The 57,272-nt window shown below is 71.7% G+C and carries 49 protein-coding genes and 1 pseudogene (2 of these 50 cut by a window edge); 22 read left to right on the top strand and 28 right to left on the bottom strand.

Annotated features, from left to right (window positions below; genetic code table 11):
- Positions 1-94, bottom strand: the 5' portion of a protein-coding gene (locus BN1197_RS06005; protein ID WP_052466078.1) for an efflux RND transporter permease subunit. 4,025 nt of this gene lie to the left of the window's left edge; only the first 94 of its 4,119 coding nucleotides appear in the window; it begins with the start codon at positions 92-94; its stop codon lies off the left edge, out of view.
- Positions 95-276: 182 nt separating this feature from the next.
- Between BN1197_RS06005 and BN1197_RS06000 the strand changes: the two genes are divergently transcribed.
- Genes BN1197_RS06000 through BN1197_RS05990 form a run of 3 tightly spaced genes read left to right on the top strand, consistent with a single transcriptional unit; the run spans position 277 to position 2,621 of the window.
- Positions 277-1,314 (top strand): enoyl-CoA hydratase/isomerase family protein, encoded by a 1,038-nt coding sequence (locus tag BN1197_RS06000; protein ID WP_040157126.1) that lies wholly within the window; start codon positions 277-279, stop codon positions 1,312-1,314.
- A 60-nt stretch (positions 1,315-1,374) separates the two neighbouring features.
- The gene (locus BN1197_RS05995; RefSeq protein ID WP_052466077.1) at positions 1,375-2,004 is read left to right on the top strand and encodes a methyltransferase; all 630 of its coding nucleotides are present in this window, start codon (positions 1,375-1,377) and stop codon (positions 2,002-2,004) included.
- Positions 2,001-2,621, top strand: a complete 621-nt coding sequence (locus BN1197_RS05990) for a hypothetical protein (protein ID WP_040157124.1) — start codon at positions 2,001-2,003, stop codon at positions 2,619-2,621. The genes BN1197_RS05995 and BN1197_RS05990 overlap by 4 nt, the downstream gene beginning before the upstream one ends.
- 39 nt (positions 2,622-2,660) lie before the next feature.
- On the opposite strand, the gene BN1197_RS05985 is transcribed toward BN1197_RS05990, so the two are convergent.
- Positions 2,661-6,194, bottom strand: coding sequence for a bifunctional proline dehydrogenase/L-glutamate gamma-semialdehyde dehydrogenase (locus BN1197_RS05985; RefSeq protein WP_082043665.1), 3,534 nt, complete (start codon positions 6,192-6,194; stop codon positions 2,661-2,663).
- A 146-nt stretch (positions 6,195-6,340) separates the two neighbouring features.
- Between BN1197_RS05985 and BN1197_RS05980 the strand changes: the two genes are divergently transcribed.
- From BN1197_RS05980 to BN1197_RS05970, 3 genes are all read left to right on the top strand, one after another.
- Entirely contained in the window at positions 6,341-6,907 is a 567-nt protein-coding gene (locus BN1197_RS05980) for a dihydrofolate reductase family protein (protein ID WP_040157122.1), read from the top strand.
- 142 nt (positions 6,908-7,049) lie between these two features.
- Positions 7,050-7,790 carry an AraC family transcriptional regulator gene (locus BN1197_RS05975; RefSeq protein WP_040157120.1) on the top strand — a complete coding sequence of 247 codons (741 nt, stop codon included), beginning with the start codon at positions 7,050-7,052 and terminating at the stop codon, positions 7,788-7,790.
- 186 nt (positions 7,791-7,976) lie between these two features.
- The gene (locus tag BN1197_RS05970; protein WP_040157118.1) at positions 7,977-9,551 is read left to right on the top strand and encodes a DEAD/DEAH box helicase; all 1,575 of its coding nucleotides are present in this window, start codon (positions 7,977-7,979) and stop codon (positions 9,549-9,551) included.
- 118 nt (positions 9,552-9,669) lie between these two features.
- Here BN1197_RS05970 and BN1197_RS05965 read toward each other — a convergent pair whose 3' ends face one another.
- Positions 9,670-11,091 (bottom strand): sodium:proton antiporter, encoded by a 1,422-nt coding sequence (locus tag BN1197_RS05965; protein WP_040157117.1) that lies wholly within the window; start codon positions 11,089-11,091, stop codon positions 9,670-9,672.
- Between the two features lie 134 nt (positions 11,092-11,225).
- Between BN1197_RS05965 and BN1197_RS05960 the strand changes: the two genes are divergently transcribed.
- Entirely contained in the window at positions 11,226-11,870 is a 645-nt protein-coding gene (locus BN1197_RS05960; RefSeq protein WP_052466076.1) for an LON peptidase substrate-binding domain-containing protein, read from the top strand.
- A gap of 4 nt (positions 11,871-11,874) precedes the next feature.
- On the opposite strand, the gene BN1197_RS05955 is transcribed toward BN1197_RS05960, so the two are convergent.
- Together BN1197_RS05955 and BN1197_RS05950 are read right to left on the bottom strand one after the other, a co-directional pair.
- Positions 11,875-12,975, bottom strand: coding sequence for an acyltransferase family protein (locus tag BN1197_RS05955; RefSeq protein WP_052466075.1), 1,101 nt, complete (start codon positions 12,973-12,975; stop codon positions 11,875-11,877).
- Positions 12,976-13,139: 164 nt separating this feature from the next.
- The gene (locus BN1197_RS05950; RefSeq protein ID WP_245851837.1) at positions 13,140-13,718 is read right to left on the bottom strand and encodes a DUF4870 domain-containing protein; all 579 of its coding nucleotides are present in this window, start codon (positions 13,716-13,718) and stop codon (positions 13,140-13,142) included.
- Positions 13,719-13,853: 135 nt separating this feature from the next.
- Between BN1197_RS05950 and serA the strand changes: the two are divergent.
- Positions 13,854-15,077, top strand: a pseudogene (serA, locus tag BN1197_RS05945) (phosphoglycerate dehydrogenase); the annotation flags it as partial.
- A 15-nt stretch (positions 15,078-15,092) separates the two neighbouring features.
- On the opposite strand, the gene BN1197_RS05940 reads toward serA, so the two are convergent.
- From BN1197_RS05940 to BN1197_RS05930, 3 genes are read right to left on the bottom strand one after another with little or no spacing between them, the layout of a single operon-like run.
- On the bottom strand, positions 15,093-15,935 hold the full coding sequence (locus tag BN1197_RS05940) for a carbohydrate ABC transporter permease (protein WP_040157113.1): 843 nt from the start codon (positions 15,933-15,935) through the stop codon (positions 15,093-15,095).
- A complete protein-coding gene (locus tag BN1197_RS05935) occupies positions 15,932-16,852 on the bottom strand; it encodes a carbohydrate ABC transporter permease (protein WP_082043678.1) in 921 nt (306 codons plus the stop codon). Before BN1197_RS05935 ends, BN1197_RS05940 begins: the two co-directional genes overlap by 4 nt.
- A gap of 11 nt (positions 16,853-16,863) precedes the next feature.
- Complete coding sequence (locus tag BN1197_RS05930; RefSeq protein ID WP_040157111.1) at positions 16,864-18,186, bottom strand: ABC transporter substrate-binding protein; 1,323 nt, start codon at positions 18,184-18,186, stop codon at positions 16,864-16,866.
- Between the two features lie 247 nt (positions 18,187-18,433).
- Here BN1197_RS05930 and BN1197_RS05925 point away from each other — a divergent pair, with 247 nt between their 5' ends.
- From BN1197_RS05925 to BN1197_RS05915, 3 genes are all read left to right on the top strand, one after another.
- Positions 18,434-19,243, top strand: a complete 810-nt coding sequence (locus tag BN1197_RS05925; RefSeq protein ID WP_040157110.1) for a serine hydrolase domain-containing protein — start codon at positions 18,434-18,436, stop codon at positions 19,241-19,243.
- A gap of 108 nt (positions 19,244-19,351) precedes the next feature.
- Positions 19,352-20,335, top strand: coding sequence for a hypothetical protein (locus BN1197_RS05920; RefSeq protein ID WP_040157108.1), 984 nt, complete (start codon positions 19,352-19,354; stop codon positions 20,333-20,335).
- A gap of 17 nt (positions 20,336-20,352) precedes the next feature.
- The gene (locus BN1197_RS05915) at positions 20,353-21,024 is read left to right on the top strand and encodes a class I SAM-dependent methyltransferase (protein ID WP_245851836.1); all 672 of its coding nucleotides are present in this window, start codon (positions 20,353-20,355) and stop codon (positions 21,022-21,024) included.
- A gap of 48 nt (positions 21,025-21,072) precedes the next feature.
- On the opposite strand, the gene BN1197_RS05910 is transcribed toward BN1197_RS05915, so the two are convergent.
- The 3 genes from BN1197_RS05910 to BN1197_RS05900 are packed head-to-tail and all read right to left on the bottom strand — an operon-like array spanning position 21,073 to position 24,228.
- Positions 21,073-21,933 carry an HAD family hydrolase gene (locus BN1197_RS05910; protein WP_040157104.1) on the bottom strand — a complete coding sequence of 287 codons (861 nt, stop codon included), beginning with the start codon at positions 21,931-21,933 and terminating at the stop codon, positions 21,073-21,075.
- Between the two features lie 36 nt (positions 21,934-21,969).
- Positions 21,970-23,172, bottom strand: a complete 1,203-nt coding sequence (locus BN1197_RS05905) for an N-acetylglucosamine-6-phosphate deacetylase (RefSeq protein WP_040157102.1) — start codon at positions 23,170-23,172, stop codon at positions 21,970-21,972.
- A 21-nt stretch (positions 23,173-23,193) separates the two neighbouring features.
- The gene (locus tag BN1197_RS05900) at positions 23,194-24,228 is read right to left on the bottom strand and encodes an aspartate-semialdehyde dehydrogenase (protein WP_040157314.1); all 1,035 of its coding nucleotides are present in this window, start codon (positions 24,226-24,228) and stop codon (positions 23,194-23,196) included.
- Between the two features lie 376 nt (positions 24,229-24,604).
- Between BN1197_RS05900 and BN1197_RS05895 the strand changes: the two genes are divergently transcribed.
- Positions 24,605-26,122, top strand: coding sequence for a fatty acyl-CoA synthetase (locus BN1197_RS05895; protein ID WP_040157101.1), 1,518 nt, complete (start codon positions 24,605-24,607; stop codon positions 26,120-26,122).
- Positions 26,123-26,190: 68 nt separating this feature from the next.
- Complete coding sequence (locus tag BN1197_RS05890) at positions 26,191-26,793, top strand: LiaF domain-containing protein (RefSeq protein ID WP_052466073.1); 603 nt, start codon at positions 26,191-26,193, stop codon at positions 26,791-26,793.
- A 67-nt stretch (positions 26,794-26,860) separates the two neighbouring features.
- Here BN1197_RS05890 and BN1197_RS05885 read toward each other — a convergent pair whose 3' ends face one another.
- Both BN1197_RS05885 and BN1197_RS05880 read right to left on the bottom strand, forming a co-directional pair.
- A complete protein-coding gene (locus BN1197_RS05885) occupies positions 26,861-27,931 on the bottom strand; it encodes an alcohol dehydrogenase catalytic domain-containing protein (protein WP_040157100.1) in 1,071 nt (356 codons plus the stop codon).
- Positions 27,928-28,638 (bottom strand): phosphonatase-like hydrolase, encoded by a 711-nt coding sequence (locus BN1197_RS05880; protein ID WP_040157098.1) that lies wholly within the window; start codon positions 28,636-28,638, stop codon positions 27,928-27,930. The genes BN1197_RS05885 and BN1197_RS05880 overlap by 4 nt, the downstream gene beginning before the upstream one ends.
- 200 nt (positions 28,639-28,838) lie before the next feature.
- Here BN1197_RS05880 and BN1197_RS05875 point away from each other — a divergent pair, with 200 nt between their 5' ends.
- Positions 28,839-29,963 (top strand): TIGR03364 family FAD-dependent oxidoreductase, encoded by a 1,125-nt coding sequence (locus BN1197_RS05875; RefSeq protein ID WP_040157096.1) that lies wholly within the window; start codon positions 28,839-28,841, stop codon positions 29,961-29,963.
- A gap of 143 nt (positions 29,964-30,106) precedes the next feature.
- On the opposite strand, the gene phnE is transcribed toward BN1197_RS05875, so the two are convergent.
- Genes phnE through BN1197_RS05860 form a run of 3 tightly spaced genes read right to left on the bottom strand, consistent with a single transcriptional unit; the run spans position 30,107 to position 33,536 of the window.
- A complete protein-coding gene (gene phnE / locus BN1197_RS05870; protein WP_040157094.1) occupies positions 30,107-31,753 on the bottom strand; it encodes a phosphonate ABC transporter, permease protein PhnE in 1,647 nt (548 codons plus the stop codon).
- Complete coding sequence (gene phnC / locus BN1197_RS05865) at positions 31,750-32,574, bottom strand: phosphonate ABC transporter ATP-binding protein (protein WP_040157092.1); 825 nt, start codon at positions 32,572-32,574, stop codon at positions 31,750-31,752. The genes phnE and phnC overlap by 4 nt, the downstream gene beginning before the upstream one ends.
- Positions 32,575-32,576: 2 nt before the next feature.
- Positions 32,577-33,536 carry a phosphate/phosphite/phosphonate ABC transporter substrate-binding protein gene (locus BN1197_RS05860; protein ID WP_040157091.1) on the bottom strand — a complete coding sequence of 320 codons (960 nt, stop codon included), beginning with the start codon at positions 33,534-33,536 and terminating at the stop codon, positions 32,577-32,579.
- A 465-nt stretch (positions 33,537-34,001) separates the two neighbouring features.
- Here BN1197_RS05860 and BN1197_RS05855 point away from each other — a divergent pair, with 465 nt between their 5' ends.
- The 5 genes from BN1197_RS05855 (at position 34,002) to BN1197_RS05835 (ending at position 38,559) form a co-directional block, all read left to right on the top strand.
- A complete protein-coding gene (locus BN1197_RS05855; RefSeq protein WP_052466072.1) occupies positions 34,002-34,913 on the top strand; it encodes a hypothetical protein in 912 nt (303 codons plus the stop codon).
- Positions 34,910-36,103: a fumarylacetoacetase gene (gene fahA, locus BN1197_RS05850; protein ID WP_040157090.1), complete on the top strand. Its 1,194-nt coding sequence runs from the start codon at positions 34,910-34,912 to the stop codon at positions 36,101-36,103. Before BN1197_RS05855 ends, fahA begins: the two co-directional genes overlap by 4 nt.
- 24 nt (positions 36,104-36,127) lie before the next feature.
- Positions 36,128-36,478 (top strand): DNA polymerase ligase N-terminal domain-containing protein, encoded by a 351-nt coding sequence (locus BN1197_RS05845; protein WP_040157089.1) that lies wholly within the window; start codon positions 36,128-36,130, stop codon positions 36,476-36,478.
- Positions 36,479-36,787: 309 nt separating this feature from the next.
- Positions 36,788-37,654: a glycosyltransferase family 2 protein gene (locus tag BN1197_RS05840; RefSeq protein WP_040157088.1), complete on the top strand. Its 867-nt coding sequence runs from the start codon at positions 36,788-36,790 to the stop codon at positions 37,652-37,654.
- Entirely contained in the window at positions 37,651-38,559 is a 909-nt protein-coding gene (locus tag BN1197_RS05835; protein WP_040157087.1) for a glycosyltransferase family 2 protein, read from the top strand. Before BN1197_RS05840 ends, BN1197_RS05835 begins: the two co-directional genes overlap by 4 nt.
- A gap of 28 nt (positions 38,560-38,587) precedes the next feature.
- Here BN1197_RS05835 and BN1197_RS05830 read toward each other — a convergent pair whose 3' ends face one another.
- From BN1197_RS05830 to BN1197_RS05780, 11 genes are all read right to left on the bottom strand, one after another.
- Positions 38,588-39,595, bottom strand: a complete 1,008-nt coding sequence (locus tag BN1197_RS05830) for an NAD-dependent epimerase/dehydratase family protein (RefSeq protein WP_052466071.1) — start codon at positions 39,593-39,595, stop codon at positions 38,588-38,590.
- The gene (locus BN1197_RS05825; protein ID WP_040157086.1) at positions 39,592-39,783 is read right to left on the bottom strand and encodes a hypothetical protein; all 192 of its coding nucleotides are present in this window, start codon (positions 39,781-39,783) and stop codon (positions 39,592-39,594) included. The genes BN1197_RS05830 and BN1197_RS05825 overlap by 4 nt, the downstream gene beginning before the upstream one ends.
- Positions 39,780-40,874 carry a glycosyltransferase family 9 protein gene (locus BN1197_RS05820; protein WP_245851835.1) on the bottom strand — a complete coding sequence of 365 codons (1,095 nt, stop codon included), beginning with the start codon at positions 40,872-40,874 and terminating at the stop codon, positions 39,780-39,782. Before BN1197_RS05820 ends, BN1197_RS05825 begins: the two co-directional genes overlap by 4 nt.
- Entirely contained in the window at positions 40,867-42,267 is a 1,401-nt protein-coding gene (locus tag BN1197_RS05815; RefSeq protein WP_040157085.1) for a PfkB family carbohydrate kinase, read from the bottom strand. Before BN1197_RS05815 ends, BN1197_RS05820 begins: the two co-directional genes overlap by 8 nt.
- Entirely contained in the window at positions 42,236-44,350 is a 2,115-nt protein-coding gene (locus BN1197_RS17690; RefSeq protein ID WP_082043664.1) for a glycosyltransferase, read from the bottom strand. The genes BN1197_RS05815 and BN1197_RS17690 overlap by 32 nt, the downstream gene beginning before the upstream one ends.
- Positions 44,351-44,356: 6 nt before the next feature.
- Complete coding sequence (locus tag BN1197_RS05805; RefSeq protein ID WP_040157083.1) at positions 44,357-45,307, bottom strand: glycosyltransferase; 951 nt, start codon at positions 45,305-45,307, stop codon at positions 44,357-44,359.
- Complete coding sequence (locus BN1197_RS05800; protein ID WP_040157081.1) at positions 45,307-46,350, bottom strand: glycosyltransferase family 9 protein; 1,044 nt, start codon at positions 46,348-46,350, stop codon at positions 45,307-45,309. The genes BN1197_RS05805 and BN1197_RS05800 overlap by 1 nt, the downstream gene beginning before the upstream one ends.
- A complete protein-coding gene (locus BN1197_RS17990) occupies positions 46,347-48,083 on the bottom strand; it encodes an HAD-IIIA family hydrolase (protein ID WP_082043663.1) in 1,737 nt (578 codons plus the stop codon). The genes BN1197_RS05800 and BN1197_RS17990 overlap by 4 nt, the downstream gene beginning before the upstream one ends.
- Positions 48,080-49,726, bottom strand: a complete 1,647-nt coding sequence (locus tag BN1197_RS05790; RefSeq protein WP_040157080.1) for a carbamoyltransferase family protein — start codon at positions 49,724-49,726, stop codon at positions 48,080-48,082. The genes BN1197_RS17990 and BN1197_RS05790 overlap by 4 nt, the downstream gene beginning before the upstream one ends.
- Positions 49,723-50,760, bottom strand: a complete 1,038-nt coding sequence (locus BN1197_RS05785; protein WP_082043662.1) for a polysaccharide pyruvyl transferase family protein — start codon at positions 50,758-50,760, stop codon at positions 49,723-49,725. The genes BN1197_RS05790 and BN1197_RS05785 overlap by 4 nt, the downstream gene beginning before the upstream one ends.
- Positions 50,761-50,958: 198 nt before the next feature.
- Positions 50,959-51,711 (bottom strand): GAF and ANTAR domain-containing protein, encoded by a 753-nt coding sequence (locus BN1197_RS05780; RefSeq protein ID WP_082043661.1) that lies wholly within the window; start codon positions 51,709-51,711, stop codon positions 50,959-50,961.
- Positions 51,712-52,053: 342 nt separating this feature from the next.
- Between BN1197_RS05780 and BN1197_RS05775 the strand changes: the two genes are divergently transcribed.
- Together BN1197_RS05775 and BN1197_RS05770 are read left to right on the top strand one after the other, a co-directional pair.
- Entirely contained in the window at positions 52,054-53,535 is a 1,482-nt protein-coding gene (locus tag BN1197_RS05775; RefSeq protein WP_040157299.1) for a DHA2 family efflux MFS transporter permease subunit, read from the top strand.
- Positions 53,536-53,646: 111 nt separating this feature from the next.
- A complete protein-coding gene (locus BN1197_RS05770) occupies positions 53,647-54,858 on the top strand; it encodes a dicarboxylate/amino acid:cation symporter (RefSeq protein ID WP_040157076.1) in 1,212 nt (403 codons plus the stop codon).
- 300 nt (positions 54,859-55,158) lie between these two features.
- Here BN1197_RS05770 and BN1197_RS05765 read toward each other — a convergent pair whose 3' ends face one another.
- A complete protein-coding gene (locus BN1197_RS05765) occupies positions 55,159-56,058 on the bottom strand; it encodes a PfkB family carbohydrate kinase (RefSeq protein ID WP_052466070.1) in 900 nt (299 codons plus the stop codon).
- 423 nt (positions 56,059-56,481) lie between these two features.
- On the opposite strand from BN1197_RS05765, the gene BN1197_RS05760 reads away from it, so the two are divergent.
- Positions 56,482-57,272, top strand: the 5' portion of a protein-coding gene (locus BN1197_RS05760; RefSeq protein ID WP_040157074.1) for an NADP-dependent oxidoreductase. The gene runs 157 nt beyond the window's last position; 791 of the gene's 948 nt are visible here — the first part of the coding sequence; the start codon lies at positions 56,482-56,484; its stop codon lies beyond the right edge, outside the window.

The raw sequence follows: 57,272 nt of genomic DNA, 5'->3' as shown, positions 1-57,272 counted from the left end.
TGCCGCCGAGGGCGATGATGCCGCCGATCATGACGAAGACCGTGACGAGGGCGATGAGAGCCCGATTGCGCAGGCTGAACCTGGTGAGAATCACGCGAACTCCGATGCGGTGGAACGGCCGGCGAGACGGATCCCTCCCACCGACGTCTGCGAGTCTGCCACAGGGCACCGACGGCGCCTTTCGGCGTCATCGCCTAGCCTGAGGTCCGGCCGGGAGTCGGGACGTCCCGGGCCTCGACCCCGCTCGACAACGCCCGCGACCTCGAGGAGGTTCCCGTGAGCACCGACACTTCCCCCGCCACCGATCAGGTGCGGTTCGATCGCCGGGGCGCACTCGGCGTGGTCGTCCTCGACCGGCCCAAGGCCATCAATTCACTCACGCCCGAGATGGTCCGCGCGATGCGCACCCAGCTGCAGGCGTGGCGGGACGACGATGCCGTGCGGGTCGTCGCGATCACCGGTGAGGGCGAGAAGGGCCTGTGCGCCGGCGCCGACGTCGTCTCGGTGCGTCGGGCGCTCGTCGACGGCGACGAGGCGGGGGCGATGGCCTTCTTCGCAGAGGAATACGACCTCGACCGACTCATCGGCGACTACCCCAAACCGGTCGTCGCGTTCATGGACGGCGTCACCATGGGCGGCGGCATCGGCATCGCCGGACACGCGTCGCTGCGCATCGCCACCGAACGCACGAAGGTCGCGATGCCCGAGACCAAGATCGGCTTCTTCTGCGACGTGGGCGGCCTCTACCTGCTCGCGCGCACCCCCGGTGAGTTCGGCACCCACCTCGCGCTGACGAGCGACGTCGCCTCCGGGGCCGACGCGGTGCTGCTCGGCGTCGCCGACGTGCTCGTCGACTCGGGTTCGCTGGAGGAGATCCTGCGCGGCCTGGAGACCGGTGACGTGCCGACACCGGCCGGGATCGGCTCGACCGACCACCCGGCCCCGTTGGAGAAGGACCGTGCGTGGATCGACGCCTGCTACACCGGTGACGACCCGGTCGCCATCGTCGAGCGTCTGCGCGCCTACCGCGGCGAGCGGGAGGAGCAGGCGCACGAGGCCGCCCGGGCCATCGAGGCGCGCTCGCCCTTCGCGGTGTGCGTGACGCTCGAGGCGCTGCGACGCGCGGGCCGCCTGGACTCCCTCGACGCCGTCCTCGACCAGGACCTCGTCCTCGCCCGCGCCTTCTGCACCGAACCCGACTTCCGTGAGGGCGTCCGTGCGCTCCTCGTCGACAAGGACAACGAGCCGTCCTGGCGGCACCCGTCGATCGCCGACGTTCCCCGCGGCGAGGTCACCGCGGCCTTCGACGCCTGAGGCGCCCACGACGACGCGGGCAGGCCACCGGCCTGCACCCGGCGATGGCACGATGGGGCCGTGACGACGACGCCGGATTTCGACCGGCTCTACGCCGACGACCCCGACCCGTGGCAGGTCGCGACGAGTTGGTACGAGCGACGCAAGATCGATGTCGTGCTCTCCTCGTTACGGCGCCCGGCCTACCCGGTGGTGTGGGACGCGGGCTGTGGCACCGGCGAACTCGCCGCCGCGCTCGTCGGTCGGGCCGAGGCCCTGCTCGCGACCGATGCCTCCACCGAGGCGGTCGCGCTGGCGTCGGCGCGACTCGCCGAGGCTCCGAGCGCACGGGTCGAGCTCTCGCGACTGCCCGACCGACCCGCCGGGCTGGAGAGCCCGCCCGACCTCGTCGTGCTCAGTGAGCTGCTCTACTACCTCTCGTCGCGGGACCGCGCGGCGACCTACGCGCTCGTCGACGAGGTCGCCGCACCCGACGCCGATCTCGTGCTCGTGCACTGGAGCCCGCGGCCCGACGACGCGCACTGCTCCGGTCTCGAGAGCTTCAACGAGGCGAGCGTCGCGCTCAACGCACGGGGCTGGGGACGCATCGTCACCCACACCGACGCCGAGTTCCTCCTCGGCCTCTTCTCCCGCGACGTGCCCGCCGAGGTCGGCGGCCGCGACGACGACACCGACGAGGAGCTGCGATGACCCGTCATGTCTTCGACGGCCGGATCGCCGGGATGGGCACGGCGGAGGGCACGCGTCTCGTCGTCGGTCACTGGCCCGTCTCGCCTCTGGGGTCGTTCACCGATGTCATGGTCGAGCGCTCGAACGGGCAGCGACTGTTGCTCGCGCCGAGCATGGACGTCGCCGAGTTCGTCACGGCCACCTACTCGTTCGACGACGTCGTGCTCACTCCGGTGACGTGCGTCGTCCACGAGGGGCGATCGACCGGCCCGGCGCAGCGCTGGTCGGTCGAGGCCGGGCCGCTGCGCCTGACGTTCACGACCGGAGGCCGCACTCTGCTCGGTGCGTTGCTGGCCGCGATCCCCCGGCGGGTGGCGACGTCGCCGGCGTTCTGCCGGTTGACCGACCTGCCCGCACGCGCGGTCGGACTCCGTACCGCGGGCACGGCGGGGCGGGACCGTCTCGAGTTCTACGGCGCCCGCGACGTGCACACCGTGACCTCGCTCGTCGCGTCGTGGACGGGCGTGGATCTCGGCCCGCTGCGCCCGGTCACTCCGCCGGTGCGCTTCGGGTTCGGCTCCACCCCCGCTCGCCCCAGCGTGACGACGGTGACGACGACCGTCGTCACGCCCGGCTGACCCCGCCGTCAGCGGAGGGCGCCTGCGTCGATCGGTGCCTCAGAACGACGCCGATCCGCGCTCGAGGTGACCGTAGCGGTGCATCGTGCGGCTGATCGCCTGCTCGCGCAGGAAGAACAGCAGCTCTCGGCGGCCGGTGGCGACGACGGGGTCGGCGAAGAGCGTGACCGTGCCCCGGGCCTCCTCCTCGCGAAGCGCCCGCATGAGCGTGGCGTCGTCACCGAGCACCTTGAGACGACCGCTGACGTCACCGCGTTCGACGCGCAGGAGGAAGTCCTCGCTGGTCTCGGCGCGGTCGACGTACCGGTTGATGATGCGCAGCGCCTCGTCGGCGTCGGCGTCGCGCCCGTGCCAGGCCTTGAGCAGCGCGCTCGTGCCGGGGTCGAGGCTGATCCGCAGCGGCGCCTCCACCGCGATCGCCCCGAGGACGAGGCGCAGCAACTCGACGAGCGCCACCCCGTCCCCCGTGCGCACCCACACGTCGGGGTGGAGGCGGTAGCGGAAGACGTTGGTCTCGACGACGAGGTCGGAGTCGTCGCGTTCGACGTCGAACTCGTCGATGCACGCGCGTGCGTCGCTGCCGGCGGCGGCACGCAGCCAGGTGCGCTCCTCGCGGTCGGGCAGCAACCCGAGGAACGCGCGCAGCGCGCGACGCGCCTCGCCGGTGACGTCGCCGAGCTGGGTGGGCAGGCCCGAGGGGGTCCAGTGCCCGAGCTGGGCGACGTAGTTGGGTCCGCCGGCCTTGGCGCCCGGGCCGACCGAGCTCTCCTTCCAGCCGCCGAAGCTCTGCCGGCGCACGATCGCGCCGGTGATGTGCCGGTTGACGTACGCGTTGCCGACCTCGACGTGCTCCAACCACTGGTCGATCTCCACGGCGTCCAGCGAGTGCAGCCCGCCGGTGAGGCCGAAGGCCGTGGCGTTCTGCAGCTCGATCGCCTCCTCCAGGGTGTCGGCCGTCATGAGGCCGAGCACCGGCCCGAAGACCTCGGTGAGGTGGAAGAACGAGCCGGGCTGCACGCCCTCCTTGAGGCCGGGCGACCACAGGCGGCCGGTGTCGTCGAGCTGCCGGGGCTCGACGATCCAGCTCTCAACCTGCTCGAGCGTGGTGAGGGCGCGCAGGAGCTTGCCGTCGGCCGGCTCGATGATCGGGCCCATCGTCGTCGAGAGGTCCTGCGGCCAGCCGACCCGCAGCGACGAGACTGCGTCGGTGAGTTGACGGCGGAACCGCTCGGACGTCGCCACCGATCCCACGAGGATCGCGAGCGAGGCGGCCGAGCACTTCTGCCCCGCGTGCCCGAACGCCGACTTCACGAGGTCGGCCACGGCGAGGTCGAGGTCGGCGGCGGGGGTGACGACGAGGGCGTTCTTGCCGGAGGTCTCGCCGTACACCCGTGCGCCGTGCTCGTGCTCGGTGCGCCAACCGGCGAACATGCGGGCGGTCTCGCTGGCCCCGGTGAGGATGACGGTCTCGACGTCGGGGTGGCTGACGAGGTGCCGGCCGGTGGTGCGTTCGCCGGTGCGGACGACCTGTGCCGCGTCGGCCGGGACGCCGGCGGCGTGAAGCGCCTCGATGCCGAGCTCGACGCAACCCGGAGTCGGGTGCGCGGGTTTGATGACGACCGCCGACCCCGCGGCGAGGGCCGCGAGGACGCCGCCGAGCGGGATGGCGACGGGGAAGTTCCACGGCGGGGTGACGAGCGTGACCGGGCTCGGGGTGAACGTCGCGCCGTCGGTCGCGAGGCCCTTCTCGAGGTCGAGAGCGCGGTCGGCGTAGTACCGCGCGAAGTCGATGACCTCGCTGATCTCGGGGTCGGACTGCTCGACCGTCTTGCCGCCCTCGGCCGCCATGACGGTGAGGAACCGCCCACGGCGGGCTTCGAGCTCACGCGCGGCCTCCCGCAGGATGCCCGCGCGTTCGGACGCCGGTCGCGCGGCCCACTCCTGGTGGGCGCGGGTCGCCGTCGCGATCACCTCGTCGACCTCCTCGGTGGAGCGGAGCACCGGTGAGGTGAGCTCGTCCGGGGTCGCCTCGAGCGCGGCCTTCGCCCACGCGCGGACGGCCGGCAGCGCCGGGTCGGAGTCGGGGGTGTTGTCGAACTCGTCGGCGATGCGGGCGCGCTCGGAGCGCCGCTGCGGCCCGACCGACGTCGTCGGGATCGCCTCGACGGACTCGCGGAAGCGCTGCTCCTGCTCGCCCATCGGGTCTTCGCCCGAGCCGCGCGTGTCGCCGTCGTCGAAGATCGCGTGGAGGAAGTTGCCGGGGGTGGCGTTCTCCTCGAGGCGGCGGATGAGGTAGCTGACGGCGACGTCGAAGTCCTCGGGGGCGACGACCGGCGTGTAGAGCAGCACGGTGCCCACCGTCTCCTTGACCGCGCGGGACTGTGCCGGGGCCATGCCCTGCAACATCTCGATGTCGAGCGCGCCCGAGGTGCCGCGGTGCTCGGCGAGCAGGTGGGCGACGGCGATGTCGTAGAGGTTGTGGCTCGCGACGCCCACGCGCACGGGGGCCGGGCGGCCGTCGTGGCTGCCGGCGGCGTCCTCGCGCAGCAGTCGTTCGACGCAGCGCAGGTAGTTGGCGTCGACCTCCTCCTTGGAGCGGTAGGGCGCCTGCTCCCAGCCGTGGATGGCGGCCTCGACCTGCTCCATCGCCAGGTTGGCGCCCTTGACCAGGCGGATCTTGATGCCGGCGTGGCCCTTGGCGACCCGCTCCTGCGCGAACTCGACGAGTCCTTCGAGTGCGGGCATGGCGTCGGGCAGGTAGGCCTGCAGCACAATGCCGGCCTCGAGCTGTTCGAACTCCGGCTCCGAGAGCATCCGCTTGAACAGGTCGAGGGTGAGGTCGAGGTCGCGGTACTCCTCCATGTCGAGGTTGACGAACGCCTTGGGCGACTTCTCGTTCGCGACCCGGTAGAGCGGGCGCAACCGGTCGAGGCAGTGCGCGACGGTGCCCTCGTGGTCCCACGTGCTGATCTGGCTGACGAGTGAGCTCACCTTGATCGAGACGTAGTCGACGTCGTCACGGCGCAGCAGGTCGGTGACGCGCGCGGTGCGGGAGGCGGCCTCATTCTCGCCGAGCACGGCCTCGCCGAGGAGGTTGACGTTGAGGCGGAATCCCTCGGCGCGGGCGCGTGCGAGGTGCTTGCGCAGGGCGGGGTCGTGGGAGTCGCCGACGAGGTGACCGACCATCTGCTTCAACCGCATTCGTGCGAGCGGCACGACGAACGACGGCGCGAGGGGCGCGACCTTGGCTCCGAGACCGAGCAGCGCCCGGTCGGTGGAGGCGAGGAACGCCGAGGCGTTCTTCGTGGTGAGGTGCGACAACTCGTGCGCGGCGGCCCGGTTGTCCTCGGGCCGGGCGACGCGGTCGACGAACCGGACGGCGAAGTCGAGCCCCTCCTCGTCACGCACCAGCGAGGCGAGCTGACCGGTCGTGGCCCGCTCGGCCTTCGTCTGCTCACGCTCGGTCGCCTCGGCCCACCGTCGGGCCAGCGCGACCGCGTCCTCGACGAACGGACGAAGGGCATCGCGAGCGAGGTCGCTCTCGACCGGGGACATCGTCGTCTGCTCACTCATCGGGCCAGTATCGGCGCCCGGCGCGCGGGCCGTCTTGTCGATTCGGCGTGGATTCCACGGCCCCCCGGGACATAATCGGTGGTGGTGGGACGCACGAGTGATGATGATGGGCCGGGCCACGACACCTGAAGTGATCGGAGTGCCCGATGCGTGACCTCGTCTACTACGTCGCGACCTCGATCGACGGCTTCATCGCCAGTCCCGACGGCGGGGCCGAGGGCTTCCCCGCCGATCCGGCCACCCTCGTCGAGTTGTTCGCGCGCTACCCCGAGACCTGCCCGGCGCACGTTCGCGATGCCCTCGGCGTCGACGGATCCCCGCGACGGTTCGACACGGTGATCATGGGCGAGGCCACCCACCGACCGGCGATCGAGGCCGGGTTGAGCAGTGCGTACCCCCACCTGCGTCAGTACGTGGTGACGCACCGGCCCCTTCCGCAGGACCCGACCGTGACGCGTGTCGACGGAGACGTCGTCGAGACCGTCCGCGCGCTCAAGACCGAGGACGGGAGGGACATCTGGCTCTGCGGTGGCGCGGACCTCGCCGCGCAGCTGATCGACGAGATCGACGAACTCCAGCTCAAGGTCAATCCCGTGCTCTTCGGCTCCGGAATCCCTCTCACCCGCCTCGGGTACGGGGTGCGGGAGTTCGACCTGCGAGACGTCGAGCGCCTTCCGGCCGGAGTCCTCCTGACGACATATCGGCGCGCCTGACCTGGTGTGATTCGCGCCGGCCGTGACCGAGCGGACGATGGGCTTCACCTGCCCCGTACGCTCTCGGTGTGCGACCGGTGCCCCGACTCCCGTCGCCGCCGCACCGAGTGGGCGTCGGCGGACGCGCGCGAGCGGTGATCCGGTGAGCACCGAGCCGAATCTGCTCACACCCGAGCTGCGGGCCGCGATGTCGGAGGCGATGCTCGCGTTGCTCGACGACCTGACGACGACGATGTTCTGCGTCAAGAACGCCGACGGCCGGTACGTCGCGGTCAACACGACGTTCGTGCACCGAGCCGGCAAACGCTCCCGGCGGGACGTGCTCGGGCGTACGGCCGCGGAACTCTTCGTGCCCGAACTCGCCGAGCGCTACGAGACGCAGGACGCCGCGGTCATCGAGCACGGACGCACGTTGCGGCACGAACTCGAGCTCATCAGCCCGCGGGGAGGGCGTCCGCGCTGGTTCCTCACGAACAAGGTCCCCCTGCGCGCCGGCGATCGCATCGTCGGGCTCGCGTCGCTGTCCCAGGACGTCGGGGCCGACGCCGTCGACGACCCGGCCATGACCTCGCTCACCCGGGTCGTCGAGCACATCTCCGAGAACATCGACCAACAGATCCGCATCTCCGAACTCGCCGAGATCGCCGGCTGCAGCGTCGACACCCTCGAACGTCGCACCCGTCGGGTCTTCCACCGAAGCCCACTGCAACTCGTGCTCACCACCCGCATGGAGCTCGCGGCCCAGCTGCTCGTCGACACCGACGACCCCATCGCCCGCATCGCCTCGGACTGCGGCTTCTACGACCAGGCCGCGTTCAGCCGCACCTTCGCGCGTCTCACCGGGCTCACCCCCACCCGATTCCGGCGCAGCGCGCGGCGTTGAGACGTGCCCGCCACCCGACGCCGACACTCAAGACGCGGGAATCAGCGCCGATGCCGTACGGTTGACACCTCAGTCGGTCCGTACGACCCCGCCACGGACCGGGCGGCCACGGTGGCCGCCGGCCGTCGCAGCCCCCCGGGCTCGTGTGGGCGCCGGCCGTGCGGGACCTGTCAACGAAGGACCTTCTTGAACACCTCTGATTTCGCGCGCCTCGGCGTGCCCACCGCCCTCGTCTCCGTACTCGACGACCTGGGCATCACCACCCCCACGCCGATCCAGGCGGCGACCCTGCCCGACTCTCTCGCCGGCCGTGACGTGCTCGGACGCGGACGCACCGGATCGGGCAAGACGTACGCATTCCTCCTGCCGCTCGTCGCGCGACTCGCCGCGTCGAGCATCAAGCGGCGACCGAAGCAGCCGCGATCGTTGATCCTCGTGCCCACCCGCGAACTCGCTCGTCAGGTCGAGGCCTCCCTCGCACCGCTGGCGAAGGCCGTGGGATTGCGCACGTTGCTCGTCTTCGGCGGGGTCGGACAGAACCCGCAGGTCCAGGGCCTGGCACGCGGCGTCGACGTCCTCGTCGCCTGCCCCGGACGCCTCGAGGACCTCATCGGGCAGGGACACTGCCGCCTCGACGCCGTCGAGATCACCGTGCTCGACGAGGCCGACCACATGGCCGACCTCGGCTTCCTGCCCGGCGTCAAGCGGCTGCTGGCCGCGACGCCCCAGAACGGGCAGAGGCTGCTGTTCTCCGCGACGCTCGACACGGGCGTCGGGGTCATCGCCGACCGGTTCCTGCACGATCCGGTCACCCACCACGCGGACTCGGCGCAGTCGCCGGTGTCGTCGATGGAGCACCACGTCCTGCACATCGCGCCCGAGGACCGTCTGCATATCGTCGCCGGCCTCACCGGCGGCGACGCCCGCACGGTGGTGTTCACCCGCACGAAGTACGGAGCCAAGAAGCTCGCCAAGCAGCTCAACGGGCTCGGCGTACCGGCTGTCGAACTGCACGGCAACCTCGGGCAGAACGCCCGGGTGCGCAACCTCGACGCGTTCCACTCCGGCGAGGTGACGACGCTCGTGGCCACCGACATCGCCGCCCGCGGAATCCACGTCGACGACGTCGGCCTCGTCGTCCACGCCGACCCGCCCGTCGAGCACAAGGCCTACCTGCACCGCTCCGGTCGCACCGCTCGGGCGGGAGCCGCAGGCACCGTGGTCACCCTCATGACCGATGCGCAGACCAAGGACGTCCGGCAGCTCACCAAGGCCGCCGGCATCCGTCCCACGACGACTCGCGTCGACCCCGCCCACCCCCTGCTCGTCGAACTCGCCCCCGAGGGAAGCGCGGCGACGGGGATCAGTCGGCCGGCCGCATCCGCTGTCGCCCCCGCGGCGTCGTCCGCCGGTCGTGTCGGCGATCGGCGAGGAGGCGAGGGCGCCCGCGACCGAGGCGCGGTCCACGAAGGATCGCGCGGTCAGGGTCGGCGCCGTCGCTCGAGCCGCGGCAGTGGCTCCGGTGGTGGTTCCGGCCGCGGGAGTGGCGCGGGTCGCACTCAGGGATCCGGAAAGGGCGCGAAGTCCGCTGCGTCCTCGGGCGGTTCGGGCAGTGGAAGCAGTGGAAGCTCGACGGCGTCGGCACCCCGTTCGGGCGCGCCCCGACGTGAGGGGCGCCCGGGCGGAGCGGGTCGATCCACCCGTTCGGGTGGAGGCGCTGCTGCGTTCTCCGAGCGCTCGCAGGCCGGCCGCCGCCGCTGAGCCCGACGACTCCTCGCCAGGCCCGCTGCGCTCCGCACATCCGAGGCGCGCGGCGGCAGTCCGCGAGTCAGGGTCCCCGCTTCGGAGGTCTCGGGGAGACGATCGCCCCCCGCCACCGTCACCCCGCCGCGACGGAGTTGTCGGTGTCGTCGGCGGTCTCGGTCCGATGCTTGCGGCTCGTCACGATCGCTCGGGCGATGAGTCCGATGGTCAGCGCGATGCCGAGGACGTGTGCCCACCAGGAGACGGCGATGAAGATCAGCACCATCGCGGTGAGGATCGGCACGAGGTAGCGGAACGACCACACGACGTAGCCGCCGAAGCTCGGCATGGGAACACCCTGGTTCTCGGCCACGGACTTGACCATGAAGTTGGGTCCGTTGCCGATGTAGGTGATGGCGCCGCAGAGGACCGAGCCGAGGCTGATCGAGACGAGGAACACCTCGGGCACTCCCGCGACGCGGGGATAGCCGGGCAGTTGCGCAGCCATCTCGAAGAACGTGGCGTACGTGGGTGCGTTGTCGAGCACCGCCGACAGTCCGCCGCTGAAGATGAAGAACGTGACGCGGTCGAGCGGCAGCGACGGGGCGACCTGGCCGAGGTACTTCAGCGCGGGGATCATCGTGAGGAAGATGCCGATGAACAGGGCGGCGACCTCGAGGATCGGGCCCCAGGAGAACTGGTTGTCCTCGAACCGCACCGACTTGTTGCCGATGACGTACGACGCGGCCGCGGCGGCGAGCATGACGAGTTCGCGCACGGGCACCCAGTCGATCGGCTTGGCCTGACCGATCTCGATGAGGTGGAGGTCGATCGAGGGCAGGAACGCCACGGCCGCGACGATGACCGCGAACCACACCAGCGCGAGCTTGCCGCGCAGGCCGAGCGGCTCGACCCCGCGGGCATCGGCCTCGAGCGCCGACGCGGGCTCCTCGGCGTACATGCGGCGGTCGAGGAAGTAGTACGTGAGCAGCAGCATGCCGTTGACGAAGAGCCACTCGGGGAAGAGGTGGAAGGTCCACGTGAACGGCACCCCGCGGAGCATGCCGAGGAAGAGCGGCGGGTCGCCGAGCGGGGTGAGCAGACCGCCGCAGTTGGCGACGATGAAGATCGTGAACACCACGGTGTGCGCTCGCAGGGTGCGCTCGGAGTTGGTGCGCAGCAGAGGTCGGATGAGCAGCATCGCCGCCCCGGTGGTGCCGATGAACGAGGCGATCGCGCCGCCGACGGCGAGGAACAGCGTGTTGTTGGCCGGTGTGGCTCTGATGTCGCCGACGAGGAAGATCGCGCCGGAGACGACGAACAGCGACAGGATCAACGTGATGAACTGGACGTACTCGACGAGGGCGTGAACGACCCGGTTGGGGTCGTCCGCGAGGAACCACACCGCGAGCGCGACCGGCACGCCGAGGATCAGGGCGAGCGCCAACTGCACGCCGGGCTTCTCGAAGTGGTGGGCGGTGGCGGGCACCAGCGGCAGGATCGCGATCGAGCCCAACATGAGGACGAACGGGATCAGAGACCACCACTGGTACGTCATGGCCGGACCCTACCCCCCGGTCCGGCCGCGAGTGTTCGATAAGGGCGGAACCGTTCGGTGCCGGAAGCGCGTCCGGCGGATGTCGCGCGAGCTGTACCGGCGGGTTGCGGGCGGCGCCGAGTAGCGTCGCCGTCATGGACTCCATGCCGCTGTTTCCGCTCGGCACGGTGCTGCTTCCCGGCGTCCGGCTTCCGCTGCGCATCTTCGAACCCCGTTACGTCGCGATGGTCGCCCACCTCGAGCGCCTCGAGGCGGTCGAACAGCGTCTGTTCGCGGTGGTCGCGATCCGTCGCGGCAACGAGGTGGGCATGCCGGCGCCGGTGTTCTACGACGTCGGATGCTCGGTCGGCCTCGACACCGTCACCCGCCGCGAGGACCACCTCGTGATCGAGACGACGAGCAGGCGCCGGGTGCGCATCGTGGGCGTGCACGACGATCGGGCGCCCTACCTCGTCGCCGACGTCGAGTACCTCGACCCGCAGCAGGAGAGCGTGCCGACGGGTCTGCGAGACCGCACGGAGACCGCGTTCCTCGAGTTCGCGGAGGTCGTCGGCGCCCACGTCGACGGGCTGCCCTACGAGCCGTACGAGCTCACGGCGTCGGCCCTCGACGGGCTGGGGCTGCCGCGTCCCGAGCAGCAGGCCGTGCTCGAGGCGGGTGACGCGACGAGGCGGCTGCAGGCCGTGGGACGGCTCTGCCGTCGCGAACGCGCACTCGCCGAGGTGCTTGGCCTGCGGAGTGCGACGGTGGCCCCCTCCTCGCGACTGAGCCCGAACTGAGTGCTCAGGCGGGGCGGCGCCACGGCGCGGGCATCGACTTGTAGGCCAGTGCCCGTGACTCGACGAGGTGCCACGAGGCGAACGCGGCCAGACAGCCGCCGACGAGCGCGAGCAGCACGAACGCGATCTCCCCGAACGCCGTGGCGCCGGCGAGCGTGAGGAGGGTAGCGATGGGCCAGTGGAAGATGTACATGCCGTACGACAGGTCGGTGCGCGGGTTCCACGTCAACGGCAGCCGCACGACGGCCCACAGGCACAGGTAGGCGAAGGCCGGGGCGCCGGCCGCGCGGTAGTCCGGTAGCAGCGCGAGCGCGAGAGCGAGCACCGCGACGGCGACCAACGCGAGCCTCCCGTCGACCCGGACCCGGCCCGCGTACACGTAGCCCGCGGCGCCGAGCAGGAAGCAGAACGCGAGCCGGCGCATCTGCGTCATCGGCAGGTCCACGCCGGCGGCGGCGACGATCGTCGCGGCCCACAGCACCCCGATGCCGGCGAGCAGCAGCCACCGCCGTCGGGTCAGGGCCCCGGTCACGCCGAGCGCCACGACACCCAGGTAGCAGACGAACTCGTAGAACAGCGTCCACAGCGCGCCGTTGACGACGTACGGCACGTGAGTGCGGGTGGGGAGCCCGGCCACGTCGAAGACGAACATGTGGAGGGCGGCGTTGCGGGTGATGTAGTCGAAGGCCTCGGGGAACACCGAGCCCGGTGGCCGGCCCTCGAGCCACGCCAGCGCGGGCGCGACGACGACGGCCGTCACGACGAGACAGACCCAGAACGCGGGCATGATCCGCACGACGCGGTGCCACAGGTAGCGCCCGACTCCACCGATGCGCAGAAAGCTCATCGTCACGAGAAAGCCGCTGATGACGAAGAACCCGTCGACGGCGAGGTCGCCGAGGTAGGTGGGGCCGAGCACCGGGTCGTCGCGGAACAACGGCTGCCACCCGAAGCCGATCGCGAGGGCGTGCGAGAGCGCCACGAGCGTGGCGAGGGCCAGCCGCATCATCGTCAGGCTGTTGCGGCGAGGGTCGAACGCCTCGAGCAGCGTGGCGCCGGTGCGCGCAGGCGTCGCCCGCACGGATTGCCGTTGGTCGAGCGCCATCCGTCCTCCCCCAGAACTACGACTCTCACGTTGCGTGAGGTTCCGTCAACCATGACGTTACGGGAGGTTTGGGCGAGCGTGCAAGACGGCCGTCCGCCCCCTTCGGCGAACGCAGGGGGCGGACGGGGGGCGGCCCCGCGGGGCCGCGGGCGGGGCTGCCCGCCTCAGTTCAGGACGGGGATCTGGAACGGGTACCGGTAGCGCTCACCGTTGTTGGCGCGGACGGCGCCGAGGATCGGGAAGAGGATGGTCACGACGAGCAGCGCGAGACCGATGATGATCGCGAGCGGGATGCCGATGACCGAGAAGAACGCGACCCAGGCCACGAGCCCGGCCACCCAGCACGCGAGCGAGAAGTTGAACGCGCCCGCGGCGGCCTGCCGCACGAACGGGCTCTTGTCCTTGTAGATGGCCCAGATGACGAGCGGCCCGACGAACGTCAGCCAGCCGGCGCTGACGAGCAGGGCGATGAGCGTGGAGAGGTGCGCGATGATCGCCACCGAGCGCTCGGTGGGGTCGATCGCGTCGTAGCCGGCGGGCGGGTAGGCCGCGCCCCGCGGCGCTCCCGCGTTCTGCGGGCCGTAGTGGGTGGCGCTGGGCTCCGGCGACCCACCGATGATGGGCGCCCCGGCGCTCCACGGGCCCTCGGCCCTGGACATGCCGGGCGTGCCGGCCGTGCCGAATCGGTCGTCGGGCCGGCCGCTGGGGCGATCGGTGGGTCGATCCTGTGACGGGTGGCTCATGACTCCTCCTCGATGGGTTGTCACCACCGTATGGCCGCGAGCGGGGGCCTGGCATCGGGGACGACCCGGAGCGTTCCCCGGGCGTCCCGGAGTCGCCGCGGGCCGGCCCGTACAGCAGATGGACACGCTTCGGGTGGGAATGAGCGAAAGTGGCACCATGCGCGTGTGAAGGCGCTACTGCTCGAGAACATCCACTCCATCGCGGCCACCACCTTGGAGGAGGCCGGGTTCGAGGTCGAATCCCGCGCGGGAGCGCTGGACGAGGCCGAGCTCACCGCGGCATTGAAGGACGTCGACGTCGTCGGAATCAGGTCGACCACGCACGTCACGCGCCGCGTCCTGGAGGAGAACCCGCAGTTGCTGGCGGTGGGCGCGTTCTGCATCGGCACGAACCAGATCGACCTGCGCGCGGCCTCCGACCTCGCCGTGCCCGTCTTCAACGCGCCGTTCTCCAACACCCGGTCGGTGGTCGAGCTCGTCATCGCCGAGATCATCCTGCTCGCGCGCCGCCTCACCGAGAAGGACCGCCACCTCCACGACGGGGTCTGGGACAAGCGGGCCAAGGGCAGCCACGAGATCCGCGGGCGCAAGCTCGGGATCGTCGGCTACGGCAACATCGGCAGCCAGTTGTCGGTCATCGCCGAGATGATGGGCATGGACGTGTACTTCTACGACCGCGCCGACAAGCTCGCGCTCGGCAACGCCACCCGGTGCGGCTCGCTGGAGGAGCTGCTCGACATCGCCGAGTGCGTCACCCTGCACGTCGACGGGGCCGAGAGCAACGCCGGCTTCTTCGGTGCCGACCAGTTCGCCCGGATGCGGCCGCGCGCGCTGTTCCTCAACCTCTCGCGCGGATTCGTCGTCGACTACGAGGCCCTGCGGGAGAACCTTCTCTCGGGTCACATCGCGGGCGCGGCCGTGGACGTGTTCCCCAACGAGCCCAAGAGCCGCGGCGAGGCGTTCTCCTCGCCCCTGCAGGGGCTTCCCAACGTCGTGCTCACCCCGCATGTCGGCGGTTCCACCGAGGAGGCGCAGGAGGACATCGGCCGGTTCGTGGCGGGCAAGCTGCGCGACTACACGACGCTCGGCACGACGACGCTCAGCGTCAACGCCCCGACGCTCACCCTGTCGCACTCCCCCGGCGGCGTGCGGCTGGCCCACATCCACCTCAACATCCCGGGCGTCATGGCGACGATCAACGCCGTCCTCGCCGAGAACGGCATCAACATCGACGGACAGCTTCTCGCCACCCGCGGTGACCACGGCTACGTCGTCACCGACGTCAGCGAGGACATCTCGACCGCCGCGATCGAGGCCATGCGCGACATGCCGGAGACGCTCCGGCTGCGCGTGATCTGAGCGGTCCCCGCCGCGTCACTCCCCCAGGCCCGTGCGTTCGACGCCCTGCACGAGCAGGCGTTGCAGCAGCACGAACACGAGCATGAGGGGAAGAATCGAGACGAGCCCGGCCATGTAGAGGTGGCCGAGGTCGACGCGTTGCGCGGTGAGCATGGTCGAGAGGGCGATCTGCACGGTCCACACACTCTGGTCCTGGGCGATGACCAGCGGCCAGAGAAAGGCGTTCCACGTGGAGATGAACGTGATGGTGCCGATCGCCCCCGCGAACCCGAGGGAATTGGGTACGACGATGCGCCAGAACGTGCTCCACGCGTCGAGACCGTCGATGGCGGCGGCCTCCTCGATCTCGACGGGGAAGGTCGAGAAGTACTGCCGGAACAGGAACGTCGCGAGCGCCTGGAAGAGGCCGGGAACGATGAGTCCGCGCAACGACGAGACCCAGCCCAGGCTGCTCACGAGAACGAAGGCGGGCACGAACGTCACGGCGGCGGGCACGAGCAGCGTGGCCGTGATGACGCCGAACACGACGTTGCTCCACCGGTAGGGGATGCGCGCGAGACCGTACCCGGCGAGGCCCGAGAAGAGCAGCACGCCGAGGGTCTGGATCACCGCGATGAGAATCGTGTTGGCGAGCGCACGACCGAAGGGCACGGCGGGATCGGTGAACAGGCCCGCGAGGTTGTCGAACGCCCACCGCGGGGGCAGCCAATGCCATTCCGCCGCGGTGAGATCGACCGAATGCATGAGGGCGTTGCGCACGAGCAGATAGAACGGCAGGAGCATGACGACCGCGCCGGTGAGCAGCACGATCGCGCGCAGGACCCCCTGGACCCGGCTGCGGCGGCCTCCGACGATCATGACTCCGTCCTCGTCAGGCGGCCCGCGACGACGGCGACGACCGCGATCGTCAGCGTGAGCACGGCGGCCCCGGCGCTGCCGTGGCCGAAGTCCTGCCCGCGACCCAGGGCCACGTAGTAGAGGTAGACCAGCGGTGGCCGCGCGTACGGGGGGTAGCCGTCGAAGGTGGAGAGGATGTTGTAGAACTCGTCGAACGCCTGGAACGCGTTGACGAGGAGCAGGAACACCACCGCCACGGAGGTCGGTCGCAGCAACGGCAGGGTGATGTGACGGAACATCGTCCACCCCTGGGCCCCGTCGATGGCCGCGGCCTCGTGAAGCGCGGGGTCGATGCGCTGCAGCCCGGCGATGAACAGGATCATGAAGAACCCCACCTGAAGCCACAGCCGGGCGGTGACGATGACGAGCCAGTACCAGGGCGGGCTCGTCACCGACAGCCACGGAACGGCCTCGACGCCGAAACCCGCGAGCACGGTGTTGGCGAACCCGGACCTCACCCCCGAGAAGAGCGACATCTTCCACACGAGGGCGGCGACGACGTACGAACACGCCGCGGGCAGAAAGAAGACCGAGCGGAAGAACCCCTGGGCCCGGCCGGCGCGGGTGACGAGCATCGCGATCGCGAGCGAGAGGGCGAACGTCGTCGGCACGATGAACGCCGCGAACACGACGAACGTGCGCAGCGAGGAGACGAACGCCGCGTCGCCGAGCATGTCGGTGTAATTGCGCAGCCCGACGAAGCGGGTGGGGGTCACGGTGTTGACGGAATCGAAGAAGCTCAGCCACAGACTCCACGCGATGGGCACGTAGGTGAAGAGCAGCAGCCCGGCGAAGAAGGGCCCGACGAAGACCCAGAACCACACGTTGCGGTCCTGGGTACCGCGCAGCCGGCGAGAGAGGCTGCGCGGTCGGGACACCGGCTGTGCGTTCACCCCGTCGCCGGACTCGTCCTGCCGAGGTCGGCGAGTTGCCCGTCGACGATCTTCTTGAGGGCCGTGATCTCGCGTCCCGGGTCGGCGCCGTCCTTGACGATGCGCGACATCATGTCGTTGAACGCCGTCGTGCTCCGCGGGGTCCACAGCAGGTGGTTCTGGGGGAACCCATGCCGTTGCGCGATGGTCACCGCCTCGGCGGCGGGCCCCTGCCGCAGGGCCGTCGCCTGGGCGGCCAGGCTCTGCCGGGCGGGGATGTGCAGGCCGTAACCGGTGGCGAAGTCGAGTTGCTTGTCGGTGCTGTCGACCCAGAGCCACTTGACGAACTCGCGTGCGGCATCGACGTTCTTGCCGTGGGCGCTGACGCACGAGCCGTACGCGCCGACCGGCACGTTGGGGGCTCCGCCGGTCATCGCCGGCCAGGGCAGGACGCCGAAGTCGTCACCGAGGGCCTTGGCGATCTCGGGGAACGTCCACAGGCCGGTGAACTGCATCGCGGTGAGGCCGTGGATGAGGGCATCGGCCGCGAACCAGTCGACCGGGGCGCCCAGGAGGAGGTGGCCGCTCGTGAACAGGGTGCGCAGCGTGCCGAGCGCCGTGGCCGCGCGGGGATCGTCGAAGCCGAACGTGCCGGCGTCGGTGAGGTAGTCGAAGCCGGCCGAGCGCAGCATCGGCCCGCCCATGAGGCCCGCCCCGCCGTCGTTGCCGAGGAACAACCCCTTGACCTTGCCGGAGGTGAGCCTGCCTGCGGCGTCCACGAGTTCGTCGATCGTCGTGGGTGGAGCGACGCCGGCCTTGTTGAGCATCGACTTGCGATACACGAGCAACTGCGTGTCGACGACCTGCGGCACGGCCCAGACCTTGCCGTCGTAGGTGAGGCGCTTGATGAGCGCCGGATTGAAATCGGCCAGGGCCGGACCGAACACGTCGGTCAGATCGACGACCTGCCCGCTGCGGATCATGTCGATGGTCGGCCCGTTGGCGTACTCGAAGACATCGGGAGCGCCGTCGGTGAGCAGGGTGGCCCCGACCGTCTGGTCGTAGTCCCCCGGCTTCCACGTGACGTTGACCGCCGCGCCCGGATAGGCGGAGGCGTACTGCTCCACGGCCTGCTGGGTGCCGGCCTCGCCGTACTGGTGGTACCACTGCTCGAGCGTGACCCCGACCCCGGACGACCGGCCCGTGGGCGCCGGGCCCGTCGTCGGACGCCCCGTGTTGCTTCCACAGGCCGCCAGCGCGAACGCAGCCCCTAGACCGCCGGTGAGACCGAGAAGCGTGCGTCGGCTCAGTTCGGGTCCGTGCGGGGCTGAGGTAGTCATGGGCGCATCCTCGGGGGTGTGACGAAGCGGGTGGGGGAACTGCTCAGGGGGCCTGCCTCGTCTCGTGTTTCATCCAGGGGGTCTTGATTCAATCAGGTTCGCTCTCTTCCGCTCGGCAACCCACCCGAGGAGCACACGATGACCGGCGAGCCGATACCGCATCGTGACCTCGTCACGGTACCCCCGCCGCCGGGTGAGCCCGGGGCCGGCGGCGAGAATGATCGCCAACCACCGACGAGGAGGAACCGTGAACCTGTCCGAGCTGGTGAAGGACTGGCCCGTGGGCGCCGCGAGCGTCGCCGTCGTCACCCGGGAGAAGGGCGTCGTCGACGTGCTCGACGCCGGCGGCACCTACCCGTGGGCCTCCGTGACCAAGATCGCCTCCGCGCTGACCGTGCTCGACGGATGCCTCGAGGGCGTCATCGACCTCGACGACGAGGTCGGGCCATCGGAATCGACGCTGCGCCACCTGCTCTCGCACGCCTCCGGGCTCTCTCCGGACTCCGACACGGTGCTCGCCCCCGTCGGCGACCGGCGCATCTACTCCAACCGCGGCATCGACCTGGCCGCCGAGCACCTCTGTGCCGCGACCGGGCGACCCTTCACCGACGAGCTGAACGACCGCGTCCTCGAACTGCTCGACATGCACGACACCCGGCTCGAGGGGCCGCCCGCCCACGGCATGGTCGGCTCCATCGGCGATCTCGCGGCCCTGGCCACCGAACTGCTGTCGCCGCGACTGCTCATGGCGGAGGCCGTCGACCTCGCCTCCACCCTCGCGTTCCCCGGTCTCGCCGGGGTGCTGCCGGGTTACGGCGCGCAACGCCCCAACGACTGGGGACTCGGGTGCGAGATCCGCGCCGAGAAGTCCCCGCACTGGACGGCGCCGGAGAACTCCCCACGCACGTTCGGGCACTTCGGTCAGTCGGGCAGCTTCCTCTGGGTCGACCCCGACGCCGGCGTCGCCTGTGTCAGCCTCTCGGACACGAAGTTCGGCGAATGGGCCGTGACGGCGTGGCCGCCGCTGTCCTCGGCCGTGCTGGCCGAGTACGCCTGAGGGTGCGCACGACACCCACCTCGGGGCCCGCGCACGCCGTACCCTGAAACTCACTGCCTCCCACCGCCGTTCATCTCCGATGACCTTCAAGACCCCCAGGGGGATCCGATGACTCGCCGACGCGTACTCACGACGGGCATCGCTCTCGCCGCCGTTGTGGCCACCGGCACCGCGCCCGCCACCGCCACTTCCACGCCCAGGTCGGCTCCGGCCCGGCCGTCGGCGCCGGGTGCAGCCGCGAAGCTCCCCCGCACCTGTCTGGCGGAGTTCACGGGCACGAACCCGTCGGGTGTCGTGACCGCGGCCGTCTTCGGCGAGGGCCGGTTCGAGAAGGTGCCGTACGCCGGGTGGGCGATCTCCCCCGCGCCGCGGTTCGTCGAGCCCGCACGCTTCGGCGTCGACGGGGACGAGGCGACGATGACCTCCCTCGTCGTTCTGCGTGACGGGACGCTGCAGTCGGTACGCGCGCGTGTGTCGGGAGTCGGCGGGGTGGTCGGCCCGAACGACCTCGCGCCCGGTGCCCGGGCGGTGGCAACCGCAGAGACCACCCCCGCGTGGAGAGCCGACAAGCCCGTCCGGATCGGCCACGGCTGGAACGGCGTGCGAGACCTGGCGCTCCCGGGTACCGACGCCGCTCCGTACCTCTTCGCCGTGCTCGGCACCCGGCTCAATCGCTACACGCTCCGCGCCGACGCCAAGAACGACCTCGTCGTGCGCACCGGCCCGCACGCCGCGACCGCGGGTTTCGGCGGCGTCCGGGCTCTCACGTGGACGAGGGAGACGACGGTGCGCGGCGTGCGCGCCGACGTCCTCATCGGTCTCGACGGTGCGCGACTGCGCGAGTACACCGTTCCCCGCAAGATCAATCCCCGCGTCACCACGAGGACCCTCGCCTCCCGCGGCTGGGGCGGCGTCTCCCACCTCGACGCCGGCGTCTGCGTCACCGGCTCCGGCGCGAAGGCCCGGGTCACGCACGAGACTCCCGTCCTCGCCCGCGTCGGCCGCTCGGTGCGCCTCTACGTCGACCGCGACAACCGCAACGGCTCCGGCACCGACATCGCCAACCACGGTCAGGTCGGCACCTGGCCGTGAGTGTGACGGGCAGGCGCGTGGCCGGGCGTGCCCTGCGCGCGTTCAACGACCGGCACCCGTGGAGCCACAACGATCACTTCCACCCGTGGATCGTCTCGCGGTTGCCGCGACGCCGACGGGCCGCCCTCGACGTCGGCTGTGGTCAGGGTGGGTTGGCGGCCGTGCTGTCGCCCCACTTCGACGAGGTCGTCGGAGTGGACGCCGATCCGCAGATGCGACGCGACGCGGCCCGACGCTGCGCGGACCTGGCCAACGTCACGATCGTCGACCTGTCGCTCGAGCACCTCGGAACCGGTCGGGCGCCCGACGGCCGGCCGGCGCCACCGCGGGCGTTCGACCTCGTGACGATGGTCGCGGTCCTGCATCACCTCGACGCGGCAGACGCGTTGACGCAGGTCAGACGTCTGCTCGCGCCCGGCGGCCGGCTCCTCGTCGTCGGCCTCGCACCCCCGGCGACGGTGCGGGACCACGCGTGGGACCTCGCGTCCGCCGTCACCAACCCCGTCATCGGCCTCATCAGACACCCGCGCCCGAGCACGGCCGGGCCGCCGGTCGATCCGTTTCCCGTCGCCGAGCCGACGATGCCGTTCGACGAACTCCGCGCGCTCGTCGAGACGATGCTCCCGGGGGCGCGGATGCGCCGACGCTTGGGGTTTCGACACACGATCGAGTGGCAGGTTCCCGGGTGATCAGCCCCGATCACGCACCGGCCCGCCACGCCACACCGGCCCGCTGTCTCAGCCGTCTCGGTCGAGCAGGCGCAGCAGCGCACGGGCCACGCCGTCGGCGTCGTTGGGGCCACAGGTGTCGGTGGCGGCCTCGCGCACCTCGGGTGGGGAGCCCGCGACGGCGAACGAGCGCCCGGCCCACGTGAGCATCGGGATGTCGTTGGGCATGTCGCCGAAGGCCCAGACCTCGCCGGGGGTGATGCCGCGCCCGTCGCACCACGTGGCCAGCGCGCTCGCCTTGCTCACGCCGGAGGGGCCGATCTCGGCGAGCCCGCACGCACCGGAGTAGTTGACGACGGCGCGGTCACCGACGATCTCCCGCACCCGCGCGATGAACGCGAGTCCCTCGGCGGTCTCGCGCACCGACCCCGGCATGTCGTCGCCCTCGTCGGTCGGGATCCGCGCGAGCAGCTTTCCCACCCCCGGGAGGGCGGAGACGTCGGCGGCGTCGAAGGGTCCACTCGTCGCACTGCGGCCGGCAAGCCTCGGATCCACCGGGCCGTACGCGTGCTCGCGGTGCATGCCGCGGGCGTGCTCGACGGCAAAACCGACCCGCGGGATGGCCCGCCGCAGGTCGTCGACGATGGCGCGAACGGCCTCGACGTCGATGAGGTTCGACTGCACGACCTCACGCTCGTTCACGTCGTAGAGGAACGCGCCGTTCGCACAGATCGCGTAACCGTGGCCGCCGACCGCATCGGCGAGTGCGTCGATCCAGCGCGGCGGCCGGGCGGTGACGAAGAGGGTCTCCACGCCGCTCTCCCAGACCCGCGAGAGCACCTCACGGGTGAAGTCGGTGACCAGCCCGCGCGGGTCGAGCAGCGTGCCGTCGAGATCGGTGGCGATCAACCTCGGCCTCGACGCGTTCATCGACCCAGGGTAGGCGGTCTCGGCGACGGGGCCGGATCAGGCGGCGTCGACCCAGGCGCCGCGGCGCATGACCCGCACGACCCGCAGATCGCCGTCGAGCACGACGAGGTCGGCGAGCTTGCCCGGCTCGATACTGCCGACGTGGTCGTCGATCCCGAGCACCGAGGCCGGGGTCGCACTCGCGGCCCGGGCGGCCTCGTGCAACGGGATGCCGGCCTGCCGCACCGCGAAGCGCAGGCAGTCGACGAGGGGCGCGATCGAGCCGGCCAGCCCTTCGCCGTGCACGAGCCGCGCTGCCCCGTGGGCGACCTCGACGTCCTGGCCCCCGAGGGAGTACGCACCGTCGGGCATGCCGCACGCGGCCATCGCGTCGGTGATGAGGGCGATCGAGCCCGCGCCGACGGTGTCGAACACGAACCGGACCGTCTCGGCGTCGAGGTGCTGACCGTCGGAGATCACCTCCGCCACGGCGCTCCCGCTCGCCGCGGCGGCGATCGTGGCCGCGACGGGCCCGGGGCTGCGGTGGTGCAGCGAGGGCATCCCGTTGAACAGGTGTGTCACGAGGGGGCGCCCGCCACGGACCCGTTCGGCCTGGGCGACGCACACCTCCATGGCGATTCGGGTGGTCACGGCGTCGGCGTCGGTGTGCCCGATGGCCGGGAGGATGCCCGCGTCGGCGAGACATCGCGGGAAGACACCCTCGAGGTCGCGTTCGGGCGCGTACGTCCACTGCACGATCGCGTCGGGTACCCCGGCCTGCGCACACGCCTCGACGAGGGCCTCGACGAGCCGGGGATCGACGTCGGTGAGCACTGCGGGGTTCTGCGCACCGCAGCGCACCGTCGAGAGGAACGGGCCCTCGAGGTGGATGCCGGCGAGGGTGCCGTCGGCGACGAGCTCGGCGCACTCGCGGACGCCCCGTTCGAGAACCTGCGGGACGTTCGAGACGAGGCTCGCCACCTGGGTCGTCGACCCGTGCGCGAGGTGGTACGCCGACGCTCTGCGCGCCGGATCGACGCCGACGCCGTACTCACCGCCGGCAGCGCCGTGACAGTGCAGATCGACGAACCCCGGGACGATGACGTGGTCGTCGTCGAACTGCTCGAGGCCTCCGGGCGCGATCGAGCCGACCGCGCCGGGAGTGACCGAGCCGATGCGGTCTCCGGCGATGGAGACCACGCCCCGGTGCACGCCGTCCGCCAGAACAAACCGCCCCTTGATGGCAGTGGACAACGTCACGGCTCCCCCTGGAGATCGGCGTCAGCGGCGGGCGAGCAACTCCTCGGCGATCTGCACCGCGTTGAGGGCCGCGCCCTTGCGCAGGTTATCGCCCGTGACGAACAGGGCAAGTCCTCTGCCCTCGGGAACTGCCTGGTCAGAGCGCACGCGGCCGACGTAGACATCGTCACGACCGGTGGCCTCCAACGGATTCGGCACCTCCGACACCTGCACCCCGGGCGCCGCGCCGAGGAGGTCGAGAGCGCGTTCGGGGGTGATCGCGCGGTCGAACTCGGCGTGGATCGCGAGCGCGTGACCGCTGAACACGGGCACCCGCACGCACGTGCCGGAGACGCGCAGGTCGGGGATGTGGAGGATCTTGCGCGACTCGTTGCGCAGCTTCTGCTCCTCGTCGGTCTCCAACGAGCCGTCGTCGACGAGCGACCCGGCGAGCGGCACGACGTTGAAGCCGACGTTGACTGCGTACACCTGGGGCGGCGGGAGCTGAACGGCGCGTCCGTCGAGCGCGAGCCCGGTGACGTCGCCCGCGGCGTAGCCGCCGCGCAACTGGGTGTCGAGCTCCTGCACGCCCTTGCCGCCCGAACCCGAGACCGCCTGGTAACTCGCCACGCGCAGCGAGATCAGACCCGCCTCGTCGTGCAACGGCTTGAGCACCGGCATCGCGGCCATCGTCGTGCAGTTGGGGTTGGCGACGATGCCCTTGCGGATGTCGTCGAGGTCGCCCGGGTTGACCTCGCTCACGACGAGCGGCACCTCGGGGTCCTTGCGCCAGGCGCTGGAGTTGTCGACGACCGTGGCCCCGGCCGCCGCGACCTTGGGCGCGTACTCCTTGCTGGCCGTGCCGCCGTTGGAGAACAGGGCGATGTCGATGCCCGAGAAGTCGGCCGTCGCCGAGTCCTCCACCGTGACCTCGCGCCCGTCGAACTCCAGCGTCGAGCCGGCCGACCGCTCGGAGGCGAAGAAGCGGATGTCATCGAGGGGGAAGCCTCGCTCGACCAGCAGGGCCCGCATGACCTGACCGACCTGACCGGTGGCTCCGAAGACTGCAACGCGCATGCCGCCCAGGGTACGAGCCGTGTCCACGTGTCGGTCCGAGCGATTCGAGGAATGGACAGGCCGGAGCCGGGACGGCCGCGAGACCCTCGCCGGAGCGCCGCCGGCGGCGAAGAGTGAGCCGTCGGGCGCGATGCCCGCGAACCTCGCGCAACAAAGACCGGTCACGCGCGCGGCCTCTTCGGCCTACAACGATCTGACCTGCGATGTCGGCGATGGTCGTGTCGTGACCGGCAGTCGCTGACCGGTCTTTGTTGCGCGAGTTCTCGACCCATCGAAGTCCTCGCCCTGATGAAACGGGTCTTGCGGTCACACCAGGCCACGTCGTTAGCCTCGCGGGACGGGCGCCCGCAGTCGTCCGTTCGCGAGGAGAGCCGACATGCCCGACGTGAACCCCCGCCGCAGCACGGTCGCCGACATCGTCCGTCGTAGTGCCCGCACCTTCCGCGACCGGCCCGCCGTGGTCTTCGCCGATCGCACGTGGACCTACGCCGAACTCGACGAGGCCGTCACGCGGGTCGCCGGGCATCTGCTCGACCTCGGGCTGACGAAGGGCGACCGGGTCGCGGCGTTCGGCAAGAACTCCGACGCCTATCTCATCGCGTTCCTCGCGTGTGCTCGCACCGGGCTCGTCCACGTGCCGATGAACAACCAGTTCACGCCGCGCGAGCTCGACTACATCCTCGAGCAGTGCGGGGCGTCGACGATGCTGGTCGATCCCGCATTGCGTCCGGTTCTCGAGAAGGCCGACTCGGCTCCCGACAATGTGCTCGGCCTGCGGGACGAGGACGGCAGCATCCTCGAGGTCGCTCTTTCCGGTTCGACACCGCAACTCGACGTCGACGTCGACGACACCGATCTCTGCCAGCTCCTCTACACCTCCGGCACCACCTCGGCCCCCAAGGGCGCGATGCTCACGCACCGCGCGTTCGTCCACGAGTACATGGGCTGCATCCACGCCCTCGACATGCACGAGGACGACGCTCCGCTGCACGTCATGCCGCTCTACCACTCCGCGCAGATGCACGTGTTCCTGTTGCCGTGGCTCGCCGTCGGAGCGACGAACACGATCCTCGAGACGCCCGACCCGACCGAGATCCTCCGGCGCATGGAGGCCGACGGGCACCACGCGTTCTTCGCCGCCCCCACCCTGTGGGTGGCCCTCGCGAACCACCCCGACTTCGCGACCCGCGACCTGTCCGCGCTGCAGAAGGCGTACTACGGCGCCTCCATCATGCCGGGGCCGGTGCTCGCCCGGCTGCAGCAGAAGCTCCCCGACCTCGGGTTCTACAACTGCTACGGCCAGTCGGAGATCGCGCCGCTCTCGTGCGTGCTGCGGCCCGAGGAACACGCCGAGCGGCCGAACTCCGCGGGACGACCGACGCTGTTCGTCGAGATGCGGATCGTCGACGCCACCGGCGACGACGTCGCTCCGGGCGAGCAGGGGGAGGTCGTCTACCGCAGTCCGCAACTGTGCGAGGGCTACTGGGACAAGCCCGAGGAGACCGCGGCCGCGTTCGCCGGCGGGTGGTTCCACTCCGGCGATCTCGTCGTCGAGGACGAGCAGGGGTACATCACGGTCGTCGACCGGGTGCGCGACGTCATCAACTCCGGCGGCGTGCTCATCGCCTCACGGGAGGTGGAGGACGCGATCTACACCCACCCCGGGGTCGCCGAGGTCGCGGTCATCGGCGTGCCCGACGAGACGTGGGTGGAGGCGGTGCAGGCGTTCGTCGTCCGCCGCCCCGATGCGGGCGACCTCACCGCCGACGAGATCGTCGAGCACGCCCGCACGTCGCTCGCGCGGTTCAAGGTGCCCAAGTCCGTCCGGTTCGTCGACGACCTGCCCCGCAACGCGAGCGGCAAGATCCTCAAGCGGGAGCTGCGCGACTCCTGAACCGGGCCGCACCCGGAGTTCACCCTTGAACACGCCCGGAGTGCGAGCACGCGGCCTAGCCTGGAGACATGACCGATCCCGCCGCCTGGAACCAGCCGCAGGACGCCGTTCCCCACCGTGCGAGCCCCGTGCCGCCCGGGCAGGAGCCGATGCCGGTCATCGGTCCCGACGGCATCCGGCCGCCGGAGGCGCTGGGCGGCGAACCCACGGGAGCACTCGTGCCCCGCCCCATGCACGGTGAGGTGTCGCGACCGCTGCCGCCACCGGAGAAGACCCTGGTCGCGGTGTTCGGCGACTGCACCCGCCGAGGACGGTTCACGGTCGGGGCCGGGACCACGGCGGTCAGCGTGTTCGGTGAGGTCATCATCGATCTTCGCGAGGCGATCCTCGAACGCGACCAGGTCGAGTTCCGCACGTGGTCGATGTTCGGTGAGGTGACGTTCATCGTGCCGCCGGGTTTCGACGTGCACGTGCGCGGTTTCCACCTGTTCGGCGGAACTCGACAGGAGATGCGGCCCAACCCGATCCCGGGGCCCGCCGATCGCGTCGTCATCGTGCACGGGTACGGCCTCTTCGACGAGGTGAAGGTCAAGACACTCGAGGTCGGTGAGCAGGAGCCCGGCCTGTTCGAGCGTCTGCGTCGGCGCATCGAGGGAACCGGGAACGTCTGACGCGGTCCGACTGATCCCTGTGCCGGACTCTGTGTGCCCCCGCGTGGCGCGGTGGCCGATGGGCGGGTCAGGACGCCGGAGTGATCGAGCGTCGAAGGATTCCACCCACGGGTGACGCGAACGCCGCCGGAAGGTCGTCGAGGGCGACGGGGTCGGCGACGAGCCCCGGCCAGTCGTACGCGGCTCCGGACTCGGCGAGGAAGTCGACCGCCGCCGCCAGATGACGCGGCTCGTAGTTGTGGACCCCGACGATGCCGAGGTGCCGACGCACGACGCGTTCGGGATCGATCGGCACGGGTGCACCCGGTGTGACCGAGCCCGCGAGCGCGGCGCGCCCGCCGACGTCCAGAGCGCCGATCGCCAGCGCAACGCCGTCGGGGTGGCCGGACAGCTCGATGGCGACGTCGACACCGCCTTCGGGGGTCGCGGGAGGGGTGATGACCGTGTCTGCACCGAGCTCCCGTGCGCGGTGGGCACGTTCGGGGTCGAGTTCGGCGACGGCGACGCTCACCGCGCCCGCGCTTCGGGCCAGGGCCGCGGCGCAGAGGCCGAGCATGCCCGCGCCGACGACGAGCACCCGAGCCCCGCCGAGGCCCGGACCGGCCGCCGCCTCGACGCACGCGCAGGCGGTCGCCAGCGCACACGCCGCCATCGCGGCGGAGGCATCGGGGATCTCGCTCGGTACTCGCACCGCGGCCGTGCCCGCGCGCAGGTGAACGTGGGAGGCGTGCCCGCCGGAGAGCGGCCACGGTCCGTCGAGGGGCTCATGCCCCGTCTTGAGCAGCGCACGGCACTTGGCGCTCCTACCCGCCGCGCAGCGGTCGCACGTGCCGCACGCGGAGGTCACCGACCACACGACGCGGTCACCCACCTGCAGGGCCACGCCGTCGACGCCGGCCGGTGCCTCGTCGGCGACGGCGACGACGTGTCCGACGACCTCGTGGCCGAGGATCCCGGGATGTGCACCCGGTCGACGTCCGGAGACCGTGTGCAGATCACTGCCGCAGATCGTCGCGAGGTCGACCGCGACGAGCGCCTCTCCCGGGGCGAGCTCGGGAACGGCGAACTCGCGCAGTTCGAACTCCTGGCCCCCGAGCCACACCTGGGCCCGGACCACGTCGGGGGCGCCGAGGATCACGCGTCGAGTCGCTCTGGGGCGGCGGCGAACTCGGGCAGGTCGAGCACGTCGGGGACGCCGGGGAGGACGTGGTCGGCGGGTGATCCGGTGAAGCCGTCGCGGTCGAGCTTGCCGGTGAGCACGCCGATCGCGAGAACGCCGGCGTGGCGGGCGGCCTCGACGTCGGCGATCGTGTCTCCGGTCGCGCTGACCTCGGCGACGTCGAGGGTGCCCGTCAGCTCCATCGCACGGTGGATCATGTACGGCGCCGGGCGGCCGCGGCGCACCTCGTCGGCGCAGACCACGGCGTCGAGCGTTGCGTCGGGGTCATCGAGGCCGGCGGTCCAGCCCAGCCCGGTGAGGATCGGGTCGGCGATGCCGCGGGAGAAGCCGGTGGTCAACGCCACCCTGGTGCCGCGACGGCGCAGCTCGGCGAGCGTCTCCTCGACGCCGGGAAGCGGGATCGGTGGCTCGTCGCGGTAGGAGCGGGCCAGCTCGTCGAGGAACCAGACGAACAGCTCGTCGATGCGCGCGTCGTCGGCCTCCACACCGGCCTCGCGCAGTAGTCCCGCGATCGCCTCACGCTTCTCGACGCCCATCCAGCGCTGGAAGGCGGCGGGCTCGGGCTCGACGCCGGCGCGATTCACCGCCGCCTCGAGCACGCGATAGACGTGGTGCCGGTCGTCGATCGTCGTGCCGGCCATGTCGAACGTCGCGAGACGGATCACGGTTCCTCCAGGGCGTCGAGTTGCGTGCGGGGTGACAGAAGCGAGCGGCGATGACGGGTGCCGCCGAGTGTCGGACGCTACGAGCGCTCGCGGGCGCGCGCGCACCGCCGATCGACACCGGCGGTGAAGCGCCGATGAACTCTGCGTGGCCCGCCCGCCGGGGTTGGAATCGTCGCCGGTGAGGCGATGAGGATGACGGCATGAGTGATGCGCACAGCGACCTCGTCAGCGATCTCGTCATTGTCGGAGCGGGGATCGTCGGCCTCGCCCACGCGGCGGAGGCGGTGAGCCGGGGCCTGAGCGTACAGATCGTCGAACGCGATGCGGCCGCGGTCGGCGCCTCGGTCCGCAACTTCGGCCACGCGTGCGTGACGGCGCAGGTCGGAGAGCTGCGCGACCTCGCCGAATCCTCCCGCGAGGGGTGGCTCGCGGCGGCGTCACGAGCCGGGTTCTGGGCGGCGGAGGCGGGGGCCGTCGTCGTCGCCCGCGCGAGTGACGAGATGGGGGTGCTGGAGGAGTTCGCCGCGGCCGAGGGCGATGCCGTCGAGCTGCTGTCGGCGGAGGAGACCGCGCGGCGTCTCGGCCGGGGAGCGCACGAGGGCGACCCGATCCGCGGTGGTGCGTTGCTCACCCGCGATCTGCGTGTCGATCCCCGCACGGTGGTGGCCGAGCTCGCCGCCCACCTCGAGTCGGTGGGCGTGCGCATCCACTGGCGTCACTGCGTCACGGGAATCGAGCCCGGGGTCGTGCGGACGAACCGCGGTGACGTGCGTGGTGAACGCATCGTCGTCGCCGTGGGTCACGACCTCGATCACCTGTTCCCGGGCGTCGCGGACGCGCACGAGCTGAGGCGATGCCGGTTGTCGATGGCGCTCGTCGACGCGCCCTCGCTGTCGACGGACGCCGCCGTGCTCACCGCGACGTCGATGCTGCGCTACGACGGGATGGCGCAGACCTCCGCCGCGGGTGAGGTGCGCGCGCGGCTGGAACGTGAGCGGCCGGAACTCCTCGACGTCGGCGCCAACGTCATGTTCACCCGCCGCCCCGACGGCACGGTGCTCGTCGGCGACTCCCACCACTACGACCTCGCCACCCCGCCTTTCCTCGACGAGGACGTCGCCGACGCCCTCCTCGCCGAGGTGGCCCGGGTCGTCGGTGGCTCGCTGCGCGTGCGTCAACGCTGGCAGGGCGTGTACGCCTCCAGCCCGTCGACGCCGCTGGTCCGGGAGACACCGATGTCGGGCGTCGACGTCGTCACGGTCTCGACGGGAGTCGGCATGACCCTCGCCTTCGGCCTCGCCCGCGCCACCCTGGCCCGGATGTAGCGAGTCGGGCCGCCGGGTCGCCTTCCACCCGAGGTGGAAGATGGGATGGCAGCGAAAGTGGGGTGATCACCCCCGTTTCGCTTCCATCCCATCTGCCATGTCGGAGCCGCTCGGAAGAGGCCGGGAGGTGGCTGATGTCTCCCTCAGGCCACGGCCTTGCGCACGAAGACGGCGAGGCCTTCGACGATCAGGACGACGGCGAGGATGAGCAGGACGATCGTCGTGACGACGTCGAACTGCATGACGCGGCTGGCGTTGAGCAGGTAGAAGCCGATACCGCCGGCGCCGACGATGCCGAGCAGGGTGGCCGAGCGGATGTTCGTGTCGAGCAGGTACATGACGTGGGCGACGAACGCGGGTGCGGCCTGACGCAGCGTCGCCGCGAAGAACACCTGGGCGGCGGAGGCTCCGTTGGCGCGGAGCGCGTCCTGCACGCGGGTGTCCGTCTCCTCCAGGGAGTCCGCGACGAGCTTGCTCAACAGGCCCACCGCGCCGACGGCGAGCGCGAGCGTGCCCGCGACCCCGCCGAGGCCGGTGACGACGACGAAGATGATCGCGAGGATGAGTTCGGGAATGCCGCGGACGAGCACGATGAGCACCCGGAACGTCGTCTGCACGGCACGGTTGCGCATGACGTTGCGCGCCGCGAGGATCCCGATCGGAATCGCGAGGATCGCGCCGAGCAGCGTCGCGGCGAGGCCGATCTCGACGGTGACCCACAGCTCAGGCAGGAGCGTCGAGACGAGCAGGTCTCCCCCGCCGGGTGGCAGGAAAAACGCGAGCGTGGGTCCGATGTCCAGCAGCCCCGAGAGCAGCCCGTCCGTCGTGAGATCCGCCCCGACGAACGCCGCCGCCAGCAGCACGAGAATCGCTGCGATGAAGGCGAATCGGCGCACCCGAGCCGCCGTCCACGGTGGGACGAGCGCCCCCGGCCCGGTCGGCCGCGTCTGTTCCGCGGCCCGGCCACCGGTGAACCACCCGGACGAGATCCGGTCGAGCACACCCGAGGCGCCCCGCCGGCGCGGCCGCTCCCCTGCCATGATCGCCGAGCGGATCGAGCCCGAGAGCAACTCGACGACGACGCACAGGACGAGGACGAACACCGCGAGCGCCATGCCGCGCTGGTAGTCGAGGGTGCGCATCGCATCCGACATCGCGAGACCGAGGCCACCGACGCCGACGTAGCCGAGCACGACCGAGGTGCGCAGGTTGATGTCGAAGCGGTGCAGGGCGGTGGCGATGAGCTGCGGCATGAGCGGCGGGAGGATGCCGACGGTGATCTGCTGCAACCGCGTTCCACCGGCCGCGCGAATCGCCTCGAGCTGGCCGTTGTCGAGGGATTCGATGGCGTCGGCGTAGAGCTTGGCCACCATGCCGACCGAGTGCAGGCCGAGCGCGAGGATGCCGGGCAGCGCGCCGAGCCCGAAGATGCGGAAGAAGACGATCGCGAGGATGAGGTCGGGCACCGCGCGGGCGAGCACGATGAGCACCCGGGCCGTGCCGCGGGCCACCGCCCCGGTCGTCGTGTTGTACGCGGCGAAGATCGCGACGGGCAGCGAGAGCAGCACCGAGAGCGCGGTGGCGAGGGTGACGATCGACAGCGTCGTCACGACGAGCTCGACCATCTCGCCCAGCGGCGGGAAGTCGAGGGGGAACACCCGCCCGGCGAAGTCGACCGCGTTGCGCCAACTGTCCGCGAGGCTCGCGACGTTGATCCGCAGGTCGACGAGCGACCACACCGACGCCACGAACAGCGCGGCGAGAACGACCGTCGCCGCGACCGACATCATACCCGGGTCTCGACGGGTTCGGTGGCGGCGACGCTGTCGTAGATCCGCAACGCCTCCTGCTGCCCGATCTCGGAGGTCGCGCGGTCGAGGACGACCCGGCCGGCACGCAGGCCGACGATGCGGTCACCGTAGGTGAGCGCGGTCTGCACCTGGTGAAGGCTGCAGATGACCGTGAGGTGTTCCTCGCGGCTGATCTGCCCGATGAGTTCCATGACCTGTGCCGCGGAGACGGGGTCGAGCGAGGCCACCGGCTCGTCGGCGAGGAGAATCTTGGGCCGCTGCACGAGCGCCCGGGCGATGGCGACGCGCTGCTGCTGCCCACCCGACAGCGTGTCGGCGCGCTGGTAGGCGCGGGAGGCCAGACCCACCCGGTCGAGCTGCTCGTACGCCTCCTGCCGCAGCGACTTGGGGTAGCTCATGAGCGACAACCGCGGCCCCCGCAGCGCGCCCAGCCGGCCGGTGCACACGTTCTCCAGCACCGACATCGATCCGACGAGGTGGAAGTGCTGGAAGATGAACCCGATGTCGCGGCGCAGCGCCTTGAGCTGCCGCCCCGACGCCCGCTCGATCGACTCGCCCGAGACAAAGATGCGTCCCGACGTGGGCTGCTGCAGCCCGTTGATGTGTCGCAGCAACGTCGACTTGCCCGAGCCGGAGAGCCCGAGGAGGATCGTCACCCGCTCGGCGTCGAAGCCGATGCTCACGTCATCGAGGCCGAGGGTGCCTCCGAAGTCCTTGGTGACGTGCTCGAGACGCACCTCGGGGTAACCGACGGGCGTCGTGCCCTGCTCAGCGGACCGGTCCTGCGGGGCGGCGGCCATGATCAGCCCTTCTTGCCCGAGCAGGCCGGGGACTTGGTGACCTCGCACACCTTGCGGACGCTCGCGTAGTCGGCGTCGGTGGCGGGGGCGAAACCCCAGCTGTCCTCGGGCAGCGGGCAGTTCTTGGCGTCCGTGCAGTCGCCCGCCTTGACCAGGGCGTCCTTGTTGCCCTCGTCGACCACGGCCTTCTTGATCTTCTCCTGCAGGTCGGCCGGCACCGTCTGGGTGTTCATCGCGAGCGGCGAACCGGGGATCATGTCGGAGGTCCACACCTTAGTGAGCTCGCCCGCCTCGAGCTGCCCCTTCTTGACGAGCTCGTCCTGCATGACGTCGTAGGCGAACCCGAGGTCGCACTGCCCGCTCTTGACGGCGAGCAGCGACGCATCGTGGCCACCCGCCATCACGGGCTTGACGCCGGAGGCCGGATCGACACCCGCGTCGAGGAGGCCGGCGCTCGGGTACAGATAACCGGAGGTCGAGGCCTTGTCGACGAAGCAGACCTTCTTGCCGGCCGCGTCCTTGAGATCCTTGATCGTCGAGCTCTTGGGCACCCACGCGGTGGAGGTGTAGCCGGGCTTCTCGCCCTTGCCGTCGATGAGGGCACCGATCGGTTCGACCGGGGCTCCCCCGTCCTTGGCCATGACGTAGGAGAGCGGCCCGTACATCGCGAGGTCGATCTTGCCGGCGCGCTGCCCCTCGACGATCGCGGCGTAGTCGGTGGCCTGCTGGATCGTCACCTTCTTGCCGGCCTGGCGTTCGAGCAGCTTGGCGATGCCGCCCCACTGGCTCGTGATGCTGTTCGACTCCTCGGCCGGCACCGCGGCGACGACCAGCTCGTCCTTGCCGCCGCCACCGCCGGCGCCCGCGTCCTTGCCGGACTGGGCGCTCTCGCCGCAGCCGGCGAGGGCCAGCACGGCGGCGGAGGCAAGGGTCAGGGTGAGCGTGGCGGCCGTACGGGGCATGAGGGATTCCCTTTCGTGGGGACGAGTGTGGAACGGGCGTGGGATGGGCAAGAGGGCGGGAGGCGCGCCCGGGGGCAGGGACGCTCTCATCCGATCCGCCCGGTGAGGCGTCGATGAATCGGCGCGGTGAACACCCTTCGAATGGTGGGTGGCGAGCAGTCGCGCGCCGGGCACTCAGGCGGTGGCAGCAGTTCTGCTCGACCTCGGGTCAGGGGGACCGGCCTGCCGGTAGGGTCTGCGTCACTTGCCTCACACCCGGCGAACACCCGGGGCGCGCACCCGCGCACGCTGCAGGTCCGTGGCGAGCGGCTCGAAGGAGAGTGCCCGAATGCCTGACTACCGCGACATCGGTTCGGTTCCGCCCACGGGCCACACGCAGCCTCGCGACGCGAACGGCACGGTCGACACCTCCGCTCCCCTCGGCCCCGGTGCAGGCGGCATCGCGTCTGGGCCGAAGGGGGCGAGATGACCGCACCGCAAGCGGCCCCCGACTTTCGGTACCGCATCCCCCCGCACCTCGAACGGCTCTGCGACGACGCGGCGATCTTTCCGCCCGGGCGCGCGCCGTTGGACGAGGCCCTCGCCTCACACGTCGACCACTCCCGATCGGCCTACCGCCGGTTCCTCGGGCCGCTCGTCGTGAGCGCCGACCGCCTCGACGACCTCGCTGTCCTTGCCGCCGACCTGGCTCCGAGATCCGTGTGGCTGGCGGTCACCGTGCCCTCCCCCGCGGCCCTCGGCGACGCACTCACGCGGGCCGGGGCGATCGGTTCGACCCGTCTCGCCGGCGCCGAGATCGCGCTGCCGCCGGAACAGACTCCCGACAGGGTCGTCCCCGAGATCGCCGAGGGCCTGCGCGTGGCGGGAGTGGAGACGACGGAGGTCTACGTGGAGGTGCCACGCGACGAGCGCCGGGCGGCCGTGCTCGACGCCCTCGCCTACTCCGAGTTCGACGCCAAGTTCCGCACCGGCGGCATCGAGGCCCACCTCTACCCGAGCGAGACCGAGCTCGCCGACGCGATCTGCGGCGCGGTCACGCGGCACCTGCCGTTCAAGGCCACGGCCGGGCTGCACCACGCCATCCGCAACACCGACCCGCAGACCGGCTTCGAGCAGCACGGATTCCTCAACCTCTTCCTCGCCGTCGACGCGGCGAGGCAGGGCATCGACAGCGAACCGAACGGCGTGCGCGAGCGGATCGTCGACATCCTCGCCGACCGGGACGGTGAGTCCGTCGCCCACGACATCCGCTCCCTCGACCCGTCGCGGGCGATGGCCGTGCGAGCCTCGTTCACGTCGTTCGGCAGTTGTTCCGTCCTCGAGCCTCTTGCCGAGCTCATCGACCTCGACCTCATCGACCCGCCAGGAGCGTCATGACGACCATCGCCATCCCCGAGCACTCCGGATTCGGCCTCGCCAACCTGCCCTACGGCGTCTACTCCGCGGCCGGTTCGCCCCCGCGCGTCGGCACCCGCGTCGGCGACACCGTCGTCGACCTCGCCACGGTGCTCGCGGGCAGCGATCCCGCCGCCGAGACGCTGTTCGCCACGCCGACCCTCGCGACGTTCATGGCGACGGGTCCGCAGAAGTGGGCGGACGTGCGCGAGAAGCTCCAGCAGATCCTCTCCGGCGACGTGCCGGACTCGGCGCTGCACCCGGTCGACTCGGTGACGATGCACCTGCCGTGCGAGTTCGCCGACTACGTGGACTTCTACGCGAGCGAGAACCACGCCTCCAACGTCGGGCGCCTCTTTCGCCCCGACAACCCCGAGCCGCTCATGCCCAACTGGAAGCACCTGCCCGTCGGGTACCACGGCCGCTCCTCGACGATCGTCGAATCCGGGGTCGACGTCGTGCGCCCGCAGGGCCAGCGCAAGGGCCCGCAGGACGAGTCACCGACGTTCGGGCCCAGCATCCGCCTCGACATCGAGGCCGAGCTCGCGTTCATCGTCGGCGTCGGCAACGAGATGGGCACGCGGATCAGCACCGGCGACGCCTCGATGCACCTGTTCGGCGCGGTGATCTTCAACGACTGGTCCGCTCGCGACATCCAGGCGTGGGAGTACGTGCCGCTCGGCCCGAATCTCGGCAAGTCGTTCGCGAGTTCGATCTCGCCGTGGGTGGTGCCGATGGCCGCGCTCGCCGAGGCCAAGGTCGACACCCCGACGCAGGACCCGACTCCCCTGCCGTACCTGCACATGGACAGTCCCTGGGGCCTCGACATCTCGCTCGAGGTCGAGTGGAACGGCCACGTCGTCTCGCGACCGCCGTACTCGACGATGTACTGGTCGCCCGCGCAGATGCTCGCCCACCTCACCGTCAACGGCGCCCGCACCCGCACCGGCGACATCTTCGCCTCGGGCACGATCTCCGGCCCCGAGAAGAACCAGCGCGGGGCGTTCCTCGAACTCACCTGGGGCGGAAAGGAGCCCGTCGCCGTCGGCGACGAGGAGCGGACGTTCCTCGAGGACGGCGACACCATCGTCATCCGCGCCACCGCCCCCGGTGCGAACGGCGAGACGATCGACTTCGGCGAGGTCCGCACCACGATCCTGCCCGCCCGCTGACCGCCTCCTGGCGAGGATGTCGGCATGACCCGCGGACCCGTCTTCGTCCTGCACGAGCACGACGAACCGCGCCACCACTTCGACCTGCGGCTCGAGGAGGGTGGGGTGCTGCGGTCGTGGGCCGTGCCCAAGGGGTTGCCCACGTCGCCGCGGCAGGACCGGCTCGCCATCGCCGTGCCCGACCACGCTCTGTCCCACGCGAGTTACTCCGACGCCACCAAGCACATCGCCGACACCGGCTGGTGGGAGCTGGAGGACCGTGACGACCGGCGCACGATCTTCGTCCTGCACGGTCGACACGGCGCTCGCCGGTACGCGCTCATCGACACCGGCAACGGCCTGCTCCTGCATCTGCTCAAGGACCAACCCGGCTGAGCGCGCGCGAGCGCGTGGGAGACGTCGTTCGCCCATCCCCGAGCCGGTCGCCCGAGAACGCGGCCGGCTCGGCGGGCCGGGGCGAGGTGCCCGGCCTAGAGTGGGGAACGCGCCGCCCGGCCCCCGCGCGCCCGACCGCACCGCTTTGCGAGGACCATCCATGCCCGGCCCCAGGACCACCGTCGTCATCGCCACCCGCAACCGCCGTGACGAGGTGACTCTAGGCCGGGGCGAGGTGCCCGGCCTAGAGTGGGGAACGCGCCGCCCGGCCCCCGCGCGCCCGACCGCACCGCTTTGCGAGGACCATCCATGCCCGGCCCCAGGACCACCGTCGTCATCGCCACCCGCAACCGCCGTGACGAGGTGTTACGGCATCTTCCTCGCCACGATCGCCCCGTCGTCCTCGTCGACAACGCCTCCACCGACGGCACCGCGGAGGCCGTCGAACGAGAGTTCCCCGACGTACGCGTCGTGCGGCTGCCGACGAACAGCGGCGCACGGGCCCGCACCGTGGGTTCGGTGGCCGCGACGACTCCGTACGTCGCGTTCGCCGACGACGACTCCTGGTGGGCGCCGGGGTCGCTCGACCTCGCGGAACACCTCTTCGACACCCACCCGCGGCTGGGGCTCATCGCCGCGGGCATCACCGTCGAGCCGGGCGGCACACCCGACCCGATCAACACCGTCCTCGCCGAGTCCCCGCTGCCCGCGAAGGGCGACGCGCCCGGCCCGGAGGTCCTCGGGTTCGTCGGATGCGCCGCGGTCGTCCGCCGGGACGCGTTCCACGCCGCGGGTGGGTTCGACGACGTCATCCGTTTTCCCGGTGAGGAGCAGCGACTCGCGCTCGACCTGGACGACGCCTCGTGGCAGCTCGCGCACGTGCCCGAGGTCGTCGCGCACCACGAACCCTCGAGCAGTCGAGAGTCCGACGAGACACGCCGCCGCGGTCTCGTCCGCAGCCACCTCCTCACGTCGCTGATGCGCCTGCCCTGGCGCGACGTCGTCACCGACCTGCGGCGCGCGCTCGCCACCTCACGGGGTCGACGAGCGCTGCTCGAGGCGGCGCCGCGCATCCCGCGGGCCCTCGCCCGCCGCAGGGTCGTGGGAGCGGCGACGCTGCGTCGCCTCGAGCTGTTGGAGTCGGAGGCATCCGCCGGCTCGGAGGCAGGCCGGTGACCGGAGAAGACCGGCGTATCGGTGTCGTCCTCATCACCCACAACAGAAAGGACGAGGCGCTCGACTGCATCCGTCGCCTCCTCGACCTGCCCGAGCGCCCGCGCGTCGTCGTCGTCGACAACGGCTCCACCGACGGGACGGCCCAGGCGATCTCGGCTCGGTTCGGCCCGAGTCCCCGCCTCGACCTCGTCGCGAGCCCGGAGAACCTCGGCGCGGTGGGCCGCAACGTCGGCGTCGAGCGGCTCGACACTCCCTACGTCGCGTTCTGCGACGACGACGTGTGGTGGGAGCCGGGTGCCCTCACCCGGTGCGCCGACCTGCTCGACGCGCATCCGGGCCTCGCCGTGATCACCGGGCACATCGTCGTCGAACCGAGTGGCGAGGACGACCCCATCGACGCCGAACTGCGCGACTCTCCCGTGCAGGGGCCGGACTGGTTGCCCGGCCCGGCTCTCGGGAGCTTCCTCGCGGGGGCCTCGGCGTTGCGTCGCGAGGCGTTCGTCGACTGCGGGGGGTTCTCCGAACGACTGTGGCTCGGAGGCGAGGAGGAGTTGCTCGCGGCCGACCTCGCAACCGCCGGATGGGAGCTCTGTCACGTCCCCGACGTCGTGGTCCACCACCACGGCAGCCCGAACCGCGACGTGCGCCGTCGGCGTCGTGACGGGCTGCGCAACACCCTGTGGTTCACGTGGCTGCGCCGCCCGCTCGGTCCCGCGCTGAGCCGGACGTGGTGGCTGTTGCGCAACGCGCCACGCGATGCCGTCACCGCCGCGGCCCTCTGGCAGGCCGTGCGCGGGCTGCCGTGGGTCCTGCACGAACGCCGTCCGATGCCTCCGCGGGTCGAGGCGCGCTTCGCCGCCCTCGACGCACCTCAGCGCGCCTCGACCGCCCGCTCCTACCGCTGAGCCCCGCACCTCAGCTCGGCGCGCGGGATCACCGCCCGGGAGCGCCCGCGCGGGCCGGCACCTCGGCGGGATCGCGCCCGACCGCCCCGTCGTCGATCGCCGTCCTGAACCAGTCGATCGTGCGGGTCAGGCCCTCGGGCCAGTCGACGTGCGGGGTCCAGCCCAGGCGCCGCCGGGCGAGGGTGATGTCGGGACACCGCAGGCCGGGGTCGTCGACGGGCCGGTCGATGTGGACGATCGTCGAGGCCGACCCGGTGGCCGCCACGACGTCCTGCGCGAGGCGGAGCACCGAGAGCTCGACCGGGTTGCCGAGGTTGATCGGGCCGGGCTCGTCGGAGTCGGCCATCGCGAGCACCCCGCTCACGAGGTCGTCGACGTAGCAGACGGATCGCGTCTGGGCGCCGCCGCCGGTGACGGTGAGGGGCTCCCCGGCGAGGGCCTGCCGGATGAACGTGGGGACCGCGCGGCCGTCGTACGGTCGCATCCGCGGCCCGTAGGTGTTGAAGATGCGCACGATTCCCGCATCGACGCCGTGGTGTTCCCGGTAGGCGACGGTGAGTGCCTCCCCGTAGCGCTTGGCCTCGTCGTACACGCTGCGCGGCCCGATGGGGTTGACGTTGCCCCAGTAGGTCTCGGTCTGCGGGTGCACGAGGGGGTCGCCGTAGACCTCCGAGGTCGACGCGAGCACGTACCTCGCACCGGTGGCACGGGCGAGTTCGAGGGTGTGCCGGGTGCCCTCCGAGCCGGAGAGCAGCGTCCGGATCGGATGCCGCGCGTAGTCCACCGGCGAGGCCGGAGAGGCGAAGTGGAGGACGAGGTCGACCGGGCCGTCGAGGTCGATCGGGTGTGTCACGTCTCGCTGGAGCGCGACGAGGCCGGGGTCGTCGGCGAGGTGCGCGAGGTTCGTCGCCTCGGAGGTGAGGTGGTTGTCGAGGCTGACGACCTCGACGCCACGGGCACGCAGCGCGGTGCACAGGTGGCTGCCGAGGAAGCCCGAGCCTCCGGCGACGACGGCTCGGCGAATGGGGCGGGTCACGTGAGGATCTCCTCGAGGTCGGCGGGGGGGAGGGGGGGGGCGGCGACGCCCGGCGGCAGTCGTCGGGCCCCCGCGAGGCGGTCACGTGCCGCGGGGACGACGACGCTCACCCGCAGCGCGGTGCACAGGTGGCTGCCGAGGAAGCCCGAGCCTCCGGCGACGACGGCTCGGCGAATGGGGCGGGTCACGTGAGGATCTCCTCGAGGTCGGCGGGTGGAAGGGAGGGGGCGGCGACGCCCGGCGGCAGTCGTCGGGCCCCCGCGAGGCGTTCACGTGCCGCGGTGACGACGACGCTCACCGGGATCGCCTCGAGGCGCGGATCGATACGGGTGCCGTGCGGATCTCCGCGCTCGCCGTCGCGCCCGGTCCACAGCACGGTGTGGATGTCCTGGTCGACGACCGGCCCCCAGAGGGCGGGCGAGATCGGGCCGAACAGCGTCACCGACGGCACCGCGTACGCCGTCGCCAGGTGGGCGACACCCGTGTCCCCCGAGAGCACGAGCGCCGCCCTGCCGATCTCCGCCGCGAGGTCGGGGAGTTCGAACCGGCCGCAGAGGTTGAGTGCGCCGCCCGCGCTGCCGACGCGGCGGACCAGCCCGTCGTTGATTCCCGCGACGACCTCGGCGACGAGCCGGTGTTCGGCCTCGCCGCCGGTGACGGCGATGGTGTGGCCGTCGGCGGCGAGGCGGCGGCCGACCGCGGCCCACCGGGCGGCACCCCAGCGGCGGGATTCGGAGGCGGCGCCCGGGTGGAGGACGACCGTGCGTGACACGACGCGACCACGGATCGGTGGGCCGGGCTCGCGCCGGGGCGCGAGCCGCAGGTCGGCGGGGGTCGCCTCGCCGCCGATCTCACCGCCGACGAGCCGGCACCATCGTGCGGCCTCGTGCTCGTCGGCCACCCACCGTGGCCCGGGCTCGGGGCATCCGTCGTAGACGAATCCGACGAGCCGGTCGGGGCCGGTCGCGCGCAGGACGTCGCGGCTCGCGGGCCCGTTGCCGTGAAGGTCGACGGCGAGGTGGCCGCCTCTCGTCTGCGGTAGCGGTGCGAGCTCGTCGGTGACACACACCGCGTCGACGATGCCGTGGGAGGCGAGCCACGTCCCCACCTCCCGGTTCGCAGCGAGGACGATGCGCGGGGCCGGGCGCGACCCGCGCAGGGCACGGCGCAGGGCACGTAGGGCGGGCACACCGGTGAGGGCATCCCCGAGGCCCAGGGCGCGGAGCACGAGCACGTCGCCGGCGCCGATCTCGGCACCGTCGATGACGACGTCAGTCACGATCCACCCCCTCGAGGATCTCGGTGGTCGACCTCCCCGGGATCCGGGGCAGGAGGATGACCCGGCCGCCGTGCCGCCGCACGACCTCGGCCTCCGGCATGTCGCTCTCGGCGTATTCGTTTCCCTTGACCCACACGTCGGGCCGGACGCGCTCGAGGATCCGCGACGGGTCGTCCTCGTCGAAGATCTCGACCCCGTCGACGACGCGAAGGGCGAGGAGCATGCGCAGCCGGTCGTCCTGCCCGATGACGGGGCGGCCCTCGCCCTTGAGCCGGCGCACCGAGTCGTCGGAGTTGATGACGACGACGAGCGAGTCGCCGAGTCTGCGGGCCGCCTCGAGGGTCGCGAGATGCCCGGCGTGCAGGAGGTCGAAGCAGCCACCCGTGGCGACGACCCGGCCACCGTCGCGATGCACCCGCTCGGCCACCCGGGACGCGCTCGGTTGCGAGTCGGAAGGGCCCTCCCCGACGACGATGGGATCGGGCAGCTGGGTCGTCGTCCCATCCGCGACGCGGCGGAAGGCCGGCAGACCGCCGCGGGCCACCCAGTTGCGAGCGTCGTAGGCGGCGCGCACGGTCGCGCGAGCGGCGCCTTGTCCGTGGGCGAACGCGACCGCGACGCTCGCGGCGAAGGAGTCGCCGGCCCCGCACGTCTCGCGACTGTCGATGACGGCCTGGACCGGCGCGTAGAGGCCCGTCTCGTTCTCGGCGAGGAACGCGCCCTGCTCCCCCGCGGTGACGGCGACGGCCTCGGCCGCCCAGACCTCGCGGAGGTCGGCGGCCAGTGTGTCGGGCGCGCTCATCTCGTCACCGAGGACGGCGCGTGCCTCGGCCATGTTGGGAGTGACGAGGGCCGCGCCCGCGACCGGATCGCCGCCGCGAGGATGTGGATCCCATATGAGCGGCCGCGTCCCGGCCGCCGCCGCGAGCGCGGCGCGAATGTGCGGGTCGTGCGTCGTCCCTGCGCCGTAGTCGGAGACGAGCACGACGTCGGCGCGGTCGAGGGCTTCGTCGAGGTCTCCGGCCGCCACGGCGTGCGGAGTGCCGGGTCCGCCGTCGTCGATGCGCAGGAGCACCTGGCCGCGAACCCGGATCCGGGTCTTCGTCCGGGTCGATCCGTGGTGCCCGAGGGCGACGACGTGGACGCCGCGCAGGCCGGTGAGCATCTCGGTGGCCTTGTCGTCCTCGGCGATCGGGGCGATGAGGGTGACGTCGGCCGGCAGCGGGTCGTGCCGGCAGATCAGGGCGGCGAGCGCGGCGCCGCCCGGGCTGCTGCGCACGGTGTGCGCGTCGACGACGGGGACGGGCGCGTCGGGGCTGAGCCGGGTCGCGTCACCCTCGATGTCCCGGTCGATGAGAGCGTCACCGACGACGACGATGTACGGGCGGCTCATCGACCTCCGCCGATCTTCTGGCCTGCGCCCGCGAGGGCACGCGGCTTCCGAGCCCCGAGCGGGGCGGGCACCGGCGGCGGCCCGAGAGTCGGGTTCTCCGCCGCCGCGAGCGACGGGGCAGGTGCGACCGGGACCGGGGGCAACAGCGACCACGGCAGGTAGTCCTCGAGCGACGCCGGTGCCGGGTTGCCGTTGCCTCCGGCCGTGTCGGCACGCCGCACGGTGTCGGCGGCGAGATCGGCCGCACGCTCGGTGTCCGACGTCGCCCCCAGCGGCTGCCGTGCGGCCACGACCCGCGCCTCGACGGAGGCGCACAGCCCGTGCAGCAGCAGCAGATGGATCTCCTGGATGGCGCACGTGGTGGGGGCGGGGACGCTCCAGGCCTCGTGCTCCAGGCCTCGTCGGCGAGCTCGGCCAGCGGGTTGGGGGCGGGGCCGGTGAGCGCGAGCACTCGTATCCCCAGGTCACGGGCCCGGCGGGCGGCGGCCAGGATGTTGGAGCTTCGGCCACTGGTCGAGAGGAGGACGAGCACGTCCCCCGCGCGGCCGTGGGCCTCCACCTGCCGGGCGAAGACGTCGTCGGGCCCGTAGTCGTTGCCGATGGCGGTGAGACTCGAGGTCTCCGACGACAGGCACAACGCGGAGAACGGGCGCCGGTCGTCGATGAAGCGTCCGACGATCTCCGCGGTGAAGTGTTGGGCCTCGGCGGCGCTGCCTCCGTTGCCGGCGGCGAGCACCCGGTGCCCGTCGCCGAGGTGAGCGGCGAGGTAGGCACCCCACCGGTCGATGGCAGGCCCCTGCTCCGCGGCCCAGGCATGCCCCGCGGCGAGATGAGTGAAGTGATCGCCCATCCACCGTGTGGCGCCGCCGGCGTCGTGCCCCGCACCGTCATGGGCGCGAGCACGCGCGAGGACGCTGTCGTAGGCCTCGAGGGTCGCGCGCGCCACCTCCGTCCACCCGTATCGACGCTCGGCACGTTCACGTCCCGCGGCCGACAGCGAACCCGCGAGGTCCTCGTCGGTGAGGATCCGCTCGATCGCCATCGCCGTGGCCCCGGGGTGCCGCGCCGGTACGTGGAATCCGGTGACTCCGTGCTCGATCGTGTCGAGCAGGCCGCCGACCGCACTCGCCACGACCGGGCGCCCGCAGGCCATCGCCTCGAGTGGGACGATGCCGAACGGCTCGTACCAGGGAGTGCACGCGACGACGTCGGCCGAGGCGATCAGCCCGGCCACCGCGTCACGCGAGAGCCGCCCACGGAACTCGACCCGGTCGGCCACCCCGCACTCACGGGCGATCCCCCGCAGCCGCTGCACCTCGGGATCGTCGTCGAGGCACCTGGCGTCGGGGCCGCCGGCGACGACGTACTCGACCTCGGGCAGCGACTCGAGTGCACGGATGACCGTGTCGACGCCCTTGCGCTCCACCAGCCGGGTCACGGTGACGATGCGCGGGCGGGTCGAGGCCTCCGCCGTCACGTCGAGACGGAAGGTCGCGAGGTCGACCCCGCACGGCACGACGTGGATCCGCTCGGCGGGCGTTCCCATGGCGATCAGCTCGGCCTTCTCGTCCTCGCACGTCGCGACGACGAGGTCGCACTCGCGGGCGAGGTGCGCCTCGACATCGATGCGTTGCGCGGGTGAGGTGTCGACGTCACCCTGGTGGCGCCGTTTGACGATCCCGAGGGCGTGGAAGGTCTGCACCCGCGGCACGGGCACGACGCGCGTCGCCTCCTCGGCCGCGAGCCCGGACATCCAGAAGTGCGCGTGCACGATGTCGGGCGCGCCCTCGTCGAGCCAGCGGCGGGCGAGTGCCTGTCCGAACTCGGCCATGTAGGGCAGCAGGTCGTCCTTGGGCAACGAGGTCGGGGGCCCGGCGTCGACGTGGACGACATTCAGTCCCGGCCGCATGGTGATCCGCTCCGGCAGGTCCGGGTCGTCGCGGCGGGTGTACACGTCGACCTCGTGGCCGAGTGCGACGAGTGCCGAGGAAAGCGCCGCGACGTGGACGTTCTGGCCGCCCGCGTCGGCCCCACCGAGGGCGGCGAGGGGGCTGGCGTGTTCGGAGATCATGGCGATTCTCATGGCGGTCTACCTTTCGAGGAGGAGATCGACGTCGCGCAGGAAGCGGTCGAGCCCGTAGTGGGCGAGGGCGTGGGTGCGGGCCTCGCGCCCGGCGGCGGCGGCCGCGTCGGGGTCGTCGAGCCACGTGCGTGCCTGGGCGGCGAGGCGGTCGAGATCGTTGGTGACGAGGCCGGCCGCGGCCGGCACCGCGAACGGGGCCTCGGTCGTGGCGAGGGCGAGGACGGGGAGCCCCAGCGTCATGGCCTCCAGAAGAGAGAGGCCGAGACTGGTCCAGCGGTAGGGGTGCAGGTACGCGCGGTGAGCGGCGAGGCGGGTGTGCAGCTCGTGTTGGGGCAGGTCGTCGTGGGTGTGGCCGACGAGGTGGGGCGCGGCGCTCTCGAGGGGGGTCATCCCCATCCCGTAGACGTCGAGCGGCAGGGCGTGCGAGAGCGTCAGGACGAGGTCGGTACCGGCGATCCGGCCACGTCGGACCGGTTCGTTGACGACGACGGCGAGCGACTCCTCGGCACCGGTGTAGCGGTGGCCGGGGTCGGGGATGCCGTGTTCGAGCACGGCGGTGGGTGCGTCGCCGCAGTCCCACATCAGGCGGTTGAAGTGGGTGACGTGGACGACGGGGATGTCGGCGCGATCCGCCAAGGGGTGCCGGCTCTCGGCCGGGCTGGGGTGGGGGGCGTCGTGCTCGATGTAGAGGGCGGGAACGTCACGGCCGGGTTCGAGCCCCGTCCAGCGGCGGACGAGATCGAGTTCGTGCGGGCGCTGGAGGACGACGATGTCGGGGCGCTCGTCGGCGAGCTGCTCGGGACTCACCTCGATCACCGAATCCGGCCAGTCCCACGTGCGAGCGCGGCCGCGGCCGTCGGGCCCACGATCGGGTAGCACGGGCATGACGTAGGTGTGGGCGCCCTGGACGAACGAGGTGGCCCAGGAGCCGTGGACGTGCCAGAGGAGGATGCGCATCAGGCCGCCTTGTCGTCGGAGGTCGTGAGGTCCGCGACGGCCGCGACGACGTCGCGGGGGTCGACGCCCGAGAGGCAGGGATGGCCGGGCACCGGGCACTCGCGGGCGCGGGTGTCGCGGCAGGGGGCGTGCTGGTCGCCGAGGAGGACGACGTCGACGCCGTAGGGCGCCCACCGCGACGCGGGGACGACCGGGGAGAACAACGAGACGACCGGCGTTCCCACGGCGGCGGCGAGGTGGGCGGGCCCGGTGTTGCCCGCGACCAGGCAGGACGCGGCGTCGAGCACCGCGGCGAGACCGGCCAGGTCCGTGGCGCCGCAGAGGTCGACGACACCGTCCACGGCCGCGGCCTCCGCGCAGAGCGCCCGGTCGGTGGGAGCACCCGTGACGACGACGCGGCGCCCGGCGACCCGCAGGGCGGTGACGATCGCGCGGGCGTGGCCACCGCTCAGCGAGCGTGACGGCACCGACGCCCCCGGGTGGACGACGACGTACGGCCCGGGCAGGGCGTCGACCGATCCCGGCAACGCGGGCAGTGGGCGGCGCACGGCGAGCCGGCGGTCCTCCGCATTGCGCCGGGGTGGGGCTCCGGCGGCCTCGGCGAGGTCGAGCATGGCCTCCACCTCGTGCCCTCCGCCGGGTGGGGCCGCGCGGCGGTGGCGGACGTCGAGCAGCGAGCCGGGGTAGTCCTCGCTCGTCGCCGCGACGAACCCGATGCCCGCGAGGCGGGCCAGCATCGCCATCGGCAACGGGCTCTGGTGGAAGGACGTGAAGATCACCGCGCCGTCGTAGCGGCGACGGTCGAGGTCGGCGACGAGGGCGCGCGTCGCGTCGGCGTCGACGGCGGGCGGCGCGTACCCCGACCAGGGCGCGTCGAAGACGAGTACGTCGGCGACCTCGGGCAGCAGCCGAGCGGCGGCCTCTCCGGCCGGCGAGGCGAGCACGTCGACGTGGCTCGAGCCGCGTCGGAGCGCGCGGATCGCGGGGCCGGTGAGCAGCATGTCCCCGGCCGCGTCGAGGCGGACGGCGAGCAGGCGGGTCATCCGGACTCCCCCGCACTCTCGTCCACGCTCTCGCCCTCACCCACGACGGCCGGGTGCGCGGGCGCCGGCGGGGGCGGGGTGGCGATCTCGGGCCCGAGCGCCGGCCGGGTGAGGTCGAGCGCCAAGTCGACCGCATCGGCGAGCGTGCTCGCCACGAACGGCGCGTCGGCGACCTCCTCGACGCGGGTCTCCGCGGTCGGGACGAGGATCGGCGTGGCACCGGCGGCGAGCGCCGCCTCGACGTCCGCGCCGATGTCGCCGATGACGACGCACTCCCACGGTTCGAGGCCGAGCTCGCACAGGGCGGCCTCGACGAGCCCGGCGGCCGGCTTGCGGCACGGGCAGCCGTCCTCGGGCGCGTGCGGGCAGCGCTGCCAGGTGTCGAACGGGCCGAGCAACTCCCACACCCGTTCGTCGACGGCGTCGACCTGGCGGGCCGTGGCGAGTCCGCGTCCGATGGCCGACTGGTTGCTGACGACTCCGAGGGCGAGACCGGCCTTGCGTGCCGCGGTCAGGGCATGGGTCGCGCTCGCGACCGGACGCACCGCCTCGGGGCGCGTGTTGTACGGCACGTCGTGGACGAGTGTGCCGTCGCGGTCGAAGAGGATCGCTCGCGGTGCGGGTGGCCACGGTTCGGCGTCGTGGTGGGTGAGGGCGCCTCGCACCCGGTGGGTGACGGCGAGCGGGGGGATGAGGACGCTCGTCGCCGCCATGGTCGCGACCTCGCGTCCGTAACCGTCGTCGCCGGGGCGCGGGCCGGGTCGCATCCGGTGGGCGAAGAACGCGGCGGTCGCCGCGACCCAGGCGAGGACTCCGGCGAGGCCGATCCTGCGCAGGAACCGAGCGGCCTGGCGCGCCTTCGGCCCCTCGGAGGAGGCGAGTCCGGCGGCGGTTGCGCGCGCGATCAGCCCGGCGGCGCCGGCGACGACGGTGGCGACGTGACGCGCGAACCACCCTGCCGGAGCCTCTGCGTCGTCGTGCCACGTCGGTCCGTGCAGGCGGCGCATGAGCGCGTCGTCGGCGTTACCGGCCTGGACGCGGGCACTCACCCACATGTCGGCCTCGCGGACGGGATGAACCATCACGCGGTCCCCCACCGCGAGCCGCCACCCGGCCCGGCGCAACCGGAGGGCAAGGTCGGCATCCTCACGGAACGCTCGCGGAAACCGCTCGTCGAACCCGTGCACGTCGACGAGCGCCGAACGGAGGAAGGCCATGTCGGCCGTCGCCCACCGAGCCTGCGCGAGCCCGGCGGTGTTGCGCTCCCAGTCCGTGGGCCTGCGGTGCGAGGGCACGGGGACGCGGAGCCGGGCCGCCGTCGCGGCGGTGCCGGCCTCGCAGGCCCGGAGGTCACGCACGAGCTCGGTGCACCACGTCGGCGCGGGCTCGACGTCGTCGTCGAGGAACGCGACCCACGGCGTCGTCGTCAGCCGCCAGCCGCGGTTACGGGCGTGAGCGGGTCCCCGCCCGTGGCCGAGGACGATCCGCAGCGGCAGGTCGGCCTCGAACTCCGACAGGTCCAGAGGGTCGTGGGGCGTGGGGCGGTCGTCGACGACGATCACCCCGGCGGGCCGTTCGTCCTCCGTGGCCTGCTGGTGCGCGAGCGCGTCGAGCACGCGGCGCAGCCCCGAGCGCCCGACGGTCGGGACGACGACCGAGTACCGCAGGAGCGCGAGGTCGGTACCGGTGTCCGCGGTGGCGGAGGCGTCCGTTTCGTGCGATGAGAAGCTCATCGGTCCTCCTCGAAGACGTGGGCGCGGCGGACGAGGTGGGGGCCGAGGACGAGGACGTCCACGGGCGCCGAGCCGAACAGCTCGAGCGCGTCGCGGGGGTCGTCGACCATGGGCCGCCCGGCGGTGTTGAGGCTCGTGTTGACGACGACGGGCACCCCGGTGCGCTCGTCGAAGGCCTTCAGCAGCGCGCCGACCGGGGTGTCCCGCTCGACGGTCTGCACGCGGGCGGTGCCGTCGACGTGGGTGACGGTCGGGATGCGCTCGCGCCAGTGCGGGGCGACGTCGTGCACGAAGAGCATGTAGGGGCTCGGCAGCGGGCCGCCGGTGAAGATCTCGCGGGCCCGGTCGTCGAGGACCATCGGCGCGACGGGTCGAAACCGCTCGCGTCCCTTGATCGCGTTGAGCCGGTCGAGGTTGCCGTCACCGCGAGGATCGGCGATGAGCGAGCGGTGCCCGAGGGCCCGCGGCCCGAACTCGCTGCGGCCGTCGAACCATGCGACGACCCCGTCTGCGGCGAGGACGTCGGCGACCTGGTCGGCGAGGTCGTCGGGGGTGGTGAACGGGATGTGCGCCGTGCGCAGGGCGTCGGCGAGCTCGGCGTCGCTCCATCCGCGTCCGAGTGTCGCGCCCAGGTCACCGTCGGCCGTGCGGCCCCGTTCGCGGGCGAGGGCGAGAGCGCTGCCGAGTGCGGTGCCGGAATCGCCGGCCGCGGGCTGCACCCAGATCTCCTCGAACGGTGACTCGCGCCAGATCCGCGAGTTCGCGACGCAGTTGAGCAGTGTGCCGCCGGCCATGACGAGCCGACGCTCGCCGGTGCGCTCGTGCAGCCAGGTGGCGACGTCGAGCAGTGACTCCTCGAGCGCGGCCTGGACCGACGCCGCGAGGTCGGCGTGCTCGGGGGCCCAGGCGCCGAGCGCGTCCCAGGAGGAGGCCCACCTGTTCCAGTCCGGGACCCGCGCGTGGAACCCACCGTCACCCGTGCCGTGCACGGCCTCCCGCACCTCGGGCAGGAACCGCGGCTCGCCGTAGGAGGCGAGGGCCATGACCTTGAACTCGTCGCTGGACCGCCGGAATCCGAGGTGGGCCGTGAGCGATTCGTAGACGAGCCCGAGGGAGTCGGGCAGCTCCTGACGCGCGAGGATCTCGAGCTCGCCGTCGGTGTAGCGGCCGACGAGGTGGGAGTGTCGCTCGCCGCGGCCGTCGGCCACGAGCACGGCCGCGTCGCGCCACGGGCCGGCGAGTCCCGCCGATGCCGCGTGGGCGACGTGGTGCTCGACGAACCGCACGCGCTGCTCGTCGAGGCCGGGCAGTGCCTCGGCGAGGAATCCCGGGGCCCGGCGGGCGTAGTCGATCCGCATGGGGTCGAACGGGTCGTCCGGCCGCGGCACGGCGAGGGCGGGGTCGAAGGAGTAGCCGACGCCGTCGAGCTCGCTCGGTTCCAGCCCGGCCTCCGCCAGGCACCACCGTGCCGAGAGCACCGGCAACTCCCACGCCGAGAACGGCACGGGGTCCTTGGCGTGCTTGCGACGGCTGAAGCGCTCCTCCTCGGCCGCGGCGACGACCCGTCCGTCGACGACGAGCGCCGCGGCCGAGTCGTGGAACACGGCGTTGATGCCGAGAAAGGCGCCGGTGGACGTGGTCATCGGACCTCCAGGTGAGTTGCGGCGTGGTCAGATCCCTTCGCGGCTCGGCGGCGAAGTAGGGATGCACCGCCGGTGGGACGGTCGGCGGTGAGGGCGTCGACGAGGGGGTCGAGCAGCTCGGAGCCGTCGATCGCACCCGTGGCGATCGCGTCGCGACACTGCGCGGCGGCGGCCCGACCGGAACCCGACAGGCACCAGCCGAGATGCTCGGAGAGGTAGCGGTCGTCGAGCTCGTCCGCGCCGAGCAGCGACGGCCATTCCCAGGCGCGGGCCTGGGCGCTGACCTTGCCACCGCCCGCGACGGGGTCGACGGCCAGCGCGGGCACGCCGGCCCGCAGCGCGAGGATCAGGCCGTGCAGACGCATGGTCACGACCACGTCGAGGCGCGCGACGACGGCCTCGAGCTGGGCCGGGGTCGCGGCGAGCCGCCAGTCCCGGGGATCGAGGCGGGTGTCGAGCGGCACCCGAGCGACATCGAGGTCACCGGCCCACGCTTCGAGGCGCGCCGCGACGTCCTCGTGACGTCGCCGCGCTCCGTACTCGCCCTGGCCGGTGGTGAGGACGACCCCGACGACGGGGACGGGCCGCTCGGAGCCGGCGGGGCGCACGGCGGCGAGATCGCGCCGAGCGACCGTCGGGCCACCGCGATCACGGGGGATGACGACGTCGAACAGCTCGGAGACGTCGCGTACCTCACCGCTCTCCGGATCCTCACCGCCGCCGGCCCAGGCGTCAGCGCGGGTCATGACGCTCACGCCGACCGCGAGGCGGCGGGCGTGCTCGAAGCGCTCGGCCAGTTCGGCGACGGGAGGGCCGGTCAGTGGCCCGCAGACGAAGACGAGGTCGGTGTACGCGGTGGGGTCCACGTCGGCGAGGACGAGGGTGCCCGGGCGGTGCATGACACGGCTGAGGGCGATGTCGTGCGGAATCCGCTCCTCGTCGAGACGACGGGAGACGGTCTCGATCGCGAGCACATCGCCGGCAGTGGCCTCACCGTGCTCGAGCCCCGCCCAGCCCGTGACGAGCACGCGCACGGGCCGGTTTGGCGACCGGGGCGCTGAGGATGCGCGCAGCGACGCGGCAGAGAAGAAGGACACAGGGCACTCCGGACCCTCGAGGGGGATACCGGGGTCCTGGGTACCTGCCGACGAGGCTGCCAGAAGCGAACTTAGGGCGCAAGACACCCATTTCGCTTCGTGGACACCGCGTCACGCCCGACGCGGGGCGAGTGCTCAGCTTCGGCGGCCGGCCGGCGCGCGTTCGCCGGTGGCGCCCGCAATCACCTCCGCACACACGTCGGCGAGGCTGCGTCGTTCGTGACGCGCCTGCGCCCGCAGCGCCCGGAAGGCGTGCGACACGCTCATCCCCGCTTGCGCGGCGAGGATGCCCTTGGCCTGCTCGATGACGACACGACTGTCGAGGGCCCCCTGGAGCTGCTCGGCCAGTTGGGTCCGTTCGTCGAGCTCCCGGTGGGTGAGGATGCCGAGGGCGGTGGCCGTGGCGAACGCCTGGACGATGGTGAGGTCCTCCTCCTCGAGGTGCGAGCCCTCGGGAACGAAGAGGTTGACCGCGCCGATGACCGTCTCCCGCAACCCCATCGGCAGCGAATGCACCTCGGTCATCCCGGCCGCGACGGAGGCCTCGACGAACCGCGGCCACCGCTCGCGCTCGGTGCGCACGTCCTGGTAGGAGACGCGTTCGCCGGTGGCATAGGCGAGCAGGCAGGGACCCTCGTCGGCCTGGAGCTCGAGGAGTTCGAGGGTGTGGACCTCGTCGCTCGTCGTCGCGAAGATCTGCAGGCGGTCGTCGGCGTCGGCGAGGAGGATGCCGCCCTGTTCGACTGCGGTGTGTTCGACGCAGCCGTCGAGCAGCACCGAAGTGGTCTCGTAGACGTCGTAACCGGAGGCGAGGACGTCGGTGAGCTGGCGCATCAGCGAGAGGCGGGGATCGGAATTCTCACCGCTTCGGGGGGATGGGGTCCGCATGGCTACTCCGTGGTCTGGAAGAAATGCGGCGTTCGATCACGGTCCCGGGAATCGAGCGTCGGAATCGGGTTCTCGTCGATATCCCAGCCTGCCACCCGAAACGGGGCTCTCGCGCGCCGAACGCCACAACCCGAACTCTGGGGTGAGTTACCGCGTGTTCGAGTCGTGCGACTCGGGTGATGCTCGGACAGGCTCGGGTAGGAGTTGTCGGCGTCCACACGTAGCCTCCTGCGTCGTGGGGTAGATCGCCGCCACGATCGACGAACCGGAGGGTCCGTGGCCGAGAACGTGATGCCGACCGATGGCGCCGTGCCGCCCCGACCCTCACCTGGTCACGGGCCCATGCGTGAGGAGGGTCTGCCCGAGAACCCCTGGCCGGCGCTGTGGGCGCTCGTCCTCGGGTTCTTCATGATCCTCGTCGACTCGACCATCGTCTCGATCGCGACGCCGGCACTCATGGGGCACTTCGGCGCGGGCATCAACGAGGTGCTCTGGGTGACGAGCGCCTATCTGCTCGCCTACGCGGTGCCGCTGCTCATCACCGGCCGTCTCGGCGACCGGGTCGGCCCGAAGCGGATGTACCTCCTCGGCCTCGCCGTGTTCACGGCCGCCTCGTTGTGGTGCGGGCTCACGGGCACGATCACCGGGCTCATCGTCGCGCGGGTCGTCCAGGGCCTCGGAGCGTCGATGATGACGCCGCAGACGATGTCGGTCATCACCCGCACGTTCCCGCCGGAGCGACGGGGCTCCGCGATGGCGCTGTGGGGCGCCACGGCCGGCGTGGCCACGCTCGTCGGCCCGATCCTCGGCGGCGTGCTCATCGACGGGCTCGGCTGGGAGTGGATCTTCTTCGTCAACGTTCCGGTGGGCGTGCTCGGGCTCGTCCTCGCGTGGCGGCTCGTGCCCGATCTCGCCACGCACGCCCACAGCTTCGACTGGATCGGCGTCGCGCTGTCGGCCCTGGGACTCTTCTGCGGCGTGTTCGCCCTCCAGGAGGGCTCGACGTTCGGATGGGGCACGATCGCCGGACCCGTCTCGGTGCCCGCGTTGCTCGTCACGGGCGGTGTCCTGCTCGTCGTCTTCGTGTGGTGGCAGTCGCGAGTGCGTCGTGAGCCGCTCGTGCCGCTGGGCCTCTTTCGCGACCGCAACTTCTCCCTCGCCAACATCGGGGTCACGACGGTCGGTTTCGCGGTCACCGCCATGGTCTTCCCGTTCACGATCTACGCGCAGACCGTGCGCGGACTCACTCCCACGGGTGCGGCCCTGCTGCTCGCGCCGCAGGCCGTGATGTCCATCCTGTTGGCCCGCCCGGCCGGCAAGCTCGTCGACCACGTCCACCCCCGCATCCTCGCCGGGCTCGGCATCCTCGGCTGGTCGCTCAGCCTGTTCTGGCTCAGCCGCCTCATGGTGCCCGGCACGCCGACGTGGCTCATCCTGCTCAACGCCGTCCTCCTCGGGGCGTCGAGCTCGTTCGTGTGGGGGCCGCTGTCGACGTCGGCGAGCCGCAACCTGCCACCCGCTCTCGCGGGGGCGGGCTCAGGGGTCTACAACACGACTCGACAGATCGGCTCGGTCCTCGGCAGCGCCGCGATCGCCGCGCTCATGCAGGCCCGTATCGCAGCGCACCTGCCGGCGGCGGGCGGCGGCGCCGCCCCGCACATGGGTGGGGGAACGATTCCCGCGGCGGTCGCCGGGCCCTTCTCCGACGCCCTCGCCGAGTCGATGCTCCTGCCCGCCGGGGTGCTGCTCGTCGGCTGGATCGCGGCGCTGTTCTTCGAACGTCCCCGGCACATGCGGCGCTCGAACGCGCCCGCAGCGGGGTAGCGCGGGGCGTTCGTCCGACTTGTTCGAAGAATGTTCCCAGAATCGACGTGATATAGGACTCACCGCCGCCTGCTCGCCGCGGCCACTTGCACGCCCCTCTACCCTGCGCTTATGCGTGCAAAGAAGCTCGGGTTACTCCCCCGCATCCTCATTGCGATCGTCCTCGGCATCATCTGCGGGTTGTTCTTCCCCGAGTGGTTGACGCGGATCTTCGTGACGTTCAACGGGCTGTTCGGCAACTTTCTGTCGTTCATCATCCCGCTCATCATCGTCGGGCTCATCACGCCCGCGATCTCCGAACTCGGCAAGGGCGCGGGCAAGTGGCTCGGCATCACGACGGCCATCGCCTACGCCTCCACCATCTTCGCCGGCCTTCTCGGCTTCGCGGCGAGCATGACGTTCCTGCCGATGCTGCTGGCCGGGCACCGGGCCGCGTCGTTCGACAACCCCGAGGATGCCCTGCTCAAGCCGTTCTTCACCGTCGAGATGGCGCCGGTGTTCGGCGTCATGACGGCCCTCGTGCTCGCGTTCGTCGTCGGCGTCACGCTCACGGTCGTCGACGGTGAGGTGCTCCAGCGCGGGTTCTCCGAGTTCCGCGACATCATCAACAAGGTCATCAGCGCGGTCATCATCCCGCTGCTGCCGCTGTACATCTTCGGCATCTTCCTCAACATGACCACCGTCGGTCAGGTGTGGAACATCATCACGACGTTCCTCGGCGTGATCCTGCTGGTGTTCGCCCTCACCGTGATCCTGTTGCTCACCCAGTACTGCGTCGCGGGTGCGATCGCCCGGCGCAATCCGTTCCGCATGCTCAAGGAGCTTCTCCCGGCGTACGCGACCGCTCTCGGCACGTCGTCGTCGGCCGCGACGATCCCCGTCACGCTGCGGCAGACCATCAAGTCCGGCGTCTCCGAGCCGGTGGCCTCGTTCGTCATCCCGCTGTGCGCGACGATCCACCTCGCCGGCTCGACGGTGAAGATCACGTCGTTCTCCCTCGCCGTGATGATGCTCTACGGCATGCCGATCGACCCGGTGCTCATCCTCGGCTTCATCATGATGCTCGGCATCACGATGGTCGCGGCACCCGGTGTTCCCGGCGGCGCGATCATGACGGCCGCGGGCCTGCTCAGCTCGATGCTCGGATTCACCGAGCCGCAGGTCGGGCTCATGATCGCCACGTACATCGCGATCGACTCGTTCGGCACGGCGACCAACGTCACCGGCGACGCGGCCATCGCGACCGTCGTCGACACCCTGACCGCCCGTGACCGCCGGCGCCACCCCGAGAAGTACGAGCCCGCGGACGAGGTCGTGGCCTGACCCGCCCGCACCCACACCGACGCCGCCCACGATCATCGTGGGCGGCGTCGTCGTTCTCAGGAGCCGAAGGTCGCGCGGGCATACCCACGCATCGTCGTGGACGCCGCTGTCCACCTCAACAGCCGAAGGTGCGCGAGCACGCCCACGATCCTCGCGGACTCCGCCGTCGCCCTCAGGAGCCGAAGGTGCGCAACGCATGCCCACGCATCCTCGGGGCTCCGCCGTCGTTCTCAGGCGTCGGAGGTGCGCGAGCAGGGGCACGAGGCACACCCACGATCGTCGTGGGCGGCGTCGTCGTTCTCAGGGCTGCGCCCGGGCGTGCGCGTACTCGCTCGCGTGGTCGAGCCACGCACGGGTGCCACGCGTCTCGCACGAGCGAGAGGCGACGCGCGCCGCCGTCGCGAGCGGGCGCGCGACTCCGGCGACCGACGCCCAGGCGTACGCTCCGTGCAGCGCGTCGCCGGCTCCCAATGTGTCGATCGCCGCGACCCGCGGAGGGGTGATCTCACCGGATTCGTCCACGCCGTCTCGGCGGCGTCGCCATCGGATCACACCCGCGCCCGCGGTCACCGCAGCGAGTGACCGCGGACCGGGCTCGAGGATGCCGAGCAGCCGCTCGAGCCGGTCGCCGACGTCATCCTCGTCGCCGTCGAGTCGGAATCCGGCCGACGCCACGACGTCGGTGCACCGCGGAAGCAGTTCGGCCATCGGTGGCTTCCAGCGTCCGGCGTCGAGGATGCGCGGCACGCGGAGTCGTCGTCCGTGGTCGAGAGCGTGGGCGGCGAGGTCGGGATGGTGGCCGTCGATGAGCACCACGTCGGTGTCATCGGGGAGGTCGGGGTTCGGCTCGTCGTCCTCGCCGGCCACGGCGTCGAGTCCGACGACCCGTCGGCTGCCGTCGGCCTCCACGGTGATGCTCGAGACGGGCGGTGCGGCGTCGGCGCCCGCGACGTCGAGGATCTCGACCCCGCAGCGCGCGAGATCGGCACGGACGAGGTCGGCGACGGCGCCGGCACCGAGCCGGGTGAGCAGCGTCGCCTCGCCGCCGAGCGCCGCGAAGACCACCGCGGCGTTGAGCGCGGGCCCGCCTCCGGCGAGCAACTGCCACGTGGCGGTGACCTTCTCGTCGGCCGCGGGCGCCCGCTCCACGTGACTGACGACGTCGAGCGTCGCCAACCCGGCGAACAGACCTCGAGGCATGAGCCCACCCTAGAACCCCGCTCGAACAGGCACTTCCACCACCGCACAGGCCCACACGCAGGCCCCCTCCGCTCAAACAGGCACTTCCACCCGACCAAACCGCCTGTCCGAGCGCCGTATCCGAGCACACCGACCCCGCCCCTCCCACTCAAACAGGCGCTTCCGTCCGACCAAACCGCCTGTCCGAGCGCCGCGTCCGGACCGAACCGCCTGTCCGAGCGCCGCGTCCGGACCGAACCGCCTGTGCGAGCTCCGCGTGCCGACCGAACCGCCTGTCCGAGCGCCGAGCCCGCCCGAAACCGCCTGTCCGAGCGTCGTGGACGACGGCGGTCCTGGCACTCCACCGCCGTGAGTTGGGCGACGCCTCGAACGCATTCGGCGTCGCGTCTTGGGATGCAGGCGGGGACACGCAAGAATCGACCCATGCGCGCAGCCGTCATCAATCGCTTTGGCAGCCCTGACGAGTTCGAGATCGTCGACGACTTCCCTGCTCCCTACGCGGGCGAGGGTGAAGTGGTCGTGCGGGTGACCGCCGCCGGGGTCAACCCGCTCGACTACAAGATCCGGGACGGCTCGTCGGGCATGGCCGCGCAACTACGCGACGAGGACTTTCCGCTCGTGCTCGGCCGCGAGTGCGCGGGCACGATCGAGGAGGTCGGTGCCGGGGTCGAGGGTTTCGAGGTCGGGGATCGGGTGTTCGGCATGGCGCCGCTCGACCACAAGGGTCACTGCTACGCGGAGCTCACGGCGCTGCCCGAGGCGGCGCTCGCGCACTCCCCGGAGGGCGTCGACGATCACGTGCTCGGCGGGCTCTCCCTCGTCGGGCTCACGGCGTGGGTCGCGGTCGAGGATCTGGCGAAGGTGACGCCCGACGATGTCGTGCTGGTCCACGGCGGGGGCGGCGGGGTCGGTTTCATGGCCGTCCAACTCGCCCGTGCAGCCGGTGCCCAGGTCTACGCCACCGCGTCGGCGCGCAACGCGCAGCGTCTCGAATCGGTCGGCGCCATCCCGGTCGACTACAACGAGCAGGACTTCACGCAGGCCACTCCGCGCCCGACGGTCATCATCGACACGGTCTACTTCGGCACCTACGAGCCGTCGATGGATCACCTCGCCGAGGGCGGCCGCCTCGTCCTGCTGCCGTCGCTCGCCGACGTGGGCCCGGCCAAGGAGCGCGGCATCGACGTCTCGATCCCCTCGATCGCGCCCGACCG

It is taken from the genome of Mobilicoccus massiliensis (assembly GCF_000826525.2).
Lineage (GTDB): Bacteria > Actinomycetota > Actinomycetes > Actinomycetales > Dermatophilaceae > Mobilicoccus > Mobilicoccus massiliensis.
The sequence above is the reverse complement of the archived record's forward strand: the minus strand, read 5'-3'. Positions and strand labels throughout refer to the sequence as shown.

Bases quoted from the DNA above. Each gene is read 5' to 3' on its own strand.
- BN1197_RS05990 (WP_040157124.1), top strand. From the start codon at position 2,001: ATGACCCGTCATGTCTTCGACGGCCGGATCGCCGGGATGGGCACGGCG.
- BN1197_RS05985 (WP_082043665.1), bottom strand. From the start codon at position 6,194: ATGAGTGAGCAGACGACGATGTCCCCGGTCGAGAGCGACCTCGCTCGC.
- BN1197_RS05980 (WP_040157122.1), top strand. From the start codon at position 6,341: ATGCGTGACCTCGTCTACTACGTCGCGACCTCGATCGACGGCTTCATC.
- BN1197_RS05965 (WP_040157117.1), bottom strand. From the start codon at position 11,091: ATGACGTACCAGTGGTGGTCTCTGATCCCGTTCGTCCTCATGTTGGGC.
- BN1197_RS05960 (WP_052466076.1), top strand. From the start codon at position 11,226: ATGGACTCCATGCCGCTGTTTCCGCTCGGCACGGTGCTGCTTCCCGGC.
- BN1197_RS05955 (WP_052466075.1), bottom strand. From the start codon at position 12,975: ATGGCGCTCGACCAACGGCAATCCGTGCGGGCGACGCCTGCGCGCACC.
- BN1197_RS05950 (WP_245851837.1), bottom strand. From the start codon at position 13,718: ATGAGCCACCCGTCACAGGATCGACCCACCGATCGCCCCAGCGGCCGG.
- BN1197_RS05940 (WP_040157113.1), bottom strand. From the start codon at position 15,935: ATGATCGTCGGAGGCCGCCGCAGCCGGGTCCAGGGGGTCCTGCGCGCG.
- BN1197_RS05930 (WP_040157111.1), bottom strand. From the start codon at position 18,186: ATGACTACCTCAGCCCCGCACGGACCCGAACTGAGCCGACGCACGCTT.
- BN1197_RS05920 (WP_040157108.1), top strand. From the start codon at position 19,352: ATGACTCGCCGACGCGTACTCACGACGGGCATCGCTCTCGCCGCCGTT.
- BN1197_RS05910 (WP_040157104.1), bottom strand. From the start codon at position 21,933: ATGAACGCGTCGAGGCCGAGGTTGATCGCCACCGATCTCGACGGCACG.
- BN1197_RS05900 (WP_040157314.1), bottom strand. From the start codon at position 24,228: ATGCGCGTTGCAGTCTTCGGAGCCACCGGTCAGGTCGGTCAGGTCATG.
- BN1197_RS05895 (WP_040157101.1), top strand. From the start codon at position 24,605: ATGCCCGACGTGAACCCCCGCCGCAGCACGGTCGCCGACATCGTCCGT.
- BN1197_RS05890 (WP_052466073.1), top strand. From the start codon at position 26,191: ATGACCGATCCCGCCGCCTGGAACCAGCCGCAGGACGCCGTTCCCCAC.
- BN1197_RS05875 (WP_040157096.1), top strand. From the start codon at position 28,839: ATGAGTGATGCGCACAGCGACCTCGTCAGCGATCTCGTCATTGTCGGA.
- phnE (WP_040157094.1), bottom strand. From the start codon at position 31,753: ATGATGTCGGTCGCGGCGACGGTCGTTCTCGCCGCGCTGTTCGTGGCG.
- phnC (WP_040157092.1), bottom strand. From the start codon at position 32,574: ATGGCCGCCGCCCCGCAGGACCGGTCCGCTGAGCAGGGCACGACGCCC.
- BN1197_RS05860 (WP_040157091.1), bottom strand. From the start codon at position 33,536: ATGCCCCGTACGGCCGCCACGCTCACCCTGACCCTTGCCTCCGCCGCC.
- BN1197_RS05855 (WP_052466072.1), top strand. From the start codon at position 34,002: ATGACCGCACCGCAAGCGGCCCCCGACTTTCGGTACCGCATCCCCCCG.
- fahA (WP_040157090.1), top strand. From the start codon at position 34,910: ATGACGACCATCGCCATCCCCGAGCACTCCGGATTCGGCCTCGCCAAC.
- BN1197_RS05845 (WP_040157089.1), top strand. From the start codon at position 36,128: ATGACCCGCGGACCCGTCTTCGTCCTGCACGAGCACGACGAACCGCGC.
- BN1197_RS05840 (WP_040157088.1), top strand. From the start codon at position 36,788: ATGCCCGGCCCCAGGACCACCGTCGTCATCGCCACCCGCAACCGCCGT.
- BN1197_RS05815 (WP_040157085.1), bottom strand. From the start codon at position 42,267: ATGAGCCGCCCGTACATCGTCGTCGTCGGTGACGCTCTCATCGACCGG.
- BN1197_RS17690 (WP_082043664.1), bottom strand. From the start codon at position 44,350: ATGAGAATCGCCATGATCTCCGAACACGCCAGCCCCCTCGCCGCCCTC.
- BN1197_RS05805 (WP_040157083.1), bottom strand. From the start codon at position 45,307: ATGCGCATCCTCCTCTGGCACGTCCACGGCTCCTGGGCCACCTCGTTC.
- BN1197_RS05800 (WP_040157081.1), bottom strand. From the start codon at position 46,350: ATGACCCGCCTGCTCGCCGTCCGCCTCGACGCGGCCGGGGACATGCTG.
- BN1197_RS17990 (WP_082043663.1), bottom strand. From the start codon at position 48,083: ATGAGCTTCTCATCGCACGAAACGGACGCCTCCGCCACCGCGGACACC.
- BN1197_RS05790 (WP_040157080.1), bottom strand. From the start codon at position 49,726: ATGACCACGTCCACCGGCGCCTTTCTCGGCATCAACGCCGTGTTCCAC.
- BN1197_RS05780 (WP_082043661.1), bottom strand. From the start codon at position 51,711: ATGCGGACCCCATCCCCCCGAAGCGGTGAGAATTCCGATCCCCGCCTC.
- BN1197_RS05775 (WP_040157299.1), top strand. From the start codon at position 52,054: ATGCGTGAGGAGGGTCTGCCCGAGAACCCCTGGCCGGCGCTGTGGGCG.
- BN1197_RS05770 (WP_040157076.1), top strand. From the start codon at position 53,647: ATGCGTGCAAAGAAGCTCGGGTTACTCCCCCGCATCCTCATTGCGATC.
- BN1197_RS05765 (WP_052466070.1), bottom strand. From the start codon at position 56,058: ATGCCTCGAGGTCTGTTCGCCGGGTTGGCGACGCTCGACGTCGTCAGT.